The sequence below is a fragment of the Methylothermaceae bacteria B42 genome (assembly GCA_001566965.1).
In the GTDB taxonomy this organism is placed as follows: Bacteria; Pseudomonadota; Gammaproteobacteria; order Methylococcales; family Methylothermaceae; genus Methylohalobius.
In genome coordinates this window covers 57,672-115,342 of record LSNW01000012.1, presented here as the reverse complement: position 1 = coordinate 115,342, position 57,671 = coordinate 57,672, and the positions used below count along the sequence as shown (strand labels likewise).

Genomic DNA, 57,671 nt, shown 5'->3' with positions numbered 1-57,671 from the left:
ATGTGAATTGGAGCCCGCAATTGAGCGGGCTTATTTTACTTCCCTCAGTGTTTATGCGCCGGTGCGGCAGTGGCAGGATTGCCAGTCACAGGACCGCGCATTTCCATTTCCCTCTTGGTTTTTTCTATCAACTCTTGACGCAATTTAGCAAAAGCTTCATCCAAAGACCGTTCCATCACCACCACATTGCCCATGGAAACAATCACCCGTGTCAATTGAGGGATTTTGGTTTCCGCCTCAGAGATCAAATACACGGGTTGGACATATAACACAGAATGTCCCACAGGAAGAACAATAATCCGTCCCCGCTTCACCACTGAGCCGCGTTGATCCCATAAAGTAAACTCTGCGGAAACCTCCGGATCCTGATCGATCAAAGCATTGATTTGGGCCGGTCCATCCACTTGAATTTCCTTTTTGAATTTATATACCACCAGTTCTGGTTGATAGGGAGATTCTTGCAGATCCCGAACACCAGCAATGGCCAAGGCACTGAGATTATCCCGGCCAATCGGAGTCATGGGGCTAATTTGGACAAATGGCTGTAAATGGGGATGGGATTTTTCCACCAATTGCACCGTCAGGTAATAGGGTTTTTTGGGGACATCTTTCTCTTTGGCGAAATCCCAGGTTTCGGCCTGTTGATAAAAAAGTTCTGGTTCCAGTTGGTGATATTTGGCATAAATTTGCATTTGTAGCTTAAAAAAATCCCGGGGGTAGCGAAGCTGGGCCTGCAAATCCCTGGGCATGGTTCTGATGGATTGAAATACGCCAGGAAATGCCCGGGAATAAGCCCGAATAATAGGATCGTTGGGATCGGAAATATAAAAATCCACGTGGCCGTCGTAAGCATCCACAACAATCTTGACGGAATTTCTGATGTAATTGATCTCCATCAAGCTTTCTGACTGACCACTGGCAGAGAGCACCATCGGCTTGGAGACCGGATACCAGTCGGATGTGGTATAGCCGTCGATGACCCAGTAAAGCCTGTCAGCCGTCACCACAACGTAAGGATCGCTATCGATGTGAATATACGGCACCAACTCCTGTACCCGCTCCAAAATATTGCGGCGGATACGCAGTCGGCTTTCCTCACTGATATTGATGGAGAAAAAGATTTTAGGATCTTTAAAATAAACGGCGGAAATAAGCTTGCGAAATAAGGATTTAATTTCAACACCGCCACCGCCATGATATTTAGCGGGATTAATTTGAGTTCCAGCAACTTCGGCCACTTCCAGTTCATTGGGAACAATGACATAGTCCAGATTTTCTTGGCCGTAATAAATATCCGGGGTTTCGATTTTGAATCCCACTGGGGAATATAGGGTCAGGTCACGAATGTACCATTCCATGGGACGGTCCCCTTTTTGGGCTGCCGGCGTCATCACTACGCCAAACCCATGGGTATAACGCAAGTGCTGGTTTTCCCAGGTTTCCGCTGCCTCCCTTGGGAGATTGGTCAAGTTAATCTCGCGTGCAGCCAGGTTGACCTGCTGTACGCGTCCCTGGATGGTATAACGGGCCACATCCACGGGACTGAACCGGTAGTACGGTCTGAGGCCTTGCAGTTGTTGATATACGTCATAAAGAAAATTCTCGTCCCACACTGGAATATTAGTGATGTAATCTTGAGCACTTTCCCCAATATCCTCCTCTGGCCTCAAGCTGATTTGGAAATTGACTGTAGAAACTTCGTCCAAATTGTAAGCGTGAAGGGTGGCCTCAATGTTGTTCTTCATGAACACGCCTTCGGTAGTGACTGGATTGGCCTTGACGATGTATTGCTCCAACAAGGCTGGAATAAGCTCGACATAACGAAGGCCTTGCACTACCACAAATACACAAAAGAAAATGAGCCCTAACCACATCCCTTTTCTTTTGTGTGCATAAAAAATGGCACTGAATGCCGCGCCCAAAAAGGTAAAAAGCGCCAGCCAGATTAAGGGTAAAAGATAACGGATCTCTACAAATCCTGGACCAAAGAATACGGGTTCGTGGCGGCTGACATATAAAAGCTCAAAGCGTTGGAGCATAAACCCCCAACCAATAATCAGTACCATTAAAACCGCTTGAATCGTTAGATGAATTTTGGCACCGGAAGGAAACGCTTGTTTTCTTTGTGGGATGATTTTATGTTCGACCCAATACAACAGTGCCGTTGCCACTAATAAAATGGCAAACGTAATCATTAGACCCCTTTGAATGATAAAATATATGGGCAAATCAAAAAGATAAAAGCTGACATCCAAGCCATAGACCGGATCATCTATTTGCGCAGCCGGTCCAAAAAAATAGAGTAGGCCCATCTGCCATTGCTTATAAAAAGGCACCGCAATGATTATGGCCAAGACCAATGACAGTGGTGTATACACCTCCATCGCCCCGGTCTGGAATTTGCGGATGATGGAGGGTTGCGATTGGCGGCCTGACTGAAAGCCTAAAAATCCCGAAGCAACCCAAAAATTGAGAAAGAAAATGGCAAAGAAAAAGAGGGTCACCAAGCCTGACAGAATGTAACGGTAGAGAAGCTTAAGCCAGAAATAACCACCAAAATCCAGGGAATTAAACCACCATAAATCAATCAGGAAATGGCTGAGCAGTAATCCCCCGATTAACAGAAGTAAACCGAGAGTAACAATCCCTGCTCCAGTGATAATTGCTAGCTTTTTCCAGTTCCGCATGGCTTCCTCTTATTTTTGCCGTAATCTGTCTATTAGGAAGGGAGTCAAAGTCGTTTAAGATAATACGTAGGAAAGGTTGATACAAGAACAAGTCGTTTAGTTCAACCATTCTTGGCGTAACCTGTTCAATACATTGACCGCGAACAAGCTCTTGAAAGGTGAATCGGGAAATAGCCACGCAGTAAAATCCACTGCAGCATTGAAAGGTAATGACAGCGCTAATCCAGGTGCCGATGGACTGGAATGGCCAGATTATCTATAAGGGGTGATGAAGAATCCATTCTCTTGCCCGTTTTCCCGCAAACAAACTATGGAGATTTGAAGAAACAAACCCCCGATAGTTTGATTTTGCCGGCACGTCCTTGTGCTGTAGAAAGTCTGAAATGAATTAGACTTTGCTTAATTAATGAGCATGTCCGTGGGACAGCTCTTCTTCGGTGGCGTCTCTGACCTCGGCGATATCCACCGAAAAATGAAGAGTTTGGCCGGCAAGGGGGTGATTACCATCCACCACGACTTCGTCGTCTTTCACTTCAACAACAGTCAACACCTGCATTCCAGAAGGGGTTTGAGCTTGAAATTGCATGCCAGGCTCAATCTTGTCCACACCTTCAAAAGCCGCTTTAGGAACAGACTGTATTAAAGATTCGTTACGTGCGCCATAGGCTTCTTCGGGAGCGATGCTGACATCCACATGTTCCCCGCTATCCTTGCCAGCCAATGCTTTTTCCAGACCAGGAATGATGTTACCCGCGCCATGTAGATAGGTGAGCGGATCACGGCCAGTGGAAGAATCGATGACTTCGCCAGCGTCGTTTTTTAGGGTGTAGTGGATAGAAACAACTTTATTTTCAGATACTTGCATAAATCTATAGCCTTAAAGGAATTCTGCTAAAACGTTAATGATAGCTTCATTGACTCAAAAAAGATAATTTTTGTTCAATTTAGAATAAAACGTTTCAAACCTTGTGGATAAATAGCAATATTTTTGTGGATATTTTATTTTCCCATTTTATCCACAATTCATTCGCACTTTCACACAGTGTTCCAAACAAGAAAAATTAAACATAAATTATTGTTTTATATAGTAAAATTAAGATTATACAGCAAAAAACCTTCCGTAGTAACAAAGATAATCTTCTTTCTTAAAAAACTTCTATGTTAATTAAGTTGTGAAATTAATCTTTGTAATTGTTTATGGTTGCTTTTACGGCCATAACGCAACGCTAAATATTCGGAGGTGATTTGCCGAATCAATGTTGCCTGATCAGGACAGAGAGCAGCGGCCTTGTCAGCAAAGCAAGAAGGGGATTGTGAAGGCGTTTTGGAAATTCCTCGTTTGGATAATTTGGCTAAAAATCGCTGATACAGCCGCTGAACAGGATCCACCCTAGAATGCTGGCGAAGCAAAAACCAAGCAATCAATAACATTGAGATAATTGCTACCACCGCAACCGTCAAAAGAGATTTCCAGTACTGCAACCATTGCCACAATTGTTGTTGATGATCCGTATCAAACCCCAAAACCCAACGGTGCCAACTGTGGTTGAGTGTGGACCAAAGGGTCAAAACGCTATACCGCATTTTTCGCCAGAAGTCAGAGCTAGCTGAAAAGCGCTTTGAGATGCCATCGGTATTTCTAAAATGCAAATATTCCGCCAGACCCGGCACGGGCATATTCAGCGCCTGTTCCATGTAGGCAGGCGCTACCATTTGAGTTGGATCGAAACGGGTCCAGCCCTTGCCCGATATCCAAATTTCCGCCCATGCATGGGCATTGGCTTGATAGACTTCGATAAAATTTCCCACCGGATTGAAATATCCCCCCATATACCCTCCGACAACCCGGGCGGGTATGCCTGATGCCCGCATCAGATATACAAAAGCAGCGGCGTAGTGTTCACAAAAACCTTGCCGGGTTTCAAATAAAAAACGTTCAATGAAATTGTGATGTAACGGCGTAGGATTGAGCGTATAAACAAAACCGTTGCGGCGGAAGAAACCCATGGCTGCCTTAGCGATCTCCAGGTCCTTTTTGCTTTGCTGTTTCCATTGAGCCAACAATGATTGCACTTTTTGGGAAGGCGGAAATGGCAACTGTAACGCCAATTGCCTTTCTTCGGCGGTTAAAGGGGGGAATTGATAGCTTTCATAGGACTTCAGAGTATAAAGAACGCGCTCGTCAATCGCTTTTCGGGCTCGCAGCGTCCAATCCTGGGTTAATACCGCGATTTTTGGAACACTGGCAGGTATGCCCAATGAAAATAACCAATTTTGATTATGGGGTTCCAACGTTACCGTGTATTGATATTCCCGTCCTTTTCCTTGAGGATGACGGTTGAATGCCAATACTTGATTATCCGGCAACGGTAGCCAACGCCTGCCATCGAAACGCCAAAAAACCTGAGCTCGCCAATAACGTTGGGAGGGAGGCGGTAAATCGCCTAGAAACTCCACCCGGAAGGCAACTTCCGAAGATTGGGACAGCCGGCTGATGGCTCCAGGTTCCATAAAGTCACTCAAGCCAGTTTTTGCCTGACCACTTGTCAGGGGCAGGCTCCAGAAAGGCCCGGGCAAGCGGGGAAAAAACAGGAACAGGATCAACATCAACGGTAAAGCCGGCAGGAATAGCCAAACTGCGGTGTTTAGCGCTGATTTCAAACGAGTGCGATGGCTGTTTTGCAGAATTAAAACGGCGGATAAGAATAAAGTTGAAAGAATGGCGTAGCCCGCCATCCATAGGGACTGATCAAATAAAAATTGGGTCAGCGTTACAAACCACGACAGAAAAACCGCAATGTAAAAATCCCGGCGTTGTTTCAACTCCAATAACTTCAATCCCAGGCCGGTGATTAAAAGCCCGATGCTGGTTTCCAGGGTGAAATTACCACGGCTGATTAACAAGACGGCTGCTGCGCTCAGTAAGGTCAACAGGATTAACCCGAGGCGGGAGGGTAGCCGTTTGGGATAAGAGACGGCAGTCCAGCACCACCCCCAAAACAAAGTGAAAATGGCAAGATGCAGCCAGAGTAGATGAAATATATGCGGGAGAATCACCCCCATCAGGACGAAAAGAAAAAAACGGGTATTTGCAATTTCGTGGAGCATATAACCCGACTTCGTCCCGGGTTTTACATACCTCAATTGACGGGACGGGGAAACTGGCATGATGACACTAGCCATGGGGGTATACCGCCAATAATTGCAAACAAGCGTGAAGGTGGTTTTTTCCTTGATCGGGAGGCAAGGAAGCCAGCGGCATGGTTAAACCATAACGCTTTCCGCTTTGCTCCGCTTCCAAAAGCCAACGGCATAGTTGGCTCAACCGGGCTTCGGTATCTTTTCCCGGCACCTTCTGCCAATCCAGCCAAAGGTCTTCATTGGGCTCCGGTTCGTCTTGAAATTGCTTGCTGTGAAGTCCTTGGCCTTTGGCAAGGCCTTTCCAATGAATTTGCTTGAGAGAATCGCCGGGTTGATAGGTTTTAAAACCCTCGAAATCGCGGTCGGTAGCCTCCCGGGATTGCCGGCGGTTTTTTTGGTTATGAGGCAAAGGCAGGGAATTGGCTGCTGGTTTAGGATACACCCACCATTCCAGATCAAAGTTCAGCGGCGCCCAGGCTCGAAATAGACCCAAGGGGTAAACCGTCGCCAGGGTGACGGTACCCACTTTGAATTTGCCGCGCCGATGGCTGGATAAAGGTATTTGGATCATCCGAGTATCATTGGAATCGAAGGATACTTGCTGGGAATTAGCCAGGTAGTGAGTGACAGTGATGGCTTCCCGCCGCCGGGGGGAAGGATTATTTATGGTGAGCGTAAACAATGCCTTCTCACCGGCAAAAACCGGGTTGATGGTTTCCGGGTGGATCTTAAGCTCTACCAATTGGCGATAGGCATGAATAATGGATACCATGCCCATGCTTGCCAGCAGGTAGGCAAGAATATAGCCCAGGTTATTGTTATAGTTGGCTGAAGTCAGCCATAGTAAAAGTAACAATAAAAAAAATCCCAACCCTGCCCGGGTGGGCAGGATAAAAATCCGGCGATGATTGAGGGTGATGGTTTCCCGCCCGTAACGCTCGCCTCGCAGGAAGCGTTGAATATTGAAACGTTGACGCAAGGTCAGGGAAGAGGCCACAAATACGTTTAAGGAATGGGTACGTGATTCAACAAGGGTTGGATACAATTGTCCAAATCCACGATTCCAGTGGCCGATTGCAGTCTGTGAGCCGCGACCGGCGCTAAAATGGCCTGGACATCTTCAGGGTACACACTGTTGCGTCCTTGCATATAGGCCCAGGCTTTGGCGGCTTGCAACAGAGACAGTCCCGCCCGGGGAGAAAGTCCCAGCGGATATTCCGGCGATTGCCGGCTGTATTCCAGCAAATCCTGAACATAATCCAGCAAAGGGGCGGAAACATAAATGGTCTGGACTTGTCTTTGCATGGCAATCAATTGATCGGGCGTCATGCAGGCAGGCTGATTTTGCAGCAATTGATGACGGGACTCTCCTTTGAGTAAAGCTCTTTCTGCCTGGCGGTCTGGATATCCCAGGGAAATCCGCATCAAAAACCGGTCTAATTGAGATTCCGGCAGCGGAAAGGTACCGGTCTGATGGACTGGATTTTGGGTGGCGATGACGAAGAAGGGCTGCGGCAGTGGATGGGTGTGTCCTTCAATACTGACCTGATATTCCTCCATGGCTTCCAGCAGCGCGCTTTGGGTCTTGGGGGATGCGCGGTTGATTTCATCGGCCAGCACCACTTGGTTGAAAATGGGGCCGGGATGAAAGGTAAAGGAATTGGTCTGACTATCGAAGATCATGGCGCCCAGGATATCGGCGGGCAACAGATCGCTGGTGAACTGGACTCTTTGGTAACTCAATCCCAACAATTTGGCCAAGGTATGAGACAGGGTGGTTTTACCGACACCGGGAATATCCTCAATCAATAGATGGCCCCGGGCCAGCAGGCAGCAAACCGCCAGTTCAATTTGCCGGCGCTTGCCTAATATGATTTGTGAGGCAGTATCCAGGAGATGTCTTAGGGTGTCTTCCACGGTGGCGCTGTATAATGTTTTTTCAATAATGATTTTCAAGCTTAGTTCATACCATGGAATTTGAGCAAACTTTCGATGTCATTGTCGTTGGCGGTGGCCATGCAGGTACGGAGGCGGCCTTGGCCGCGGCCCGCAGCGGCGCTAAAACGTTGCTTCTGACCCAGAATATTGAAACCTTGGGACAAATGAGCTGTAACCCGGCGATTGGCGGCATTGGCAAAGGGCATTTGGTCAAGGAGATTGACGCCTTGGGTGGGGTGATGGCTCAGGCCATCGATCACGCCGGGATTCAATTCCGCATTCTTAATGCTTCCAAGGGACCGGCGGTGCGTGCCACCCGGGCCCAGGCCGACCGGCTTTTATACAAGAAAATGATCCGTCAGGCGCTGGAAAACCAGCCTAATTTGTGTCTCTTTCAGCAATCGGTTTCCGATTTGATGGTGGAAAATTACCGTGCCGCCGGGGTGGTGACACAAATGGGGCTACGTTTTCGCGCCCGTTGTGTGGTTTTGACAGTCGGTACATTTCTTGGCGGCGTGATTCATATTGGTCCAGCGAACTATCAGGGTGGGCGCGCCGGAGATAGTCCTTCCAACGCGCTGGCAGAGAGATTGCGGGCGCTGGATTTTCAAGTAGGCAGGCTCAAGACCGGTACGCCACCACGGCTTGATGGGCGCAGCCTGGATTACAGCGTCATGGAACCACAACCGGGGGATGAACCGGTGCCGGTGTTTTCTTTTTTGGGAAAGCCGGAACATCATCCCCGGCAGGTATCTTGTTACATCACCCGGACCAACCGCCGGACCCACGAGATTATCCGTGGCAGTCTGGACCGCTCCCCCATGTTCACGGGCGCCATTGAAGGAACAGGACCCCGTTATTGCCCTTCCATTGAAGATAAAGTAGTGCGGTTTGCCGAGCGCGAGTCCCATCAAATTTTTGTGGAACCGGAAGGCCTGGAAACCCACGAGGTTTATCCCAACGGGGTCTCCACCAGCCTGCCTTTCGACACGCAAATGGCATTCATTCGTTCGATTCCAGGCTTTGAAAAAGCCCACATCACCCGTCCGGGGTACGCTATCGAATACGACTATTTCGATCCCAGGGGACTCAAGCCGAGTTTGGAAACAAAGGCCATGGAAAATCTGTTTTTTGCCGGGCAGATCAATGGCACGACCGGTTACGAAGAAGCCGCCGCCCAGGGTTTGATTGCCGGTCTCAACGCGGCCCGCAAGGCCAGGGATCTGGAACCTTGGTGGCCGAGACGGGATGAAGCCTATATCGGCGTCATGATTGATGATTTGACTACCCGCGGAACCTTGGAACCCTACCGCATGTTTACCAGCCGGGCGGAATACCGTTTGCTGCTGCGGGAGGATAATGCCGATCTGCGCTTGACGGAAAAGGGGCGTGAATTGGGATTGGTGGATGACCAGAGATGGGCGGCATTCCAACGCAAGCAAGAAGCGATTGAAGCGTTACAAAAACAACTGGAAACTACCTGGATCAGAACTTCCGACTCCGCTGCAGAAAAGTTGTCGGAATTTTTGAAGAATCCGCTTCAGCGGGAAGCCAATTTAGCGGAATTGTTGCGCCGTCCGGAAGTAACCGTAAATCAACTGCTGGCTTTGGGATTGCTGGCCGACGATGACTCGGATGACAAGGTTTTGGAACAGGTGGAAATTCAAGCCAAGTATTCGGGGTATATCCAGCGCCAGCAAACGGAAATCGAACGCACCCGCCGCTATGAAGCGCTGCCTTTGCCGGAGAACATGAACTATCAAGACGTATCGGGGCTGTCTCAAGAAGTCAGGGAAAAATTGACGGCGCTAAAACCAGTCACTTTAGGCCAGGCAGCCAGAATTCCCGGCGTTACGCCAGCGGCGGTTTCTCTGTTGCTGGTTCATTTGAAAAAGAAAAGTGCATGATCTCTATTGATCAGGAACTGATATCCGGCTTGAAAGCGTTGTCCCTGGAGCCAGCGCCGGAGAGAATGGAAAAGCTTGAGCAGTTGTTTGGGCTCCTTCAACGCTGGAACAAGGTTTTCAACTTGACGACCGTGACGGACCAGAAAGGATTTGTTACGCTTCACATTCTCGATAGTCTGACTGTTCGCCCTTTTTTGCATGGAAACAGAATTTTGGATGTGGGAACCGGCGCGGGTTTTCCGGGACTTCCTCTGGCGATTTTCGAACCGGAACAGAAATTTGTCCTGTTGGATGCCTCAGCAAAGAAAATCCGCTTTGTCCGCCAGGCCGCGCTCGAATTAAAGCTAAGTCATGTGGAAGCGATTCAATCCCGGGTGGAACAATTCCAACCCAAGGAAAAATTTGATACGGTGGTTACCCGCGCATTTGCACAAGTGGCGGTTGGTTTTGACCGTTGCCGTCATTTAATCAAGCCGGGAGGCAAATTTATTGCGATGAAGGGAAAGCATCCCAAAACAGAACTGGAAACCTTGGCGATGGCGAATTACCAGGTCAAACCCGTGACCGTGCCGGGACTGGAAGCAGAGCGCCATCTTGTGGAAATTGAAGCTCCTTGTACCCCATGACGAAAATTATTGCGGTGGCCAATCAAAAAGGCGGCGTTGGCAAAACCACGACCAGCGTTAATTTGGCCGCCTCCCTGGCGCTGACGAAGCGTAAGGTATTATTGGTGGACATTGATCCCCAGGGAAATGCCACCATGGGATGCGGCGTGGACAAAGAATCGGTGAAGTTAAACTGCTGTGATTTGCTTCTGGAGGAAGCGGAAACAGAAGAGGTTATTTTGTCGCTGAAGGATTTCAACTTTGATATTATTCCGGCAAATTCGGATCTGACGGCGGCGGAAGTGGCATTGATGACCGCCGACAAGCGGGAAAGAAGATTGGCCCAAGCCTTGTCAGCAGTGAAGGAAAACTATCAATACATTTTGATTGATTGCCCACCCTCCCTGAATATGCTGACTTTGAACGCCATGGTTGCCGCCCACGGTGTGCTGATACCGATGCAATGCGAATACTATGCTCTGGAAGGATTATCCGCCTTGATGGAAACATTGGCCAATATCCGCAAAACGGTGAATCCGAAATTATCGTTGGTAGGTTTACTGCGCACCATGTACGATCCGAGAAGCCGCTTGACCAAAGACGTTTCAGATCAGCTACAGGGCCATTTTGCTGACAAATTGCTTCGCACCTGCATTCCCCGGAATATCCGTCTTGCGGAAGCGCCAAGCCATGGGTTGCCAGTGATTCATTACGATAAATCCTCTCGCGGCGCCCAGGCATATCTGGCCTTGGCCAGTGAATTGGTGCGCCGGGATGAGGTTGTGATGGAGAATACTCATGGCAATTAAAAAGCGGGGACTGGGCCGTGGATTGGATGCCCTGCTGGGAGACGCAGCTACGACTCCGGTCACGCCCACCCAAACCCTGCCCCTCAATAAAATCGAGCCTGGGCGCTATCAACCCCGTAAAGACCTGGATTTGGACAAGTTACAGGAACTGGCTGATTCCATCAAAGCCCACGGCGTGGTTCAACCCATTGTCGTGCGCGCCAAGGGCACGGATGAATTTGAATTGATTGCCGGAGAAAGGCGTTGGCGGGCCGCCCACATTGCCGGTTTGAGTGAAATTCCGGTAGTCATTCGGGAAATGGACGACCGCGTCGCATTGGCGGTGGCGCTAATCGAAAATATCCAGCGGGAAGATCTAAACCCCTTGGAACAAGCAGAATCTCTGTGTCGCTTGCTGGAAGAATTCGACATGACCCATCAACAGCTGGCGGAAGCGGTAGGGAAATCCAGAGCTTCCATTACCAATTTACTCCGGCTTTTGGAATTACAGCCGAAAGTTAAAAAGCTGTTACAGGAAGGACGGATTGAAATGGGCCATGCCCGGGCGCTTTTGGGGCTGGTGGGAGAAAAGCAGGTAGAAGCTGCTTTAAAAGTTGCCGATGGCAAGATGACAGTCAGGGCGACGGAACAACTGGTTAGAAAATATCAGCAATCCTCTTCTCCGGTGCTGCCTAAAACCCAACGATTAGATCCAGATATTCAGCGGCTGCAGGAAGACCTTTCCAGCAAATTAGGTGCTAGAGTGACAATCCGTCACAGTAAAAGCGGCAAGGGTAAACTGTTGATTGATTATAGTGATCTGGACCAGTTGGAAGGGTTGCTGGCAAGAATTCGCTAATCCTGCTGGAAAACGAAAAGGCGCTCGAAAGCTCCGAGCGCCTTTTTTTCGGCCTAGTTCGCGTTTGAAGCCTTCGTAGAAGATGCGCCATAGATATCTTTAATCACGTCTTCCATGACGGATTTCATTAAAGGATCATTGAGTCCCAGGGCTTCAGAATCCGAAGACGATGTTCCCAATGTTTTTTTGACCGTAGAGATAGTCTCCGATGAGGCTCTTTGGTTGGTGGCAGCCGAATTTTGGGTGATAGATATCGTTTCCCGAATCGTGGATGGATTTTCGGAGGGTTTGAACCAAAAAACTACCAACAACAATACAGCCAAGCTTAACCCCGTGACAAAGTAGGGCCACTTATCAGAGAAAAGCTTTTTAGTATTTTTTACAGCTTTGCTAACAAAGGCTTTGAAACGGTTAATGGCAGATAGGTTTTTACTGGTTACAGATTCAGGGTTGACCAGTTTTTCTTCATAGATAGCGGTTCTTTCATCGGCAACACCGGGGGGCGCAAAAGCAGGTTTGAGGCCGGTTTGATGTAACTCAGGATCCCCAGAGCCATCCCCCGGGCCTACAACCAATTGTTTCTCTTCTTCTTTCTTGATTTCCTTATAGGTTGCCAGGGCTTCCTGGTGTCCCAGTCCTTCATTAAGCAGCTCACTAATGACAGTCATGGCATCTTCAATGGTAACTTCATTTTTACCTTCTACCGCACTGCTTAGTAATAGCCTGTTACAGGCTAAATTGATAAGCCTGGGAACACCGCCACTGAATTCCTGAATCAAGGGATAAACTTCAGGCCTGATAATGGGGTTATTTCTATGCCATCCCACCTTCTTCAATCGGTGTTTGATATAGGCTTCGGTTTCATTCAGTTCTAGTGGGTCTAAGTGGGTAGTGGCTACTACCCGTTGTCTAAGTTGTTCGAGTACGGGCCATTGGATCAAATCCCGCAACCCCTCTTGTCCAACCAGGAAAATTTGGATTAAAGGTTTATTATCCATTTGCATATTGGTAAGCAAACGGAGTTCTTCCAAGGCAAGCAGAGAAAAATCCTGCGCTTCATCGACAATCAACAATGTTTGCAGATTTTTCTTATGTTGCTGCACAAGAAAATCTGAAAGACGTTCGACAATTTGTGGTTTACTCAAACCCTCTACCTTCAGTTCAAAAGATAAGGCAACGGTTCGTAGAACGTCATCAGGCAGTTGAAGGGTGTTAGTGATGGCGCAGGCTTTGATATTGTTCCGGTCGAGACTGTTGATGAGATCATGAATCAACGTGGTCTTTCCGGTGCCCGGATTCCCTGTGACAATGACAAACCCTTCCGCGCAGTCCAAGGCATATTGCATGTAGGCTTTCGCTTTTTCATAGCTGCGATGGGGAAAACAGAAACTAGGATCAGGCGTCAAGCGAAAAGGTTCTGCGGAAAATCGATAGAATTTTTTGTACATGATTCTCTAACCTACGTTGTAGTTGGGTGCGTTATATCTAGCCGAGTGAATTTAAGAGCTAAGCTAAGATTTGAGGATGTCTTATAGCCTTATCGTATGCCACCATTGCAACAGATCATGGGTTCTTTTTATCTGGAAGATGCGAGTTAAATTATAAAATAATAAGAGTATTCTTACATTGCACATATTATATGCTTATATGCAAACTCAATTCAAAATTGAATTTAAAACTTAAAAAAAGACGATATTATTTTTTAAGCAAAATTCAAGCCACAAATTGACTTTCACAAATAAATCAATTAGTTGATTTATGTTTAAGGTTATTCCTTTGCTACGTTGTAAAAATTCCTTACAAGCTAAAAAGCTTGAAGAAACTTTACTGTCCGTGAATGAATCGTTGCTGACGCCAAGCTTCGTACACACTAACGGCTACGGTATTGGCAAGATTCAAGCTGCGGCTACCTTCCACCATGGGTAGCCGCAGTTTATGTTCCGGTGGGAGTCTATCTAAAATGTTGGCGGGCAAGCCCCGCGTCTCGGGGCCGAACAACAAAACATCACCCGGTAAAAATTGAGCATCGCAGTAGTATTGGGTGGCTTTGGTGGTAAAAGCGAACAGGCGTCTGTTATTGATTGATTCAAGAAAATCCTGGAAATCGCGATGACAATGAATAACTGTCATATCCCGATAATCAAGCCCGGCCCTTCGCAATTTTTTTTCATCCAAGTCAAATCCCAACGGCTCGATGAGATGCAAGCGGCAGCCGGTATTGGCGCACAGGCGCATGATATTGCCGGTATTGGGTGCGATTTCAGGTTCAAACAGGGCAACTTCAAACATTTTGCAAGAGCTTTTTCATGGAAGATGAATCAGGTCTTGTAATCACACCCTTTTCAGTTACGATAGCCGAAATAAGTTCCGCCGGGGTGATGTCAAAAACCGGGTTCCAGGCTTTGGCCAGGCTATCAGTGCGCCGGTAATATTCAGGAAGCAGTTCCTTATCTTCCCGCTGCTCAATGGGAATCAATCTGCCTTGCGGCAGATGCCAGTCAATGGTGCTGGTGGGAGCGACTACCATGAAGCCGACGCCGTGTTGGCGTGCGGCAATGGCAAGCGCATAGGTGCCGATTTTATTGGCCACGTCGCCATTGGCGGCAATTCTGTCCGCGCCGACAACGACCCACTGAACCCTCCCTTGTTGCATCAGAAAAGCCGCGGCGGAATCGGCAATCAGGGTGGCGGGAATTTGATCTTGTTCCAATTCCCACAAAGTCAGGCGCGCGCCTTGGAGCCAGGGCCGGGTTTCCGTGGCGAAAATCTGTATCTCCTCAGAAGTTCCTATCCTTTGCCAGAGACTCCGAATCACGCCCAAAGCTGTCCCATACCCTCCCGTAGCCAAAGAGCCAGTATTGCAATGCGTTAATATCCCCTGGATTGATCCAATCAAGTGCGCGCCCGACGCACCCATGATCCGGTTGGCTTCAATGTCTTCCTGATGAATTGCCCGGGCTTCTTTTAATAAAGGCGCTTCAGGATTGCCATCTATAAAATTTATGACTTTACCCATTCTGTCCAAGGCCCAAAACAAATTGACGGCCGTGGGTCTGGAATGCGCCAGGCTATCTATGTCTGTTTTTATGGCATTCTTCCACTGTTTGCCGTGAGTCTGCCAGCATTGGCGTGCCGCCAAAACCACGCCATAAGCGGCGGCAATTCCGATGGCGGGAGCGCCCCGGACTTGCATGGTGCGAATGGCCTTAGCGACTTGAGCAGCTTGAGTGCATAAGTGATATTGAACTTTTTCCGGAAGCAAGCGCTGATCCAGAACGGTCAATCCTTCATCGGACCAGCGCAGAGCGCGGACTTGATCATGTTGATTTTGATCATTCGGTGTATCGTGCATTAAATAAAGTTCCGTGCTAGATTAAACGGTTTCACTGATGGATAAGGTTTATCCGTGGAATCGATTGATAGCTTGATTTTTCCCCGCTGGATTATACCGGTCGTTCCCGCGGGAAAGCGACTGCTCGATCACGCCCTGGCGATCCGCGACGGTAAAATCGTGGCCGTGTGTTCCTGCCAGGCAGCGGAAAGCCGGTTTCAGGCCAAAGAACAAATCCGACTCCCCAATCATGCCGTGATACCCGGGTTGATTAATGCCCATACCCACGCCGCGATGACCTTGTTCCGTGGGATTGCCGATGATCTGCCTTTGATGGCATGGCTCAACGAACACATTTGGCCCCGGGAACTACGTTGGGTGGATGAGGACTTTGTCCGGGTGGGTACCCAATTGGCCCTGGCGGAAATGCTGCGCTGCGGTACCACTTGTTTCAATGATATGTATTTTTTTCCCGATGTGACGGCAAAAGTTGTCAAGGAGATCGGGCTGCGGGCGGCTATCGGTTTGATTTTCGTGGACTTTCCCACCCCCTGGGCCCGGTCGCCGGAAGAATATTTCGAGAAAAATACCCATTTACTGCAATCGATGCCGGCTGATGATGAGATTACTTGGCTGTTGGCCCCTCACGCGCCCTATTCGGTAAGCAACGAAATGTTTGGGCAAATCGCGGATTTGTCATCCCGCCACCAGCTGAAAGTTCACATGCATTTGCACGAAACCCGGGTGGAAATTAGCGAAAGCCTGGATCGATACCGGCAGCGGCCTTTAGCCAGGCTCCAACAACTGGGTTTGGTCAATGATCGGTTGATCGCCGTTCACATGGTCCACTGTGAGGATCAAGAACTCGCTTTAATAGCTGATTCCGGCGCGGGTATCGTTCATTGCCCGCAGTCGAACATGAAACTGGCCAGTGGGTTAGCGTCAGTCAATCATTGGCTGGAAGCTGGAATCCCGGTAGGTTTGGGGACCGATGGCGCCGCCAGTAACAATGATCTTGACATGATTGGGGAAATGCGTACTGCGGCATTGCTGGCGAAAGGCATCTGTGGAGATCCTGAAACATTACCCGCGGAAAGTGCCTTGGCGATGGCTACTATCGAGGGCGCTCGATTACTCGGCTTGGACGAGCAGATGGGTTCTCTGGAGCCGGGTAAATGGGCGGATCTGGTGGCGATTGATTTAGCCGATCCCGAAACCCAACCGCTTTATGATCCCGTTGCCCAAATTGTCTATGCTGCCGGCCGTCATCAAATTTCCGATGTGTGGGTGGGCGGGAAACGGTTGCTCTCTGAGCGCCAATTAACCACCATCGATTGGCCGTCACTTTCGGGAGAAATCAGCGAATGGCAAATGAAATTATCACAACCCCTTTGAAACCATGAATGCAGATAACGTCCATCCGGAAGAAATTGAAAAATTCGGCGCCAAGGCCGAGCGCTGGTGGGACCCTACCGGAGAGTTCCGAACCTTGCACCAAGTCAATCCATTAAGATTGCAATTCATCAGCGAATTTACCGATATCAAGGGACAAAAAATCGTGGACGTTGGTTGCGGCGGCGGTATTTTAAGCGAAGCCTTGGCGCGGGAAGGCGCCGAGGTGCTCGGAATCGATCTCAGCGAAGATTTGGTGAATGTGGCCGATCTGCATGCCCTGGACGAGGGGGTGACTTCCGTCAAATACCGCACTGTTTCCGCCGAGGAACTGGCCCAGGAAATGCCGGAAAGTTTTGACGTGGTGACCTGCATGGAAATGCTCGAGCACGTACCCCGCCCTGCTTCCATAGTTCATGCCTGCGCTGAGTTGGTCAAACCCGGCGGCAAGGTGTTTTTTTCCACCCTCAACCGCACTTTGAAAGCTTATGCCTTGGCGATTGTTGGCGCGGAGTATATTCTTAATTTGATACCCAAAGGTACCCATGAATATGAAAAATTCATCCGCCCTTCGGAGTTGACGGCTTGGGCCAGGGTAGTGGATCTGGAGCCTTTGGTAATTCGCGGAATTGAATACAATCCAATCAGCAAACGATTCCGTTTGGGTAAAGACATTGATGTGAACTACTTGATGGCGTTTGAGAAAACCCGTGGCTGAATTAACCGGCATTTTATTTGATTTGGATGGCACGCTTCTAGATACGCTGCCCGATCTTGCTTATGCCCTCAATAGCGTTTTGATTGAGGAAGGCCGTCAGCCTTTGCCGGCGGGGATGATCAAACCCGCGGTTTCCTACGGCGCGCCCGGCATGGTCCGGCTGGCTTTCGGCGAATCTCAGGATCAAGAAGTGTTCGCCAAGCGCATGGCCAAACTGAGAGAAACCTATAGCGATCATGTGGCCGAGCGGACCCGTCTTTTTGAAGGAATGGACAAGGTGCTGGAGGAAATCGAAAACCGGGGGCTGGTATGGGGCATAGTCACCAACAAGCGGCGCTATTTGACCGAGCCGCTTCTTGAGCAGTTGGGATTAAACCACCGGGTAGCCTGCGTCATTGCTGGCGATGATACGGTCAAGGGCAAACCCCATCCGGAACCTTTATGGACGGCTTGCCAGGCCATGAACATTTCCCCGGCCCATTGCGTTTATGTGGGTGATCACGCCCGGGATATCGAAGCGGGAAAACGGGCGGGCATGGGGACCCTTGCCGCCGCTTACGGCTATCTGGCCCCGGATGAGGATCCTTTTTCCTGGGGCGCGGATGAGGTGCTGCAAACGCCCAATGATTTGCTGAAATGGCTGTCTTAACCCTGCCCACGCCTGCTGCCGATACGTTGGCAGGCAGAGTGATTGTCATTACCGGCGCCGCCGGTGTATTGGGAAAGGTAGCCGCCAAAGCCTGTGCGGCCAGCGGCGCGAAAGTGGTGCTATTGGATAAAAACATTCCAGCTCTGGAAGCGGTGTATGATGAAATTCAGGCCGAAGTACCCAACGCGCAGCCGGCCATTTTTCCCCTGGACTTGCTTGGCGCCACCCCCGAACACTACCAACAACTGGCCCAAACCCTTGAGGAACATTATGGCAAGTTGGATGGCCTGCTGCACAATGCCGCTCTGCTTGAATTTCTGGAGCCAATCGCGTGTCTGGCGCCCGAACGCTGGTTTAGCTCGCTACAGGTCAATCTCAATGCGCCTTTTTTGCTAACACGCAATTTATTGCCGTTGTTGCAAAAAAGCGAGGAGGCTTCCATTGTTTTCACTTCCGATTCCAGCGCTAGGAAAAGCCAGGCTTATTGGGGCGCTTATGGGGTGTCGAAGGTGGCGCTTGAGTCGTTTGCCAGGATTTTGGCGCAAGAATGGCAAGCCAACGGCAAGCTTCGATCCAATATTTTGATACCAGGGCCGGTGAGGACCCCGCTTCGACACCGGGCTTTTCCCGCCGAGTCCAAAAAAGACTTGACCGATGCTAATTCCTTAGTAAAACTCTATGTTTATTTGTTCAGTTCCCAAAGCCGGGAAATGACCGGCGAAACCTTTATTTTTCAAGACGAGGATCATGTACTACGGTCAAGGTGAAAGCATCGTTTTACAACGGGACGTGGAAGCCACGCGGGTACCTGATGGCATGACCATCGACCTGCACAAGGACGAAATTGTCACCATCTATCAAGCCTTGGGCGGCAGTTATACGGTATTGACCGATGACGGCACCATGGCCAGAATCAGCGCCAATGATGCCGATGCCTTGGGCAAGGAGCCGCCGGTGATTGCCGGTCTCAAGGAGGGCACCGATCCTGACACCGTCAAGCACAACGTTTGGGAAGTGCTAAAAACCATTTATGATCCGGAGATTCCGGTGAATATCGTCGATCTGGGGCTGGTGTATCACGTTCGGGTCACTCCCATTGAGGAAGGCAAAAACAAGGTTGAAATCGTCATGACCTTGACCGCACCTGGCTGCGGCATGGGGCCTGTGATACAGCAGGATGTGGAGATGGCGGTCAAAAACCTGCCTGGCGTGGAAGAAGTCAAAGTAGACGTTGTCTTCGATCCTCCCTGGTCCCGGGAAATGATCTCGGAAGCCGCCCGGCTTCAATTGGGGATGATGTAAGGCGTTTTTTACCAGGACATTGTCATCTGACCGGGGCAAGGTGGTCTGCTTTATTTAACCATTTACGTGCTTAAATGACGTAGTCCTGGTTTGTCTACTTTTCTACATAAAAAGCGGCAAAATTCCGCCGCCGATTTTCCGTCATATCGACTCAAATCTGCTTTGTATTTTATCTATCGCATTGAATTTTTTGGTGTTTTAAAGCTGGCACGATTCTAGCTTCATCGCTAATGAATGGTTCACCAATTCAATAGCGAAGAGTAAAAGGCAAGTACGATGAGACGGGAACATAGTAATTTGGCGGTAATTGAAAATCCAGCTTTCAGTAAAAAGGTACAGCCGGACAGAAGTAAAAGATTAAAGTTGCTCCAGGTGATGCAAACCACATTGGCGCTGGATCACTTACTGTCTCTTTTTAGTGAGGAAATTCAGCAATGGTTGCCGCACGATGGCTTCCGTTACCGTAATCAAAAGTTTTCCCTGGAAATCAGCGGCGGCAAACAATCTATGCACAGTTGCAACTATACTTTGACGTTAGATGAGGAATCACTCGGAGAATTGACCGTTTTCCGTCGCAAGCGGTTTTCCGATGCCGAGCTTAAGCGGCTGGAAAATCTCTTGAGCAATTTGTTTTATCCATTACGCAATGCCCTGACGTATTACCAGGCTTTGCAATCGGCTTATACCGACCCTTTGACTGGCCTATATAACCGAACCGCTTTGAACGATGCTTTCCAAAGAGAATGGAAACTGGCTCAACGGCAGCGTCAGCCCCTTTCTCTGCTGGCGCTGGATATCGACCACTTCAAAAAAATCAACGATACCTACGGCCATGCCGCGGGCGATATCGCTCTGATAAAAATTGCCGAGATTCTCAGGAAAACGGTCCGCGCCAGTGATTTGGTTTTCCGTCACGGTGGCGAGGAATTTTTGGTATTACTCAACAACACCGGGATTGAAGGCGCCAAATTGCTGGCGGAAAGGATCCGCAAAGCGATAGCGGCAAAAGATTGCAGCGATATCGATCCGGAATTATCCATCACCACCAGTATCGGCGTTGCCAGCCTGAATCATCCGGAAGAGACCCCGCAGCAACTGCTAAAACGGGCCGATGAAGCTTTATACCGGGCCAAGCGCAATGGCCGGAATTTAGTTGTGGCGGGATGATTTATTGAAGCTCTTAATAAAATCGACGTTTCCTTAGCAACGTCCGTTGGAAAGGGATTCCATGCAAAGTGCCAGCGCCTCATGCCAATCCGGCAATTGCAGGCCAAAAGCTTCTTTCAATTGATGGTTATCGAGTACTGAATAGCCTGGCCGCTTCGCTGGGGTGGGATAAGCTTCGCTGCCGATGGGGTTCACTAATGCGGTATCTTCCTCCAACAGCCCTAGTTGAATCCCCATTTCGCGAATTTTACTGGCGAAACCAAACCAACTGGTTTGGCCGCTACAAGTCAAGTGATAAATACCTTTTTGTTGCTCGCCGTTGAGTTGCCGGGCAAGAATTTGCGCGGTGGTTTCCGCAATTAGCCGGCTCCAAGTCGGGCTGCCAATCTGATCATCCACCACCCCCAGTTGTTCTCTTTCCCGCATCAGCCGCAGCATGGTGAGCAGGAAATTATGGCCCCTGGCGCCATATACCCAGGCGGTTCTAAAAATCAAATAAGATGCCCCACTGGAAACGATTGCCTGCTCTCCCGCCAGTTTTGTGCTTCCGTAAACGCTTTGGGGACCGGTAGGATCTTCTTCCCGGTAGGGAGCGTTACCGTCGCCCGGGAAAACATAGTCGGTGGAATAATGGATTAGCGTAGCGCCAATTTTTTTCGCTTCCTCGGCCAGGATGCCGGGGGCGATAGCGTTGATTTTTCCGGCCAGATCGGCTTCTTCCTCGGCCCGGTCAACAGCGGTATAGGCCGCGGCGTTGACAATAATGTCGGGCTTGGATGAACGCACGGCTTGAAGCAAGGTATCAGCCTTGGCCAAATCGACAGAAGGATCGGATTGCCTGTCCAGGGTGATGACTTCCCCCAACGGCGCCAAAGTCCGGCGTAGCTCCCAGGCCACTTGGCCATTTCTTCCCAGGAGTAAAATCCGCTTCATGCTTTAAATAAGGGGAGTTCGTCTTGGGAAAAGGCTTTCAATAATTTGCCGTTTTGGTCTTTGCCGGACAGTATAGGATCGGTGACGGGCCACTCGATGCCAATATCCGGATCATTCCAGAGCAAGGACTTTTCAGTTTCCGGATGATAAAAATCCGTGCATTTATAAGAAAACAGCGCCTCGTCGCTCAAAACACAAAAGCCGTGGGCAAAGCCTTCCGGAACAAAGAATTGCCGGTGATTGTCCGCCGACAACTCAGCTCCGACCCATTGGCCAAAGGTGGGCGAGCCCTGACGGATATCCACCACCACGTCAAAGACCGAGCCTCGCAGCACTTGCACCAATTTGCCTTGGGGGTAAGGATGCTGGAAGTGAAGCCCCCGGAGAATGCCTTGGCGGGATAAAGAAAGGTTGTCCTGGACAAAATCCTTTTCCAGGCCGGCATCAAAATAACGCTGACGGTTCCAGGTTTCCATAAAAAAACCGCGTTGGTCGCCGAATACATCCGGCTCGATCAATAACACGCCTGTTAAAGCAGTTTCCGTGATTTTCACCCCATGGCTCCATGTTCCAAAACGTATTTGAGATAAGCCCCATAGCCGTTGTTTTTGAATTGGCCTGCCATGCGCGCCAAATCTTCGTCGTTAATCCATTGGTATAAATAGGCGATTTCTTCCGGGCAACAGATCTTCAGGCCCTGGCGCTCTTCAATGGTTTGGATGAATTGGGAGGCCTGCATCAGGGAGTCGTGGGTGCCGGTATCCAGCCAGGCAATGCCCCGGCCCATTTTTTCCAGATGGAGCTGGTTTTGTTTCAGATAGAGTCGATTGAGATCGGTGATCTCCAATTCCCCGCGCCGGGAAGGTTGTAATTCCGCTGCCAAATCGCAGACTTGATTATCGTAGAAATAAATGCCGGTGACGGCCCAATTGGTGCGCGGCTGTGAGGGTTTTTCCTCCAGCCCGATGACTTTTCCCTGTACGTCGAATTCCGCCACGCCGTAACGCTCGGGATCCTTGACCCAATAACCAAAGACCGTAGCGCCTTTTTCCCGGCGGCTGGCCTGAGTCAAAATTTCGGTAAGGCCGTGGCCGTAGAAAATATTATCCCCCAGAATCAGGCAGCTCGGATCATTGCCGACAAAATCCTTGCCGATTAAAAAAGCCTGCGCCAACCCACCCGGATGTGGCTGGATGGCATAGTTCAAATGGATTCCCCATTGTCTGCCGTCCCCCAACAGTTTTTCGAACAAGGGAGCATCGTGGGGGGTGGTAATCACCAGAATATCCCGTATCCCCGCCAGCATCAAAGTGGACAAGGGATAGTAGATCATCGGCTTGTCATAGACCGGCAACAATTGCTTGCTGACGGCAATGGTCAAAGGATGGAGCCGGGTGCCGGAACCGCCCGCCAGAATAATGCCTTTGCGCTGCCCGGTCATGACATCAACCCCAAGCGCTCGCGGCGGTAGCTGCCGTCGGTGACCCGCTGGCACCATTGACGGTTATCCAGATACCACCGTACGGTTTTGGCCAGGCCGGTTTCGAAGGTTTCCTCCGGCACCCAGCCCAGTTCCCGCTGGATTTTGCTGGCGTCAATGGCGTAGCGTAGATCGTGCCCCGGACGGTCTTCCACAAAAGTTATCAGGTCTTGATGAGGGCGGTGGGGAGAATCGGGTACCAACTCATCCAAGAGGGAACAAATAGTTTTGACCACTTCGATATTGGTCTTTTCGTTATTGCCGCCGATGTTGTAAACCTCGCCTGGTTTGCCGGCTTCCAATACCCGTTCGATGGCTTTGCAGTGATCTTCCACAAACAGCCAATCGCGGATATTCAAACCCTCGCCATACACCGGCAGCGGTTTGCCTTCCAGAGCATTGAGAATCATTAAAGGAATCAACTTTTCCGGGAACTGATAAGGGCCATAATTGTTGGAACAATTGGTGGTCAGGACGGGCAGGCCGTAGGTATGAAAATAGGCCCGTACCAGGTGGTCTGAACCGGCCTTGGAGGCCGAATAAGGGGAGTTGGGTTGATAAGGGGTGGTTTCCGTAAACTTACCTGTTTCCCCCAACGAGCCATAAACTTCGTCAGTGGAAACGTGAAGTAACCGGAACCGGTCTTGCCGGTCATCAGGTAGGTTTTGCCAGTAATTGCGGGCGGCTTCCAAAAGCTCAAAAGTGCCAACCACATTGGTTTGGATAAAATCGCTGGGTGACTCGATGGAACGGTCCACATGACTTTCAGCGGCAAAATTGATGATGGCATTGGGCTGGAATTTTTCGAGCAATTCACGAATCAAGGCCCTATCCGTAATCGAACCTTGGACAAAGATGTGATTGGGGTTGTCCATCACCGGCGCCAGGGTATCCAGATTGCCGGCGTAGGTCAGCGCGTCCAGGTTAACAATGCGAATATCGCCTTTGGCGATTTGTCTCAGTACGAAATTGCCGCCGATAAAACCGGCGCCGCCGGTTACCAGCCAGGTTGGTTGTTTCATCCGCCTCTCCGTTTCATCATGCCCTTGGAGGGGTTATAGCCCCATACCGCCAGGACTAAAAAAATCAATAGTGTAATCAAAGTATAGAAAAAGGCGTAGCGGTTAAACTGGCCGTAGAGGGCAAAGCGGATCAGCTCCACCGCTTGGGAAAAGGGATTGTATTGCGCCAGGGTAGCCAATAATTGGCTGGATTCTTGCAGCCGCCACAAGGGATACAAGGCGGTGGACAGAAAAAACATGGGAAAAATGACGAAATTCATGACCCCGGCGAAATTCTCCAACTGTTTGATAAAAGAAGACAAAAACATTCCCATGGCGCCAAGCATTAATCCTGCCAGAATCAGGGCGGGAAAAACATACAAGTATCCCATGGGGGGCGGTTGAATTTCATAGGCCCAGGCAATCCCCAAAAAAACGTACGCCTGCAGCAGGGAAACGAAAGTGCTGGCCAATAACTTGCTCGACAGCAAATACCAGCGTGGCAGCGGCGCTACCAATAAAATTCGCATGCTGCCCATTTCCCGGTCGTAAACCATCGATAACGAACTTTGCATGCCGTTGAACAACAAAATCATGCCCACCAGTCCAGGGGTGATGTATTCCTCATAGAGGATATAGGTCTCATAGGGCGGAATCACCGCGATGCCCAGGGTGGAACGGAAACCGGCGGCAAAAATGAACAGCCAGACCAACGGCCGCACCAAAGCGGCGATAAAACGGCCCCGCTGATGTAAAAACCTGAGCAATTCCCGGCCGATAATGGCGCTGGTGGCGCGCAGATAGTGCATCACGCGCATTCCGTTGCCTCCGTCAGAATCTGGAAAGCTTCGCCAATGGTTGTTACGCTGACTTGCTCGATGACTTCATTGACGACGCCTTGAGCGCGGATGGTACCTTGATGGAGCACAATCAATTCGTCCGACGGCTCAATCTCGTCAATCAAGTGCGTGGCCCAGAGCACACCGATACCTTGTTCCCAGGCCAATTGGTGAACATAGGCCACCAGTGTCTGGCGGCTGGGAATATCCAGCCCAACGGTGGGTTCATCCAAAAGCAGCAGTTTCGGTTGATGGAGCAAGGCCCGGGCGATTTCCACCCGCCGCCGGTATCCGCCGCTGAGACTGCGGATTTTGCTGGCGCGGTAATCGAGCATTTCCAGCCTGTCTAATTCTTCTTCAATCCGGCGTTTTGCCTGGCGGCGGCTCATGCCGTGCAGAGCGGCGTGGTAACGCAAATTTTGGGTGACCGTCAGATCCATATCCAAGGTTGGCTGCTGAAATACAACCCCCATATTTGCCAAGGCTTTGCAAGGCTGTTTGCGGTTGTCGAAACCGGCGATGCGGATATGGCCGGTGGGGGAATCGTACAACCGGGTAATGAGCGCAAATAGCGTGCTTTTACCCGCGCCATTGGGACCCAGCAAAATGGTGCATTGCCCTTGCCCGACAGTAAAACTCACATCGTCCAGGGCTTTTTTCTTGCCGTAGGCAAAGCTAACGTGTTCGACCTCGAGTGCATTATTGCGCATGAGCTTAAATTTGCATGAAATTGCTGAATAATTAATTAGCAACTAATAATATTGGTTATAGTCATAATTATCCCTAATAAATTGGGATAATTGATTGGAAATAAATTTAACAGTTCTTTTGTCTAAAGTGACTTTAGCTTTTTCAATATATTTTAGAAGGCCTTTTGGCTCAAGAAACCATATGGAGTTGTCATCCAATTTGTTATCAACAAACCAGCCAGGAAAAACCACTACTGGTTGAACAGGCACATTAATTCCAGTTAAAAGGGAAATCTTTCTTTCTAGCCATGCCTTTTGTGCTTTTGCTTGCGAAAATATCTTACTATTGGGCTTGCTTCCGTTGACAGAAATTCCTTCATGATTGATAGTTATTTTACACTGACCTTTGCTTGGCTTTGAATAAGTCTTTGTCTCCACGCAAAATATGCCTTGTTCTCCAACAATAACATGATCCAGGTTGAAACCTTCTCCAATGATGTCGTGGAATATACGGAAACCCTTATTTCTTAAATATTCAAGTGTTTGTCCGACGGCTATTTCTCCATCCCTTCCTAGTTTTAATCGTTTTATTTTGCGAATGAGTTTAAATATTCTAAAAACGCAATATATGGAAATTAATATTGTGAATAAAGTGAGAAATTTTAGCGAACTTGGTGTTATTTTTATTATTTGATAATGCAGTAACCAATTCCAAATGGTAAATACCAGTAAAAAAATAGGAAGTAAAATGTAATTGAGTGCTTTATCATCTATTAAAAAACGTATTTCATTATTAAGTGACTGTCCAGGAAGCCGTAATGGTTTATTTTTCAAAGGTGATTTAGTTGATTTTTTCATGTCTAAATCATCAGTTACGGTTTAACCGCCACCCCCCAAGGATAATGCCCCACCGGAATGGATTTGATGGGTTTGAGTTTTTCCGTATCAATGACGGTTACATCGTGGCTGGCGCCGTTGGTGGTGTAAAGCCGTTTGCCGTCGCTGGAAAAAGCCAAGTGCCAGACCCGCTTGCCGGTCAAGAGGTAATCGATAATTTCAAGCTTTTGGGCGTCGATGACCGCCACCCGGTTAGCCGGTCCCAAAGCCACATAGCCATATTTGCGGTTTTTATCCACCACCACGCCAACCGGCTGGATTAACGACTGGGTAACTCCGGGAATTTGGAAATGCAGTTTTTTGACTATCTGTTTGCTGTTGGCATCGATGATAGTCAAGGTACTGCCGATTTCCGAGGTGACCCACAACTGCTGGCTGTCGGCTGTGAAATGAGCGGCGCGGGGACGGGGATCGACCAAGGTATTGTGGACGATTTCCAGGGTTTTGGCGTCGATCCAGTGGGCCATGTTGGTAGTTTCCGAGGTACTAACCACCCACTTGCCATTAGGGCTGACATCAATCCCCTCGGGCTCCACCCCCACCGGAATGGATTTGACCACCTTGCCGCTGGCAAGGTCGATGACCGTCACCAGATTGTCGTCTTCATTGGAGACATAGAGCCGTTTGCCTTGGGGATCAATGGCGAAGGTTTCCGGATCTTCCCCGGAAGGGAGTTTGCCGATAATCTTGTAGGTTTCGGCCTCCAGCACCTGGATGGTATCGTCATCGCTGGTGGCGATGTAGAGTTTTTTGAAGTCCGGGCTCAGTTTGATGTCCCTGGGGCGGCGGCCGATTTTAACCGTGCGGGTCAATTCCAGGGATTTGCCGTCCACGACCGCCAGGGCGTTGTCCTTTTCCAGGGTGACGAATACTGTGTCAGCGCTGGAGAGTACTGGAGAGATGAGGAGTAGAAAAGCAATAATTGCATAATTCATTCTTTATCCTTTATTAAAATGGATTCTAATTGGGCGAGAAGGTTTGGAAGCGCCTTATCGATAGTTGCCAGAGGATTTCCAGGTCAACATCGAAATAAGCATGAATAAGCCGGTTACGCATCCCAGTCATCGCTTTCCAAGGGATATTTGGATATGAATTCCGGGTTTCCGTGGATATTTGAGCGGCGGCCTCACCGATAATTTCCAGCGCCCGAATGAGGGCAAAGCACAGCATATCATCTTCACCTAAGTCGGATTGAGTTCGGCCTTCGGCAAACTTCAAGGCTGATAGCACTGCATCATGCATATGACGTAAGCGAACCAAGTCATGCCGATTCATATTGAACTTCTGCTTCCTCCAAGACCTGCTTTCGGAAATAACGGCTTAATTCCGCGGGCGTTCGCAGATCTACGGGACGCTTCATCAATTTGGAAAACGCTTCCTCCATCATGACAAGATCGAATAGCGTTGGCTGGGTATCCTGATAAAACTCCACAATCAAATCAATATCACTGTCAAGGTTCTCAGTGCCTTTTAACACCGAGCCAAAAAGCGCCAGCCGCCGGATGCGATATTTTTGGCATAGGTTTTTTAATGTCTCTTGATCAATGGGTAATCGTTTCATCGTGATAAATGACATTGAGATTCCTGTTTATCATACCCCAACGTATCCAGTTCATTGACTGGGTGGAGATAACCTTCCAGCGGGGCGACGGCAACCACGGCCCTTGGGCCGCTGAGGAGAATGGGCTGGCGCAGTTGGCCGTTCCAGGGCCGGAAGGACAAAGGCTTGCCTTTGAAGCCGGCGAGGGCCAGCTGATCGCTCAATAAATATTTATTGATGACGTGGAAGTCCAGGCTCTGAGTCCGGGTGGCCGCCTCGCCGATGGCCCTGACCGCCAGCCAGGCGGCGTAGTCCCGGGGCTTCATCCAGCGTCCGGCCTTTTCCCAGAAGCGGTTTTGCAATTGCACCGCGCCCCATTGTTCATGGGCCGGGTGCCAGGATGTGGCCACCAGGCCTTGCGTGCCAGCGACAGGTCTGGGGAGCCAGGTGCGGTAGGGGAAATAATCGCCGAACAGCCCTGCTTCATCGGCCAACAGCAAGATGTCATAATCCACGCCCTGGGTAAAAACCGCTACTTCTGACTGGGCGGTGCGGCGGGCGTCGTAAGTGTGGGTCCAGGGTTTTTCCTTGACGATGTTCAGTTTGAAGCGGGTGGCGGTGCGTTTCAGCGCCTTGGCGAAGTTTTTGTCATCTTCTCTGGTGCCCGGCACCAGGAACCAATCGGTCCAGCGTTTTTTCAAAAAATACTGGCCCAGCGCATCGGCGCGCATGGCGTAGCTGGGAAGGGTGTGCAAAACATTGGCGCGGCAGTTTTCATTGCGCAGGCCATCGTCATAGGCGCCGGCATTGTACAATAAGGTTTGTTGGGATTCCGGGAGACCGGCCAATTTCAATAGTTGGGTGGCGGGAAGATTGACCACGATATGGCGAACCCCTTCCTTGACCAGGAAATAAAATGCCCGGCTGGGATCCTCGTCCCGCTCCAACATGGCCGACAGGAGGATGAATTGTTGTCCAGTGAAACGTCCGGTAGTGTTGTTATCCTCGATGCCCAACTCCACACCGCGCAGTCCGATGTCTTGATACAAGGGTTCCAAATTGGCCGTCGCCGGGCGGATCTCCTCCCGCTGTTGGCCAAGATAGCCGATGGTCAACGTGGCCGCGGTCAGGTAATGGGAAAACAAGCAAAGGAAAAGGGGGAAGAGTTTGTATAACATATCAGTATGGTTTACCTTACAACGCCCCATTATAGCCGATCCGCCGGACCTGAAAATTCAGGAAAATTTCCCATATCGGGGCTCCTTTATCTATTCAAGCAGGGGCATGTGGTCTGCTTCGAAAAACGCCGTGAATACTTCCCTGTAGGCTCCACGCCGGCCTCCCTGCCGGCGAGGCTTTCGATGCAGACCACATGCCCCTTCAATCAATCCTTTGCGTGTTTAAATAACGTATTCCTGTTTCCCATATGAATTTTGATATACCCCGTGTCTGGCTGTTGTGCGGTCACAAAGCCGGCGACAACAATCAGCTCTTAGCCTTGGCGGAAGCGTTGGGATGGCCATATGAAATCAAGCGGATGGCTTACCGGCCCTATGAGTTGTTGGTGGGCAGGCTGGGCGCGACTTTGGCCGGGATTGACTTGGAGAAAAGCGATTCGCTGAAGCCGCCCTGGCCCGATTTGATTCTAACCGCCGGAAGGCGCAATGAAGCCGCCGTTTTGTGGATTCGGAAGCAGGTGCAAAAGAATGTTCGTATCGTCCACGTTGGTCGGCCCTGGGCGACTTTGAAGCATTTTGATCTGATTGTCACCACCCCCCAATATCAATTGCCCGATTTGGCCAATGTCCATACCAACTTGCTGCCACTGCATCGGGTAACTGAAGAAAGGCTGAGGCAAGCGGCCCGTCAATGGCAACCGAAAGTGGCACTTCCACCGCCTTATATTACCCTGCTGGTGGGCGGAGACAGCGGCCCTTTCGTGTTTGACGAAACAGCGGCACAACAGTTGGGTGTTCAAGTGAACAGGCTGGCGCAGGAAAAAGGGGCTTCGGTACTTGTTACCACCAGCGCCAGGACGCCGCCGGAAGCCATCGCTCATTTGGCGCGGGAAATGACGGTAGCCAAGTACATCCATCCATTCAAGCCAGGGGATAAAGCCAATCCTTACTTGGGCTTTCTTGGGATGGCGGCTGACATTGTCGTCACTGGCGACAGTATTTCCATGCTGGCCGAGGCCTGCGCCACTGGCAAACCGGTATATATCTTTCCCTTCGGTAGCGGTCGATGGGCAATGCGTCCTGAAACACCGGTCTCTCCCTCGCCCAGGGCAATTTGGGATAGACGCCGATGGAAAGCTTGGCGCAGCAGCCTGGTGTTATCCCTCGCCCCAAAACGAATGCGGCGCGATATCCGCCGGATTCACCAGGCCTTGATTGAATCCGGCCGGGCGGTTTGGTTGGGAGAAGAATTTGTCCGTCAGCCGCCCGCGCCAGTGGATGAATTGGCCATCACCGCGGCGCGGGTGAAGGCGTTGTTTATTTCTTAGGCGGCTGCTTTTTCCTCGATTTTATCCCATCCCAATGGATGTCCCGGAGGCGGCGCCAAGGGCTCAATCCGCTCAATCACTTCCAGCGCATCGTGGCGGACGTGATTCTTGCGCATTTCCTCGCGAACCTGTTCTTCGGTCACAATGCCTTGCTTCAAACACTCCTTGACCAGGCCGAAGAAATAGCGTTCCTGATTGGGATCGGGGTGAGGTTTATAGTGGCCGAGCAGGGCGTATTCCCCGAACAATTGGCGGCGGGTGCGCAGAATCCAGCCCCACAGGTTTTTCTTCTCCGCCGGGCGGAAATCCACCGGCAGCCCGGTTTTCCATGGCTGGGTCTTGCGCTTGGTGGTGTGGAGCATTTTGGTGGCCGGGGTGAGACGGTCGAAATCGTTCCATTCGTTTTCGAACAGCTTGATGGTCTCGGGGTTTTCCAGCTTCAGGGAAATCCAGTCCATGTAATCGACTTCGAATTCGAACATCTTGGCGAAGGTTTCTTTGGTTTTCCAGTGGGTCAATTTGGCGCAGTCCAGAAGCATCACGCTGCTGGCGTAACAACCCCGCCGGCCTTTGCTGCCCGAGCGCATCCGGCATTGAATAGCGGCCCCTGCCATGTCCCGGGACAACAGTTCCCAGACATCGCCGACGGCAAAGACGTCCGGGTCCACCACCACCGCCCGGCCCTGGTAATGCATCAATTCGGGCGGCATGAAGCGCAGCGGGGTGAAAGACTGCAAGTCTTCATTCAACCAGGGGCGTTTTTGACCATCCCGGAGGTAAATTTGCCCTTCCCGCTCGTGGAGAAAGGGATAGTCTTTGTGGGCAATAATCTGGACGTCAAACTTATTGGCATTGGGAGAATTGCGTTTCATGGCATAGGCGGCCACCACTGCCCCCAGCCATTGTTTGTGATTGGTGTGAATAAACGCGCAATATTGCATGATGAAAACCTCTCTGCCCGAAGGATGAAATGTAAAGTTTACTGAATTAAATCCCTGAAATCGATAGGGTTATGGCGTCATTTTAACCGTGATTCCTAAATTACGGATCTTCTGGGCGAATGAACTCAACCAAGCCTCGGGAACCGGCCCCAAACGATGCGCCTGCGGCTGCATGGAAGGGCGCGCCAGGCTATAAAGCATGACTCCTTGCAAGGCAATTCCACGCTGCCGGGCCTGACGGAGAAAATCCAGATAGGCATGCTGTTCTTCAGCTTTCGGTAATTGACCGTCGAGAGTAAATAGGCAGCTTTGCAGCCAAGTGGGGCAACAGTGCGCGGCGGTTTGCAAATGGGTCATCACCCGCTCCGGCGTTATGGCGGCCTGATTGATTTGGCGCATACCTTTTGGGGTGGCGCTATCGAGTTTGAACCACAATTGCCCGCCTATTTCCCCCCACAGGTTCAGGCCCTTTTGCACCGGTTCACGATGGACCAGGCTGCCATTACTGATGATGACTTTATTCAGGTTTTGGGGCACATTCAAGCGCTCGAATAAAGTGCCCAGATGGGCGATGACCTGGTGGAAATCCTTGAGGCTGGTGGGTTCCCCATTGCCGGAAATGGCGATATCCCGTAACTCTCGATATCGCGGCGGGACTTCAAAACGCTGGTAAAAAACGCCGGAATCGATGTCGGCCAACAGGGATCTGAGCTCTTCTTCCAACAAAGTCAAATCAACGGCCGGCGCGGCGCCCCGCTTGAGATTGGGCACTTGGCAGTAAATACAGCGCCAGTTGCAGGCATTGTTGGAATTGAAATTGATGCCGATGGAAATCCCGCCAGCGCGGCGGGAAACCACAGGATAAACATAAGTCATCCCCGCGCTATCGCGGTTGTGATTAGTGATGGTTAAAGGTTTTGTCATGTATGGATGGGGAAGACGTTTGACTCACATCCCTTGGGAAAAGATGTCTTCCAAAGTGACTTGAAAATCAGACAAGAGAGCAGAGTGCGCGGTTCCTGATTCGCATACGAAACAGACAGATTCGAATTTACCTTCCTTGAGCCCCAACACTTCTACGCTACGGTTGGCGGGATCGACAATCCAGTATTCCTTCACCTCAAACTTCTCGTAAAGGGTTTTTTTGACCAAATAGTCATAATGCACCGAGGAGGGAGAGATGATTTCCACCACCAGATTAGGCGCGCCGAAAATGCCGCGTTCCTGGATAAGGGCTTTTCGGGCTTCGCTGACCAGAACAATATCTGGCTGAACCACATTGTCTTCACAGAGAATCACGTCAATGGGTGCGTCAAAAACATAATCCCATTGCCGGGCGCGGGCATATTCCAGAAAACAAAATTCCTGGTTACGGGAGCACGATTGGTGACTGACAGAGGGTGCAGGCGTCATATCGCGCAATTCTCCATCCAGAATTTCATAACGCTTGTCATCTTTAAACTGGAGATAGTCTTGATAAGTCCAGCGTTTGCTATCGTTCAAATTGGCAACCATGAATGTCACCTTGCAATGGGTTTAATAGTCCTCGTTCAGCGGTTGGGGAACCGCCTGTTCACCAATGAAACGCCAAAAATCCAACTCCCCTTTCTGTTCAAAAGGGATTCGGATATCGCCCGTCCAGCCCCGGCTGACGTTCATGTGCCCCTTTACCTGGTAATCAATGGCCCGTTGAGTGCCCAGGGCCATGATTTGCTTGAACATATCCAGAACTTGTACCGTGGCGATTACGTTGATATCGGCGCTGCCATATTCGGGAACGGAGACTTTTTGGTTACTGAGGCCGCGGGCCAGGGGTTGGTCGTTCAAAAAAACGTCCACCACCGCCCCGTTGATGTTGAAGCCATAATCATTGGGATTGTCGATCCGCAGGGTCACCAGAAATTTTTGGGCCAGCAATTTGCCCCCCTGGAGCTGGACATCGACTACGGAAACCCTGGGTTGCTCAAAGGTGGACAAATTGGCGCAGCCGGCCAAGAGAAGTAAAGTGGTGAAAAGCAAGATATTGAAGAGACGCATGATTACCTGTAATTGACTGGTTATGACCTACTAACAAATCATCCAAGGCATCCGATAATATTTGGATGTGCTTAATATTCATTGATTGATCGATTTCACTTCCTCCAAAGAAAGAAATTGGGATTTTCCCTGTTCAACCTTTCTTTTTCTTTTTTGCAAACGTTTTCATGCCAATTTGGTGATTCGATGCCGCTTTCATCATGGAGGAGGGAATTCCATATGGCTTCCATAATCCGGAGGCGTTCAATCTTGCTCATTTTTCCTACATCAAGGGTTGCCATGGTAACGTACCACTCAGCCGGTTTATTTAAAAAATATCAAGGATTTTAACACGATCCCTTCTTCCAAATCTCAGCAGCAAAAACACGGTGTTATGCGCCTCCTTGTAAGAAGATAGGCGTTTAGTAGACCAATCAGCGGAAATCTTGAACGACAATGACTTCTTAAAGGAGATTATTAATGAATCGACTCCGTCTGTTAAGTCTTTTAATCCTGATGGGTCTGGTGGCCGCTTTTTTTATTTTTGATTTGCAGCGCTTTTTGACCCTGGAAAGTTTAAAGGCACAACAGGCGGCTATCGATGCCTACCGCAATGCCCACCCCTGGCTTGCCGCCTTGTGGTATGGGTTGATCTATATTGCGGTTACCGCCTTGTCCCTGCCGGGCGCGGCGGTTTTGACGTTGGCTGGGGGAGCGGTCTTCGGGCTTTTGTGGGGAACGGTGATTGTGTCCTTTGCTTCCAGTATTGGGGCGACCCTGGCTTTTCTGGTGGCCCGTTTTGTACTTCGCGATTGGGTGCGGCGGCACTTTGGGGATCGCTTGCGGGCTATCGATGAAGGTATCCGCAGTGATGGTCCGTTTTATCTTTTTACCTTGCGTCTGGTGCCGGTATTTCCCTTCTTTGTGATTAATTTGGCGATGGGCCTGACCGCCATGCCGGTGCGTACTTTCTATTGGGTCAGTCAAGTGGGGATGCTGCCGGGGACGGTCGTTTATGTCAATGCGGGTACGCAACTGGCCCGGATCGAATCGGCCGGAGATATTCTTTCCCCCACCTTGTTGGGTTCGTTTGCCCTGCTGGGGTTGTTTCCATGGATTGCCAAATGGCTGGTTGAGAAGGTCAAGGCGCGCCGAATATTGGCCCGTTGGCCCAGGCCGCGGCGTTTCGACCGCAACCTGATTGTCATCGGTGCCGGTTCGGCGGGGCTCTCTTCGGCTTACCTGGCGGCGGTGATGAAGGCCAACGTCACGCTGGTGGAAAAAGACCGCATGGGTGGCGATTGCCTCAATACGGGCTGTGTGCCGTCCAAGGCGCTTATCCGTACCACCCGCTTGCTGGCTCAGATCCGGCGTGCGGGAGCGCTCGGAATTCGCAAGGCGGAGGCGGAATTTGACTTTGCCGAAGTGATGGAGCGGGTACGGCAAGTCATTAAAACCGTCGAACCCCACGACTCGGTGGAGCGTTATACCCGGCTGGGGGTAGAGGTTCTCCAGGGAGAGGCTGAAATTGTCTCTCCCTGGCAAGTCAAGGTGAAGACCGCCGAGGGAGAACGCACGCTCACCACCCGCGCCATCATTATTGCCACGGGCGCGCGGCCTTTCGTGCCACCTATTCCCGGGCTGGAAGAGGTGGGTTACGTGACTTCCGACACCGTCTGGAACCTGCGTGTATTGCCCAAACGTTTGCTTGTCCTTGGTGGCGGTCCCATCGGTTGCGAACTGAGCCAGTGCTTCGCGCGCCTGGGTAGTCAAGTCATCCAAGTGGAGAAAAATTCACGCTTGTTGGGCCGCGAAGACCCGGAAGCCTCACAAATGGTCATGGACCGCTTCCGGGCCGAAGGAATTGACTTGCGGCTGGAACATCTGGTGGTCCGTTTTCTTTGGGAGAATAGTGAGAAAATTTTGCTTGCGGAGCATCAGGGACAAGAAGTACGCATCCCTTTTGACCAAGTGCTGGTGGCCATCGGCCGTACCGCCAATACGGAGGGTTTCGGCCTGGAGGAACTGGGAATTTCCCTGACTGACCGAGGCACAATCGAGACCAACGAATATTTGGAGACTCGTTATCCCAATATCTATGCTTGCGGTGATGTGGCCGGTCCCTTTCAGTTCACGCATACCGCGGCTCATCAAGCCTGGTTCGCGGTGATCAATGCCCTGTTGGGTGATTTCAAGAAAAGCCGAGTTGATTATTCGGTGATTCCCTGGGCCACCTTTACCGAGCCCGAAATAGCGCGGGTGGGTTTGAATGAGCAGGAAGCCAAAGCCCGGGGAATCCCCCACGAAGTCAGCGTTTACCCATTGAAGGAGTTGGACCGCGCCATCGCGGATGGCGAGACGGAAGGTTTTGTTAAAGTCATTACACCACCGGGCAAGGATCGGATTTTGGGGGTGACCATTGCCGGAGAAGCGGCGGGCGAGCTGATCGCCGAATTTGTCTTGGCCATGAAGCACGGTTTGGGGTTGAATAAAATCCTGGGTACGATTCACATTTACCCCACCTTGGCGGAGGCCAACAAATATGCCGCCGGCGTCTGGCGCAGGGCACATACTCCCCAATGGCTCATGGGCTTGCTGGCGCGTTATCATAGGTGGCGGCTAGGTTAAAACGACGGGTAAAGACCACTGCTGTATGTGCATTGGGGAATGGTATTCGGGGACGCTGTGAACCCATCCCTGGGCGCTTGGACGCGACCGTCCAGGTCGCGTACACCCCGAATACCATCCCCCAATGCCACTATATGCCATTATATAAATTAATGCATGCTGGCATAAAGGCCAATCACAATAACCTTACTGAACTTCATTTGATTGAGATGGAGTAATGCGGCGAACATTTGTTGTTGTCAGTCTGTTGCTGTTGGGTGGAATAGCCGCTGTCCAATTTCTTTGGCCGCCGATTCTTTGGTCCCTGGTTGTCATTATGCCGATGGTGGTCACCGGCTTCTATGACATGCTTCAGACCCGCCATTCCATCCGCCGGAACTTCCCACTAATTGGCCGTTTCCGTTGGGTGATGGAGTTTTTCCGGCCTTTTGTACGACAATATTTCATCGAGTCGGATACTGAGGGCATGCCCATCAACCGGATGTTCCGCAGTATCGTCTACCAACGCGCCAAAAATACCCAGGAAACCGTGCCCTACGGCACGCGGGTGGATGTTTACCGCAGCGGCTACGAATGGATTGGCCATTCCCTTGCCGCCATCGATGTGGAGGTGATGAAAAATGAACTGCAGGTGACGATTGGCGGGCCTCGATGCACCCGGCCTTACCAGGCGAGCATCTTCAATATCTCGGCTATGAGTTTTGGTTCTCTCAGTCCCACCGCTATCGAAGCCCTCAATTTGGGGGCCAGGATGGGAGGATTCGCCCACAATACCGGAGAAGGCGGCATCAGCCCCTATCACCTGGCCCACGGGGGTGATCTGATCTGGCAGATTGGCACCGCGTATTTCGGCTGCCGCGACAGGCATGGCAATTTTTGCCCGGAAACCTTTCAGGAAAAAGCGCGGCTGGAAGTGGTCAAAATGATTGAAATTAAACTTTCCCAAGGCGCCAAACCCGGCCACGGCGGTATCCTGCCGGCGGGAAAAAACACTCCGGAAATTGCCAGGATTCGAGGCGTCCCGCCCCATACCCAAATCAACTCTCCCTCCGCTCACAGCGCTTTTGATTCCCCTTTGGGATTGACGGCGTTTATCGAGCAACTGCGCGATCTTTCCGGCGGCAAACCGGTGGGTTTCAAACTGGCCATCGGCCGTTGCAGCGAATTTATCGCCCTATGTCAGGCCATGGTGGAAAGCGGCATCCTGCCGGACTTTATCACTGTCGATGGCGGCGAAGGCGGCACCGGAGCGGCGCCGCTGGAATATTCCAATTCCGTTGGCATGCCGCTTCGCGAAGCCTTGGCATTTGTCGTCGATTGCTTGACTGGATACGGCCTTAGGTCCCATATCCGCGTCATCGCCTCCGGCAAAATCCTCACCGGATTTCATTTGGTCAAAAATCTGGCCTTGGGGGCGGACCTTTGCAACAGCGCCCGGGGCATGATGTTGGCCCTTGGCTGTGTCCATTCCCTCACCTGCAACAGCAACCGCTGCCCCACCGGTGTCGCCACCCAAGACCCACGGCTGTATTACGGCCTGGTAGTGAAAGACAAGGCCAAGCGGGTGGCCAACTACCACGCCAAAACCATCCACGCCACCGCCGATCTGCTTTCCTCGGCGGGTCTGCGTCATCCCAGCGAACTCAACCGAACCCACATCTTCCGCCGCGTCAGCCAGGCCGAAATCCGCCGCTACGATCAAATTTTTCCTTATCTGGAGCCCGGTTGCCTGCTAAAGGGTGATATTCCGGCACATTTTGCGTGTCATCTCAAAGAAACTACAACCGATAGTTTCTAGGGCGGGATCCTTGCCACCAGTTCCGCAGGGGAGGCGGGGAAGGGGCTGTGGGCGGCCATGGATGGCCGCTCCGGGCCTAAATTCATGGACGTATTTCGGTCCGGCAACCCCTTCCCCGCCTCCGAAAAAGCAAATTGATAGGTGGTGAGCGCGGGATCGAGGGAAAGTCATTCTTCCTCAATCAGCAAGATCGGGCCAGGCCAACGCTAACCCGACCCGCCGTTTATTATGGTTTCAACGCCGGCTATAGTAGTAATCCCGGTGATAATGGTTGTCTTCATATCGAGGATAATATACCGGTTGGTTGTTGTTATAGGATTGCCGCGCCGAGCGCGCCGCAATTTCGCTGGTTGCCGCGCCCATGGCCCCGCCGAGAGCACTGCCAATCACAGCTCCGCGCCAGCGGTTGTGATCGTCAATCAACGCGCCTGCCACCGCGCCGATGGCCCCGCCCGCCGCGGCGCCTTGATAAGCATAAGGACCGCTGACGTTTGCACAGCCACCCAAACTGAGTAAGAGCCCAAAACCTACACTGGACAATAGGATTTTCTTTTCCATGGCAATGACCTCCTTGCCTTGTTAGTGACGGTTTCTTTATAACAGCCCTAACCTGAAGGGAAACTGACGGGATGGATGTATTTTGTTTTTGAGTCTGCTAGCCAAAATTTTTATGAAATCACAAAAAGCTGTTTTGATTTTCGCTTTGATTTCCGGCCTGGTTTTGTGGCGTCTCTTCCTATTGCCCGATGCTTCAAGTTCATTTTAGACGGCGTTTTGCTTGAAGATCGGGGAACTGGAACCGGGTATTGAGTATGCTGAAAAAACCTTCCATTTCGTCTGTTAATTTAAGCGCCTCCTGTTAGCAGAAATATGCTTGTTTACGCCACTTCTTCCAATGTGTCGGTATCTTTGACTGCTACTTTATTCAATAGCGAAACCGCGAAACGATAAGCATCTTCAAAATCAATCATTTCAGCTTTATCGGAAGTCAGCATTTTTTTAAACAGGCCGTTTTGGGTTTTGTACTTGAGATTGCCGATGGCCAGCGGACCTATGCCTTTAAATGAGCCGCTGGCGGTTTCCACCACGACGCCCTTGTCATGGGCATTGACCCCTTCCACGCCACTGGGCGGGACAGCATTGGTGTCGGTGGCTACAATTAAATTTGCAGCGTGATCGAGAATTTCTTGATCGAGCACCCGGATGCCTGCTTTGACGGCGCAGAGAATCACATCGGCATTTTTGACTGCCTCGATTTTTTCCCGGTAGGTTTCCGCGCTCACCCAAGGGACTTCCACTTCGTAACGCTCACAGAACCGATTGGCAGCCTTGACGTGTTCGTCCGCGGTGAGCTGGCAAAAATAAGGCCTGGCGCCCGCTTTGGCCGCCAACACCCCGGAACACAGACCCACCGGGCCGCTGCCAAAAACAGCTACTTTCAATCCTTCAAGCCCTTGTCCCAGCGCCTCTTTGAGCGTTTTTTCCACCAGTGCCACAACACTGGCCGAGGTGGTGTAAGCGCCATTGGGATCGGCGAATACCGCTGCCTGGAAACTACTCACCATGGCTTTCTTGGCCCGCTCAATCATATCGGTGGCAAGATTGACATTCCGCCCCCCGATGAAAATTCCTGTGTTATTGAAGTTCTTTGGCGCTCGGCAAAAGATGGCATCTTGAATTGTGGGGATGACATCTTCATTTTTAATGCCTGTCAGAGGTATCACCAGGTCATAACCGGAGTCAGCAGCAATGGAAACATCAAAGGGACTCACGTTGGAACCTGGAACCAGCATATAAAGAATTTTTTGCGCCATTTTTGCACCTGCCTTGCTGAGAGCTGTTACGCTTTTGTTCAGAATTGAAAGGGATTTTCTTTTTCAGCGGCAGGGATGCAGTAAACTTTAATCAATAAGCAAAAATGACCGGATGGAATGTTTAAGCCAATAGGTTAAATCTATCTGATGATGAATTCATTAAGCGTGGGAGCTTTGTCAATACATGAACGTTTGAGTTTGACTGTATAAAACAGGCTGCTCTAAAACGTTTACCGAAGACTTATTCTTGCGAATCCTGCTCCCCACGCCCTTCCTCATACCGTTCATACATCTCGGCAATCTCTTTTAACCGCGCCACGGCTTTCCCGTTGACGCTGTCTTCGGGGTAATTGCCCTGTTCATCCGTGGCACCGGCAATTTGTCCTGTTAGCAGTTCCAGTGCCTGGTCCACGGTGGTGACTGGGTAAATGGTAAATTGGCCAGCTTCTACGGCATTGACGACTTCTTGTTTCAAAATCAGATGCTGGCGATTGGCGGCAGGGATCAGCACCCCGTGTTGGCCGTTTAATCCCCTGGCCTGACAGAGACGGAAAAAACCTTCGATCTTTTCATTGACGCCGCCCACGGCCTGAACCTCGCCATATTGATTCAAAGAGCCGGTAACGGCCAAGCATTGTTTGATAGGTATATGGGTGAGAGCCGAGATCAGGGCGCAGACTTCGGCCAGCGCGGCGCTGTCGCCGTCGATATAGCCGTAGGATTGTTCCAGGGCGATGTGGGCGGAGATGGCGAAGGGGAATTGTTGGGCGTAGCGGTAACCCAGATAGCCGGACAGAATCATCACGCCCTTGGAATGGATAGGTTGGCCCAGGTTTACTTCCCGCTCAATATCGACGATGCCCTTGGAACCAGGGTAAACCGTGGCGGTGATCCTGGCAGGCGTGCCAAAGCTGAGTTTGCCGGTTTCAAACACGGTCAAGCCGTTGATCTTGCCCACTGCCGCGCCATCGGTATCAATCAGTATCGTGCCGGCCAGGGTTTCTTCCAGAATTTCCTGGGCCAGCCGCCCTTCCCTGATTTCCTTGGCGGCGATGGCTTGGTCCACATGAACGCCGTCAATGATTGCTTGCTTGGCTTGTTGGCGGTGCCATTCGGCTTCACACAGGGTATCCACGACTTCTCCCAACTGGGCGGAAAATTTGTTTTGCCGTTCCGCCAATCGGGCGCTGAATTCAACCAATTTAGCCACGGCCTTTCTGGTAAGGGGCGCAGTCTGGTGGTATTGGCTTTGATAGGCCAGAAAACGGGCAAATAACGCCATGGTCTCCGGGGTTCTGGGAATTTCATCGTCAAAATCCGCCAGCACCCGGAAGATCTCGTTGAATTCTTCGTCGGCGGGCTGAAGTAGATAAAAATGCTCGCGGCAGCCAATGAGAACCACCTTAACATCCAACGGAATGGGTTTGGGGTTGAGGGTGGCGGGGATCATGTTGGTGGGTTCCGGCAGGGGCCGTTCGATGGTCAATTGACGGCGCTGGAGCGCGCGTTTTAGGGCTGGCCAGACCATGGGTTCAGTAAATAGCTTGTTGGCTTCCAGGATTAAATAACCACCATTGGCGCGATGGAGGGCGCCGGCGTAGATCATCCGGTAATTGATTTCCATGATGCCTTGTTCAGCCGTGTATTCCATATGGCCAAACAAGTTGGCGTAACTGGGATGGGGTTCGTACACCACAGGCGCGCCGTCATCGGCAGTATGGCTGACCAGCAAATTAGGCGCATACAAATCCTGCAGCCATTTCTTTTTGGTGGTTTCATCCACCCCTTCCACGCAGAGTCTTTCCAGGACGGAGGTTTCAAGGTCCTTGCGCAGAGCGGAAAAATAGTCTTCCAAACCTTGGATGGATTGGTATTTGCGTTCCAAGGGTTCCAGTAAAGGGTGGATTGCCTGGCGGATGGTTTGCCGGTCCAACTCCCGCTGCTTTTCCGCGGCTTCCCGCTTCCACTGGGGAAGTTCGGCGAGGAGGTCGGCGAGATAATTTTCCAGTTTATCAACAGCCTGATTAAAGGCTTTTCTTTCGCTGTCCGTCAGTTGTGTGAATTGGGCATCATCCACAGGAGCCCCGTCTTTCATGGGGGCGAAGGTAATTTGATCGCCATCGCGGAACATCGCCACGTTCATTTCCAGGGCTTTGCGTTCCACCAGGTCCAGGGCATGGTTGTAACGTTGGTTGAATTCCCGTTCGATACGGTTTTTACGGCGCTGGTAGGATGGACCGTCAAAAGCGACGGGAAAGGTGGCGAGCAATTTGTCGATGAGGGTATCGATATCGTTCGCCAGGGAAACGCATTGGCCGGCAGGCAGGGCTATGGCAATCGGTTCGCGGGGGCGCTCGAAATGATTGACATAAACCCAGTCCATCGGTGTGGGTTTGTCCTTGGCAATGGCATGAAGCGTGGTTTCCACCAATGGCAGGCGGCCGCTGCCCGGCTCGCCCATCACATAAACATGATAACCCCGATTTTGCATGGCAATGCCAAATTCCAGCGCCTGTTGCGCCCGCTGCTGGCCAAGCACCCCGGCCAAGGGCTCCAGTTCCGCAGTGGATTCAAAAGAGAAGTATGCTTCGATATCGTGCGGACGAAGTTGCCGGGGGTTTAAGGAGGGATGTAAAGGTTTGGTCATGGATTTCTCTGATTGAGCGCGGATTCCAGTTTATAATGATAAGTTTTCGGTCACTTTTCATTGGGATGAGACTTCTTTTGTCAATTATCGCCTTGTTTGCCACCCTCGTCGATGCTTTCAGCGAATGGTTGGGTCGGCTTGTATCGTGGTTGACCCTAGGTATGGTGGTAGTGACATTCTTGGTGGTGGTGCTGCGTTATGGCTTCGATCTGGGTTGGATCGCCATGCAAGAATCGGTGGTGTACATGCATTCTGTGGTGTTTTTGCTGGGCGCTGCCTATACCTTGAAGCACGACGCCCACGTACGGGTGGATATTCTGTATCAGCGCTTTGGCCCCAAGCCGCGGTCGCTGATTGACTTCCTTGGAGCCTGGTTGCTGCTGATGCCGGTGTGTGGATTTATTGCCTGGAGCGCCTGGGATTATGTGAACGATTCCTGGGCGGTGCATGAAACCTCGCGGGAAGCAGGCGGCCTCGAGGCCGTCTATTTGCTCAAAAGCTTGATTCTCATTTTTGCCGTCACCATGATGCTACAAGGGTTCTCCCAGAGCTTGCGGGCGCTGTTGGTAATGGCAGGATACAGAGAGGCGCGGACTGAATGAACCAGTGGGATGAATATACCCTGGCCATGGCCATGTTCGGCGCTGTATTCTTGGTGCTGTTGACAGGCTACCCGGTGGCCTTCGCCCTGGGTGGGACGGCGTTGGGATTCGCCTGGCTGGGATGGCGGCTGGATTTGTTTGATCCCGCCTTCCTGGAGGCATTGCCCAACCGGCTGTATGGGATCATGACCAACGAGACCTTGATTGCCGTGCCCCTGTTTGTATTCATGGGGGTGATGCTGGAGCGCTCGCGAATTGCCGAAGACTTGCTCGATACCATGGCCGAGTTGTTTGGCGCCTTGCGCGGCGGCTTGGGGGTGGCGGTGACTTTGGTAGGGATGCTGATGGCGGCCAGTACCGGCATTGTGGGCGCCACGGTGGTGACCATGGGGCTGCTGTCCCTGCCCACCATGCTCAAGCGCCGTTATAGCCCTGCCTTGGCGTGCGGGACCATCTGTGCTTCCGGTACCTTAGGACAAATCATTCCGCCTTCCATTGTATTGGTGCTGTTGGGGGATGTGATTTCTTCCGCCTATCAGCAGGCCCAGCTGGATATGGGGATATTCGCCCCCAAAACCGTGGCGGTGGGGGATTTGTTTGCCGGAGCGCTGCTTCCAGGCTTGGGCCTGGTATTGTTGTATCTCTTGTTTATTTTAGTGGTAGCTTGGCTCAAGCCTGACTGGATGCCCGCCGCAGAAGATAGCGATCATCCCGACGGCCAACTGCTGGGACGGGTGTTGAAAGGCTTGCTGCCGCCATTGGTGCTCATTGTCGCCGTGCTGGGTTCCATTTTGGGTGGGCTGGCGACACCGACGGAAGCAGCGGCGGTAGGTGCGGTAGGCGCGATGATACTGGCAATATTCAAAAGACAGTTTGATTTGCCCCGGTTGCGGGAAGTGATGCGCAGCACCACCCGGGTAACCAGCATGGTGTTTTTGATTTTGATTGGCGCTTCGGTTTTTTCGCTGGTTTTCCGGGGCTTTTCCGGGGACGAGATGGTAGTGGAATGGCTGTCGGATCTGCCAGGTGGCGCGTTTGGGGCGATGGTCATCGTCATGGCAGTGATGTTCGCCCTGGGGTTTGTGCTGGATTTTATCGAGATCACCTTTGTGGTGGTGCCGATAGTGGGGCCGGTGTTGCTGGCCATGGGATTGGATCCGATATGGCTGGGCGTGATGATTGCCATGAATTTGCAAACGTCTTTTTTGACCCCGCCTTTTGGCTTTGCTCTGTTTTATCTGCGGGGCGTGGCACCCAAGACAGTCAGCACCGGCCAGATTTACCTCGGTGTCATGCCGTTTATTGCCATTCAGATTGTAATGCTGGCGATTCTGGCCTTGTGGCCAATCCTGGCGACCTGGTTGCCTCATCAGATTTATGGTGAGTGATACGCAATATTGTGGAGGCGCCGGGGGAATGGCCTTCAGGGACGCCGTGAACCCATCCATGGGGGCTCGAATATGGCCATCCTGGCCACATACGTCCTTCAGTCCATTCCCCCGGCACCATCAAGGCTTTTTACACTTTTGAATGAGTGAAATGTTTAGAAAACGAATTTTATTTTATTTTCTAGCGGGTTTAGTTATTGGATTGATGATGGCCAGTTGTGGTCAAAAAGGCCCGCTGTATCTGCCTTCCCCCGAGCAAGAGAAAAAACAGGAAAAACGTTAAGTGGATTATTTTCAATATCAGCAAGACCAGCTTTACGCCGAAGAGGTGCCGGTGGCGGAGATCGCCACTCAACACGGGACGCCGGTTTATATCTATTCCCGCGCTACCCTGGAGCGCCATTGGCGGGCTTTCGATCAGGCTTTTGGGGAGCATCCTCATCAAATTTGTTATGCGGTCAAGGCCAATTCCAATCTGGCGGTACTGAATTTGCTGGCCCGCTTGGGATCGGGATTTGATATCGTGTCCGGCGGGGAGCTGGCGCGGGTGCTGAAGGCTGGCGGCGATCCGGCCAAAGTAGTTTTCTCCGGCGTCGGTAAAACCGAGGCGGAATTGCGCCAGGGTCTGGCAGCAGGCATTGGCTGTTTCAATGTGGAAGTCCAGGGAGAGCTGGACCGGCTCAACCGGATTGCCGGGGCGTTGGGGGTCAAGGCGCCGGTATCGTTGCGGGTCAATCCGGATGTGGACGCGCAAACCCACCCTTATATCGCCACAGGCCTGAAAGAAAACAAATTTGGCATTGAACCGGAGGCGGCGTTGGACGAATACCGCCGCGCCGCGGCCATGCCCCATATCGAAATCGTGGGCCTGGATTGTCACATCGGTTCACAATTAACCAGTGTGGCGCCTTTTCTGGATGCTTTGGAACGGGTGCTGGATCTTGCCGACCAATTGAAGGCGGAAGGGATTGTTTTATCCCATCTCGATTTGGGTGGCGGTTTGGGTATCCGCTATCGGGACGAGGCACCGCCAGAGCCCACGGAGTATGTCAGCGCGATTCTGAAGCGCCTTGAAGGAGAAACCTACAAGATTTTCCTGGAGCCAGGACGGGCCATTGCCGGCAATGCCGGGATTTTGGTCACTCGGGTGGAATATCTCAAGCAAACCCCGGCCAAACATTTTGCCATTGTGGATGCGGCGATGAATGATTTGCTGCGGCCTGCTTTGTATGATGCCTGGCAAGACATCATTCCCGTGCAAAAACGCCCAGATGTCCCGGAACAGACTGTCGATGTCGTAGGTCCGGTTTGTGAAACCGGCGATTTTCTGGGCCGCGAGCGTGCTTTGGCGGTGCGGGAGGGGGATTTGCTGGCGGTCCGTTCGGCGGGGGCATACGGCTTTGTCATGAGTTCCAATTACAATTCCCGGCCGCGACCGGCGGAAATCATGGTCTCGGGCGATCAAGCCCATGTGGTGCGGGAGCGCGAATCGGTGGAAGATCTGTGGCGGGGAGAGCGGTTGTTGCCATGAGATATGCAGGTGGTATTGAGGCGGGTTGTCTTCAGAGACGCCGTGAATACTTCCCTGTAGGCTTGATCGCACCCATCCAGGGTGCGAACACGCTTCAGCCAACCCGCCTCAATACCCACTATATTTATTGGCTCTTAGAAAAAATCAGACCCTATTTCAGTGAGATAATATTGTGAAATTTTCCAAAATGCATGGGCTGGGGAATGATTTTGTGATGATTGACGGGGTCAATCAGCCGGTTTCTCTTACGCCAGAAAAAATCCGCCGGTTGGCGGACCGGCATTTCGGCGTGGGATGTGATCAGGTGCTGCTAGTAGAGCCGCCGCCCAGCGCCAAGGTGGATTTCAGCTACCGGATATTCAACGCCGATGGTTCGGAAGTCGCGCAATGTGGCAATGGCGCCCGTTGCTTTGCCCGTTTCGTCCGCGCCAAGGGATTGATTGCCCGGGATGTGATCCAGGTGGCCACCGCCGCCGGGCAAATGACACTGGAAATTATCGGGGGGAACCAGGTCAAGGTGGATATGGGGGTTCCTCGTTTTGCGCCAGCGGAAATTCCTTTGGCTGTCAGCGAAGAAGCCACAGAATATTCTCTGGAGATTGAAGGGCGACAGTGGTTTTTTGGCGCAGCCTCTTTGGGAAACCCCCATGCGGTTATCACCGTTCCTGATATAGACAAGGCGCCGGTCCAGGAAATTGGCGCTAAAATAGAAAATCATCATCTGTTTCCCGAGCGGATCAATGTGGGCTTTATGGAGGTGCTCGATTTTCATGCCATTCGCCTTAGGGTTTTCGAACGCGGCGCGGGTGAAACCCTTGCTTGTGGCAGTGGTGCTTGTGCTGCCTCGGTGGTTGGAATTGAGCAGGGTAGGCTCCAGTCACCGGTCAAAGTGGCCTTGCCTGGCGGAGAATTGGAAATTGAATGGTCAGGACGCGGCTCAAGCGTTATGATGACAGGGCCGGCGGAATTTGTATTTGAAGGGGAGATAATGTTATGAGCCGGAAAACCAAACATCAAGGTCAGTCCCCTGATTTGTCAGAGGAGCAGGTGGCGGCTTATCTTGCCGCTCATCCCGAGTTTTTTACGCATCATCCCAGTTTATTGGAAAATTTGACCCTTTCCCACGAGTGCGGCCCGGCAGTCTCCTTGATCGAACGCCAAGTGGCGCAGCTGCGCCAGAAGAATCTCAATCTGCGTCATCAGCTCAATAATCTGATTCAGGTTGCCAGGGAAAACGATGCATTACTCAGTAAATTACATATCCTGATTTTGTCATTGCTGCAGGCCGATAGCCTGACCGATGTGGTTGCCGCGGTGGAAGACACGCTGCGGACGCATTTTTTGGCGGAGTGGGTGACGCTGAAGATATTCGCCGGCGGTCCTGATCTGCCTCTGTCGGGCATATTTGCCGCGCCCTACCATGTTGAATTGTTTCAGACGGTTTTGGAAGAAGGCTCCCCCTATATTGGCCCGCCTACACCGAGCCAGGTGGAATTTTTGTTTCCTTCTGAAGATGAAATCCGTTCGTGTGCCTTGATTCCTCTGCGCCAACCCGCGTTGACTGGTATTTTGGCCATTGGCAGCCGAGATTTGGAGCGTTTTACCCCAAACTTAGGCAAGGTGATTTTGGCGCGACTGGGAGAAGTGATAGGCATGCGCCTAAATGGCTTGATCCACCTGTCCCAGGTTTCCGAGTGAAAACCCAGTTGGAATCCTTGCTGGATCAATTTCTTGAAGTGTTACGCAGCCAACGGCGAGCGTCTCCCCATACCGTCAAGGCTTATGAGCGGGATTTGAAAAAGGCCTTGGTTTTTTTCCAGAAACTGGGTCTTGAGACATGGATGGAACTCAATGAGTCTATGGTGCGTCAATATGTTAGTGAGAGAAGCCGGCAAGGCATCAGCCCCCGCAGTTTGCAAAGAGAGCTGTCGGCTTTGCGCAGCTTTTTTGATTTTTTAGTCAAGCAGCGCATGATCAACGATAATCCAGCCCGCCACGTGCGATCTCCCAAAGCCCCTGCGGCGCTGCCCAAAACCTTGAATATCGATGGTGTGACGGCATTGTTGGAGGCGAAGGTAGCATCGGAGCTGGATATTCGTGATCAAGCGATGTGGGAGGTCTTTTATTCCAGCGGCATCCGCTTGAGCGAATTGGTAGAATTGAACGTGGAAGATATCGATTTGCAGGAAGGCGCGGCTTTGGTGCGTTCGGGTAAAGGACGCAAGTCGAGGCTGTTGCCGATTGGAAGATGTGCTCTGGCCGCATTGGAAAAATGGCTGCGGATACGTGGCCAAATAGCCGCTCCTATGGAAAAGGCGCTTTTTGTCAACCGCAGCGGCACCCGCCTCAGCGGGAGGAATGTTCAGCTCAGGCTGGAGAAATGGGGTAAAAGCTTGGGATTTGAGCAAAGATTGCACCCTCATCTGCTCAGGCATTCGTTTGCCAGTCATTTGCTGGAGGCCAGCGGAGATTTGAGAGCGGTACAAGAGCTGTTGGGACATGCCGATATCGCCACGACTCAAATCTACACCCATTTGGATTTCCAACACTTGGCGCAAGTGTATGATCGGGCCCATCCGCGGGCAAAAAAACGTAAATGAGCCCATGGAAATTTGCTAACCTATTGGACCTAAATTCTGCAAGTGTTTCGGCATTCGGCTGCCAAATCAAGCCTTTATGCTGCGTTGGCTGCACCAATTTTATGCTCGAAGTAGCGCGGCTACTCCTGCGCGAAAATTGGTTTGCCGCCTTGCCTAAAGCCTTGCTTGGCACCCTCGGTGCTCGAATCACTTGCAAAATTTAGGTTGGAAATTTTGCATAAAATTCCGAATTTGATTTCCGCTCCGGGATGAATTATTCAGAGCTTACCAAACTTTAAATTGATAACGTTGAGGATCATGCAATGGTCTCACCTAATCCTACAGACCCTGAAACCACATTAAACGAAGAAGAGCTCAAGGAGTTCGAGGATCTTGAAGAGCTTGAAGAAGAAGCTTTGAAAGAAAAGCGATTACTGTGGAAGTTAATCAGTTTTGCCGCTGTGGTGGCCTTGGCTTTGTTTGCCTTGGGATACTACTGGACATTTCCGTGTTTCGTGCCCCCCACTTATGATGTCACTCAAGTGGCGCTCAAGGAAACCGGGCTGACCGATCCCAAAAAACTGCCCGTGGGCGCCCGCACTGCAGCCGCGCTTATCCATAATATGGATTATCTGCTGCGCAAGCCTGGCGGCTATTTAACCAATGATGTGATCCCGCCCAGTATTTTTCTAGATAACATGCCCAATTGGGAATTTGGGGTGGTCGTGGCTTCCCGGGATCTGGCGACAGCATTGCGCAACCACCTTTCCCGGGCCCAATCCCAATCGCAGGAAGACAAGGATTTGGGAATCGGTGAACCATACTATTACTTTGAAACCGATTCCTGGATTTTACCGACGACCGAAAGCCAGTACCAAAAAGGGATTTCTGCTTTTCGCCGTTATATTTCCCGTCTGCGGGAACACCGCGCGCCGTTTTATCCCCGCGCGGATAACCTGACCCAATACATCGAAATTCTTGCCAAGCGGTTGGGGAGTTATACCCAGCGATTGAGCGCCAGCAGCTCAGTACACGAAGAGGCGGCTCTAATTATCAGAGGTAAACCCTCTACCGCGTTTACGCCCATGGAGAGGACGCCCTGGCTGGAAGTGGATGATAATTTCTACGAAGCCAGGGGCTATTGCTGGGCGTTGCTTCATATTATGCGGGCCATCGAGCAGGATTTTCACGATATCTTGAAGTTGAAGGCAGCTGAAACCCCCATCCATCAAATTATCCGCGAGTTGGAGTCAACCCAAGCGAAGATATTGAGCCCGGTGGTTTTAAATGGCAGTGGATTTGGGGTTTTTGCCAATTATTCTTTGACCCTGGCCACATACATCGCCCACGCTAACGCGGCTTTGATTGATTTGCGAGATTTACTTAGCGTATAAACTGATGCCTACACCTAATCTTCATCCTGATATTCAAAAGAACCTGAAGGAAATCAGCACCTGGCAGCGGATTTTCTATATGGCGGTGTTCATTTTTATTGTCGGTTTCGTGAGAGCGGTGCTCTGGGCGATCATCGCTTTTCAAGTGGTGACCAAGTTGCTTACCGGAACCGACAATCCCAATGTTCGTCAGCTAGGGGCTAACCTGGCGTCTTATCATTACCAAATTATGCTCTTTTTGACATTCAATACGGATGAGATGCCATTTCCGTTTGCTGAATTGTAGGAGTTTTCACCGCAGAGACGCGGAGGTCGCAGAGTTTTTTAATTTGTGCAGGTCATTTCCAAATAGCGTAACCCAAGATCGAAAACCGGAATGAATGTCGGGTTACGTATTTTAAAAATCTAACTGATGTTACGCACTGTCATTTCGAGCGTAGCGAGAAATCTTGTAGTTGATCCAAATCGAGGCCGGGTGTGAAGATTTCTCCCTCCGGTCGAAATGACAGCCGAGGATTGCGTAAACCTGAGCGTATCTGTTGGAGGCTGCATAAGAATCTAATTAAACTCTGCGACCTCCGCGTCTCTGCGGTAAATTCAAAAATCAATTAATTTTTGGACACGATTATGGGCTGTATATTCAGCTGCTTTAACAGTTGGGTGGCACTGTCGATTTGGGCCTTGGAATTAAGGGGACCGACTCTTAATAAGTACAGGGTTTTTCCTTGATTATGGCTCTGGAGAATTTTCAGCGGCGGGAGTTCATAGGAACGGAGGCGTTGTTTCAGCTTTTCCGCATTACTTTTGGAGGAGAAAGCGCCTAACTGTAAAAACATGGGTTGGGCCAAGGATTCCACGGTATCAATTACCCTGATTTCCACCGGCGCTGTGCCGGTCTTATCGATGCCCAGCTTCACCGCGGCGGCATAGGACAAGTCAATCAAGCGGTCTTGATGAAAGGGGCCCCGGTCATTGATTTTGACTACGACGCTGCGTCCATTATGCAGGTTGGTTACCTGGGCAAAGCAGGGAATGGGCAAGGTTTTATGCGCTGCCGTTAAAGCAAACATATCATAAGGTTCGCCGGAGGCTGTGGGCTTGCCATGAAATTTCCGGCCATACCAGGATGCCAAACCCCGGGCTGTATAGCCTTGGCTATCTTTCATTACCCGATAACGCCGGCCCAATACTTTATAACTGTCCGGATTACCAGAGCGGCTGGGGGGTAGGTAATAAGGGATGGGTTCGTTGATACTGGAGATATCGATTGGTTTGAGCGGCGGACCATCACCCGATTGATGACTGCAGCCGGTTATCAAAACCAAAAACCCTATCCAGGACAGCCTAATATGCATTGCCAGCTTCCCGCAAAAAACGCTCGCGAATGGCCTGACTGAGTTGGTGAACGGCCATGGCGTATAGAGGGCTGTGATTATAGCGGGTAATAACATAAAAGTTAGTGAATCCCAACCAATACTCGTCACCATTTTCCCCCGCCAGTTTAAGCACATTGGCTTTGAGTTTTGGCGGGTAAGATTTCTGTATGGATATCCCCTTCGCTTTTAAATAAGCCAAAGTAAATGGGGCCTTGAGCGTGTTGCTGGCCATGTCAGGCGCGGGTTTTGATAGCTTCACCGCCACCGGTTGGTTGGGGCGCCAACCATGGGAGACGAAGTAATTGGCAACGCTGGCAATCACATCGCCCGGATTGGACCAGATATCCCGTTTGCCATCCCCATCGAAATCCGCTGCATATTGACGGTAACTGCTGGGCATGAATTGAGGCCAGCCCATCGCCCCGGCATAGGAGCCTTGGGGTTGCCGGGGGTCGAGATTCTCTTCTCGGCTCAGTAGCAGAAAGTGTTCCAGCTCCTTGCCGAAGAACACCGCCCGCCGGGGGTAGGCGAAGGCCAGGGTGGACAAGGCATCGAGCACGCGGAAGGAGCCGGTGCGGGTGCCGTAAAAGGTTTCCACGCCAAGAATGGCGGTGATGATATGAGGTGGCACGCCATAAGATTGTTCGGCCTTGTCGAGAAGGGCTTGGTGTTGGCGCCAAAAATCGACGCCGTGACGGATTCGCTTTTCCGTTAAAAAGATATTGCGGTATTCGTGCCAGGGTTTCGCCTCCGCCGGACGGCTGATAGCTTTGAGAATGCTTTCCTTGATCTTAGCATCAAGGAGAATTTGTTTTAACTGCTCCCTGGGAAAGCCGTGCTTGCCGCTGATATCGGCAAGAAAGGTTTCGGCCAGTGGGTATTCTTCCAGCGACAACGCCGGAGCCCAGGTTGGAAACAAAATCAACGGGAGTAACAAGGCAGCTTTTTTGATTTCACCCATTCTGAATTTATTTACCCAGGCGCTCCGGTGTTTCTTCCGTGGGTGTTGGCGGCCTGGACGGCCGCCATCAAGCCCCCAGGGATGGGTTAACGGCGTCCCACGGAAGAAACACCGGAGCGCCTTATTTACGGGATAGAGATGTAAAGCTGCCATATCTTTATCGGGATATTTCATCAAGAGGACACCAGTTTACGATGGGTGTGTAGCGACATCATAATACCAAAGCCCGCCAGGAGTGTGACCATGGAAGTGCCGCCATAACTAATCAGTGGCAAGGGCACCCCGACTACCGGGAGTATCCCCGCCACCATGCCTACGTTCACGAACACATAAACGAAAAAGGTGAAAGCCAAACTGCCCCCCAGCAACCGGCTGAAGGTGTCCTGGGCTTGAAGCGCCATCATAAAACCCCGGGCAATCACGGCCAAGTATAGTATTAATAATCCCAGACACCCCATCAGACCGAATTCTTCGGCAAGCACCGCGAAAATAAAATCCGTGGAAGGCTCTGGCAAAAATTCCAGGTGGGACTGGGTGCCCGCCAACCAACCCTTTCCCGAGATGCCGCCAGAGCCGATGGCGATTTTGGCTTGAATGGTATGATAGCCCCTTCCTAGGGGATCTTTTTCCGGGTTCAAAAACATCAGCACCCGGTCACGCTGATAATCGTGCATGAAGTGCCAAACCACTGGCAGTAAAGCAACGCCTCCGGCAGTCAGTGCCAGCAACAGCCGCCAGGAAAGTCCCGCCAGGAAAAGCACGGCAAAACCGGCGCTGGCAACCAGCAAGGCGGTACCGAGATCAGGTTGTTTGGCTATCAACAGTGCTGGCACCAGAATCAAAAGGCCGGCCAGCGCTATCTCCTTGGCTTGGGGTGGAAGCGGCCGCTCGGCCAGGAATCGGGCCACCATCAAAGGCGTAAATATTTTCACGAACTCGGAAGGTTGAAACCGAACAATACCCAAATCCAGCCACCGCTGAGCACCCTTGCCGATATCGCCCAGAATCAAAACGGCGACCAGCAAAACGATGCCAGCACCATACATGATTGGACTCCAGCGGTAGAAGGCCCTGGGGGGGACCTGGGCCAGAATGAACAAGGCAGTGAAAGCGATACCCAACCGCACACATTGTTTCCATACCAGGTTGATATCCCCCCCGCCGGCGCTATATAGTACGGCCAGGCCAACACCGGATAACGCCAATAGTCCGGCAAGCAAAGGGATGTCCAAGTGGAGTTTATTCCACAGGGTAGATGGCTGGGAGGGGGTGGGCAGTGCGCTGCTCATGGTTGAAAACTGAAATAAGCATCCATCATTTGGCGGGCAATGGGCGCCGCCGCGGATCCACCGTGCCCGGCATTTTCCGCCACCACGGCAACGGCGATCCGTGGGGCTTCTGCCGGGGCAAAGGCAATAAATAGCGCATGGTCCCGCAGTTTTTTCTTCACCTCTTTTTCCCGGTATTCCTCATCTTGTTTCACCGTGAAGACCTGGGCGGTGCCCGTTTTGCCGGCAATGTGATAATTGATGCCCTTGCCAAGTCTGCGGGCAGTGCCCCTGGGGCCATGGACCACAGCAACCATGGCATCGATGATGGTGCGCCAATAGGATTTGGGAATATCCAGCACCGGGGGTAGTTGATTGTCCTTAGGTTTTTCTAAAACAGCAACACGGGGCGTAATTACCATTCCCTGATTCCCCATGATGGCGGCCGCTTTCGCCAGTTGTATCGGGGTGACCTGTAAAAAACCTTGGCCGATACCGGCAATCACCGTTTCTCCTGGAAACCATACCTGGTGAAAACGCTTCTTTTTCCACGCCCGGGAAGGAAGCAGACCCGGTTTTTCCCCCACCAAGTCCACCTTGGTTTTGGCGCCAAAGCCAAAGCGGGCCAGAAAATCGTGAATCCTGTCGATTTCCAGTTGATGGGCCAACTCATAAAAATAGACATCGCAGGACTGGGCGATGGCGTTATGCAAATCCACCGGGCCGTGCCCCCATTTCTTCCAGTCCCGGTAGCGGTGCCGGTTATTGGGAAGTTGGTAATAGCCAGGGCAATGGAGTTTGCGATGTGCGTCAATAACACCGTAATTCAATCCCGCCAGGCCCATGAAAGGTTTGATAGTAGAGCCTGGCGGATAGGTGCCCCGGATGCTGCGGTCAAATAGCGGGCGCTCGGGAGATCGCTGCAGGCTTCGGTATTTTTTTTGGCTGATTCCCAAAACAAAGTCATTGGGATCATAGCCAGGCTTGCTGACCATTGCCAGAATCTTGCCGCTGGCAGGTTCCAACGCTACCACCGCGCCATTGTGTTCTCCCAGAGCTTCGTAGGCGATTGCCTGAAGCCGGATATCCAGGGATAAGTGAAGGTCTTTTCCGGGGCGGGAAGGCACCTCCTTGAGCACGGTCAATTCGCGGCCCCGGGCGTTGGTTTCTATTTCCGCATAGCCAGTCTCCCCATGAAGCCATTTTTCGTAGAATTTCTCTATGCCGGTTTTGCCGATATGGGACGTGCCGCGGTATTCGGCCGGATCGAGTTTTTTCAATTCCGCTTCGCTGATGCTGGCGACATACCCCACCACGTGAGAAACCAGCTCCCGGAAAGGATAATGACGAATAAGCCGGGCGCGGATATCCACGCCGCGAAAAAAGGGCCGTTTCACAGCAAAACGGGACACTTCCTCGTCCGTCAGGCGCAGTTTGAGGGGAATGCTTTCAAAAGGTTTGTGGCGCTTGATTTGAACCTTAAAGCGCTGGATTTCTTCGTCGCTAATGGGAAGAATCGCCTTTAAGCGCAAAATCGTCTTTTCCAGATTTTTAACCTGCTCAGGCACGATTTCCAGGCTATAGACGGAGATATTTTCCGCGAGGACGACGCCTGAGCGGTCAAATATCAATCCCCGGGTAGGCGGCAATGGGGCAATCTTGACCCGATTATCCCGGGCCTTCATCGCGTAATGTTCGTGACCGATGATTTGCAAATAAATAAGGCGGCCAATTAGCCCTAAAGTCATCAGCACAATCACCACCGCCGCGGCAGTGATGCGGTTTTGAAACAAACGTTTTTCAAGGCCGGGGTTTTTTAGCCGAAAATGGGTCATGGATTATTTGTATGACCAGGAATTTTGCCTTGGCCGGCTACCGATGGCCAAAATGATGGGCCAGCCCAAGACGCCGGTCAATGCAGGCAGCCAATACTGCCAATTGAGATGGGGGTGGCTATGCAGCGCTTCAAACCAAAACAGCAAAAAGCGCGACAATAGCAGGCATAGGAAAACAAATGCCATTTGCTGAGTCATGGGAAATACCCGCAGCCTGAGATAAAAACGCACGCAGATATAGGCAACGATGGCATAGACAAAGGCGTGTTGCCCCAAGATCCGCCCGGTCAAAATATCTGTCAATAACCCAACCAACCAGGCGCTTCCCACCCCGAAACGATCCGGCAAAACCAAGGACCAGTATAAAACCGCCAGTAACACCCAGTCTGGATTCATCGAGGCCAAGAGGGGTGGCAAGGGAAGAATCCGCAATGCCATGGCAATTGCGATGGTCAACACTATCCATAGTAAAGAAGAATCAGGGCGCATTTTCAGTGGGCATCGAGGGGGCAGGTTCAGCTTGGTCCTCCGGATGAGACAAAAATTGTTTTGAGGTGGCATCAGTCCAGGTAATCAGGACTTCCCGGATGCGGTCCAGCGGCACTTTGGGCCGGGCCAGGATTTTGGCAAAGCCCCGGGCCGGTTGGGGAGTGACTTCAACGACTTCCGCCACCGGATAGCCCGGCGGGAAAACCTGGCCCAAGCCAGAGGTAACCAATAAATCACCGGGCCGGATATCCACATTGTTGGGCAAGTTGGGAATTTCCAGTTGATCGATTTCCCCATTCCCCACGGCAATGGCCCGCAGCCCATTGCGATTGACTTGCACCGGAATGGCGTGGCTGGGATCGGTGATGAGGAGGATTTCCGAGGTCAAGGGCGATACCCGCACCACTTGTCCAACAACACCGTCGGCGCTCAAAACCGGTTGGCCCACGTGGACGCCAAAACGGCTGCCCTTGTTGACCAAAACCAGATGCTCATAGGGCACCAGGGTGACCGAAAGCAATTCCGCCACCAGCATGTTTTCCCCCAGCTTGAAGGAATTGTCGAGAAATGCCCTAAGGCGCATATTTTCTTTTTCCAGCGCTTCGTATTTCAGCGTGCGTTGTTTCAGTTGGGCGTTTTCCTGGCGCAAGCGCTTATTTTCTTCGAGCAATCGGGCGCGGGTGCCTAGATTGTCCCCCAGGCCTTCACTGATATTCACGGGCAGACTCACCACAAGTTGCACCGGATAAACCAATATCGACAGCGCCGAGCGCACCGGGTTGATTCGCTCATAATGATCGGCCGCCATCAGGCCAGCGGAAACGAGCAAACATAAAGCCAGGCGGACGTTAAGCGATGGTCCGCGAGCGAAGATCAGCTTGATGGCAAAATCTCCTCAGGGTGGTTATTCATTCCAGAGAAAACGCCGCCGGGCCTTTTTCGTCAATCATCTCCAGAATCTTCCCGCCGCCGCGGGCCACGCAAGTCAAGGGGTCTTCCGCCACCATCACAGGCAAACCGGTTTCTTCGGTAATCAACATATCCAGGTCCTTGAGCAGCGCTCCGCCGCCGGTAAGAACGATGCCTCGCTCGGCCACATCCGCGCCCAAATCTGGGGGCGTTTGTTCCAAGGCCACCCGGACCGCGCCAACAATGCCGGAGAGTGGCTCCTGCAAGGCTTCTAGGATTTCATTGCTGTTGAGGGTAAAACTGCGGGGAATCCCTTCCGCCAGGTTGCGGCCCAAGACTTCGATTTCCCGGACTTCAGAGCCCGGATAGGCGCTGCCGATCTCGTGCTTGATCTTTTCGGCGGTGGCTTCGCCAATCAAGGTCCCGTAATTACGCCGGACATAATTGATGATGGCTTCATCAAAGCGGTCACCGCCGACACGAACCGATTCCGAATAGACAATGCCGTTGAGGGACATCACCGCCACTTCCGAGGTGCCGCCGCCGATATCAATCACCATGGAGCCGCTGGCCTCGTCCACGGGCATGCCAGCGCCCACTGCGGCGGCCATGGGTTCTTCCACCAAATACACTTCCCGGGCCCCCGCGCCCACCGCCGACTCCTTGATGGCCCGGCGCTCCACCTGGGTGGAACCGCAAGGCACGCAAATCAAAACCCTGGGACTGGGTTTGAGAAGCTGGCTTTCGTGCACCTTATGAATAAAATACTGGAGCATTTTCTCGGTGACGGTAAAGTCGGCGATAACGCCATCCTTGAGGGGGCGAATCGCGGTAATATTGGCGGGGGTGCGTCCTACCATTTGTTTGGCTTCCTTGCCCACGGCGGCAATGCTTTTGTTGCCCTTAAGCTTGTCTTCCCGGATGGCAACCACGGATGGCTCGTTGAGTACTATGCCCTGGCCGGGGATATAAATCAGGGTATTGGCGGTACCCAGGTCGATGGATAAGTCATTGGAAAAAAGCCCGCGCAAACGTTTGAACATGGATGAAACCTTAAAGAAAATCGCGTTACTTTAACAATTGGGTGGGGAAACCGGCAAATTATCGATTATGATATTCCATTACG

54 protein-coding genes and 2 pseudogenes (1 of these 56 only partly in view) are annotated in these 57,671 nt (G+C 51.4%); 23 read left to right on the top strand and 33 right to left on the bottom strand.

The genetic code is table 11. From position 1 onward, the window contains the following. Position 1, top strand: partial view of a ribose-5-phosphate isomerase gene (locus tag AXA67_00620; GenBank protein ID KXJ41340.1) — a 1-nt sliver only. 659 nt of this gene lie to the left of the window's left edge; just 1 of its 660 coding nucleotides falls inside the window; its start codon lies off the left edge, out of view; its stop codon straddles the left edge of the window (only 1 of its three bases is visible, at position 1). A 121-nt stretch (positions 2 to 122) separates the two neighbouring features. Here the strand turns inward: AXA67_00620 and AXA67_00615 are convergent. From AXA67_00615 to AXA67_00595, 5 genes and pseudogenes are all read right to left on the bottom strand, one after another. Continuing rightward, positions 123 to 2,687 (bottom strand): annotated as a pseudogene (locus tag AXA67_00615) (hypothetical protein). Between the two features lie 403 nt (positions 2,688 to 3,090). After that, positions 3,091 to 3,552 (bottom strand): peptidylprolyl isomerase, encoded by a 462-nt coding sequence (locus tag AXA67_00610; protein ID KXJ41339.1) that lies wholly within the window; start codon positions 3,550 to 3,552, stop codon positions 3,091 to 3,093. Between the two features lie 296 nt (positions 3,553 to 3,848). Continuing rightward, complete coding sequence (locus AXA67_00605) at positions 3,849 to 5,795, bottom strand: hypothetical protein (protein KXJ41338.1); 1,947 nt, start codon at positions 5,793 to 5,795, stop codon at positions 3,849 to 3,851. Positions 5,796 to 5,862: 67 nt separating this feature from the next. Continuing rightward, on the bottom strand, positions 5,863 to 6,825 hold the full coding sequence (locus tag AXA67_00600; protein ID KXJ41337.1) for a hypothetical protein: 963 nt from the start codon (positions 6,823 to 6,825) through the stop codon (positions 5,863 to 5,865). Positions 6,826 to 6,833: 8 nt separating this feature from the next. Next, a complete protein-coding gene (locus AXA67_00595) occupies positions 6,834 to 7,745 on the bottom strand; it encodes an AAA family ATPase (GenBank protein ID KXJ41355.1) in 912 nt (303 codons plus the stop codon). Between the two features lie 53 nt (positions 7,746 to 7,798). On the opposite strand from AXA67_00595, the gene gidA reads away from it, so the two are divergent. From gidA to AXA67_00575, 4 genes are read left to right on the top strand one after another with little or no spacing between them, the layout of a single operon-like run. Beyond that, positions 7,799 to 9,673, top strand: coding sequence for a tRNA uridine(34) 5-carboxymethylaminomethyl synthesis enzyme MnmG (gene gidA, locus AXA67_00590; GenBank protein KXJ41336.1), 1,875 nt, complete (start codon positions 7,799 to 7,801; stop codon positions 9,671 to 9,673). Then, the gene (locus AXA67_00585; protein ID KXJ41335.1) at positions 9,670 to 10,299 is read left to right on the top strand and encodes a hypothetical protein; all 630 of its coding nucleotides are present in this window, start codon (positions 9,670 to 9,672) and stop codon (positions 10,297 to 10,299) included. The genes gidA and AXA67_00585 overlap by 4 nt, the downstream gene beginning before the upstream one ends. Then, complete coding sequence (locus AXA67_00580) at positions 10,296 to 11,087, top strand: chromosome partitioning protein (protein ID KXJ41334.1); 792 nt, start codon at positions 10,296 to 10,298, stop codon at positions 11,085 to 11,087. Before AXA67_00585 ends, AXA67_00580 begins: the two co-directional genes overlap by 4 nt. Beyond that, a complete protein-coding gene (locus AXA67_00575) occupies positions 11,077 to 11,925 on the top strand; it encodes a chromosome partitioning protein ParB (protein ID KXJ41333.1) in 849 nt (282 codons plus the stop codon). Before AXA67_00580 ends, AXA67_00575 begins: the two co-directional genes overlap by 11 nt. Positions 11,926 to 11,978: 53 nt before the next feature. On the opposite strand, the gene AXA67_00570 is transcribed toward AXA67_00575, so the two are convergent. From AXA67_00570 to AXA67_00560, 3 genes are all read right to left on the bottom strand, one after another. Next, a complete protein-coding gene (locus AXA67_00570; protein KXJ41332.1) occupies positions 11,979 to 13,373 on the bottom strand; it encodes a hypothetical protein in 1,395 nt (464 codons plus the stop codon). A gap of 376 nt (positions 13,374 to 13,749) precedes the next feature. Then, positions 13,750 to 14,214 (bottom strand): hypothetical protein, encoded by a 465-nt coding sequence (locus AXA67_00565; GenBank protein ID KXJ41331.1) that lies wholly within the window; start codon positions 14,212 to 14,214, stop codon positions 13,750 to 13,752. After that, complete coding sequence (locus AXA67_00560) at positions 14,207 to 15,277, bottom strand: S-methyl-5-thioribose-1-phosphate isomerase (GenBank protein ID KXJ41330.1); 1,071 nt, start codon at positions 15,275 to 15,277, stop codon at positions 14,207 to 14,209. Before AXA67_00560 ends, AXA67_00565 begins: the two co-directional genes overlap by 8 nt. Positions 15,278 to 15,331: 54 nt before the next feature. On the opposite strand from AXA67_00560, the gene AXA67_00555 reads away from it, so the two are divergent. The 6 genes from AXA67_00555 to AXA67_00530 all read left to right on the top strand — a co-directional run bounded on the left by AXA67_00555 (position 15,332) and on the right by AXA67_00530 (position 20,484). Beyond that, positions 15,332 to 16,651, top strand: a complete 1,320-nt coding sequence (locus AXA67_00555; protein ID KXJ41329.1) for an N-ethylammeline chlorohydrolase — start codon at positions 15,332 to 15,334, stop codon at positions 16,649 to 16,651. Between the two features lie 4 nt (positions 16,652 to 16,655). Beyond that, positions 16,656 to 17,366 (top strand): bifunctional 3-demethylubiquinol 3-O-methyltransferase/2-polyprenyl-6-hydroxyphenol methylase, encoded by a 711-nt coding sequence (locus AXA67_00550; protein KXJ41328.1) that lies wholly within the window; start codon positions 16,656 to 16,658, stop codon positions 17,364 to 17,366. Beyond that, on the top strand, positions 17,347 to 18,015 hold the full coding sequence (locus AXA67_00545; GenBank protein KXJ41327.1) for a hypothetical protein: 669 nt from the start codon (positions 17,347 to 17,349) through the stop codon (positions 18,013 to 18,015). Before AXA67_00550 ends, AXA67_00545 begins: the two co-directional genes overlap by 20 nt. Then, positions 18,003 to 18,782 (top strand): hypothetical protein, encoded by a 780-nt coding sequence (locus AXA67_00540; GenBank protein KXJ41326.1) that lies wholly within the window; start codon positions 18,003 to 18,005, stop codon positions 18,780 to 18,782. The genes AXA67_00545 and AXA67_00540 overlap by 13 nt, the downstream gene beginning before the upstream one ends. Then, the gene (locus tag AXA67_00535; GenBank protein KXJ41325.1) at positions 18,763 to 19,317 is read left to right on the top strand and encodes a FeS assembly SUF system protein SufT; all 555 of its coding nucleotides are present in this window, start codon (positions 18,763 to 18,765) and stop codon (positions 19,315 to 19,317) included. Before AXA67_00540 ends, AXA67_00535 begins: the two co-directional genes overlap by 20 nt. Positions 19,318 to 19,593: 276 nt before the next feature. Continuing rightward, positions 19,594 to 20,484, top strand: a complete 891-nt coding sequence (locus AXA67_00530) for a hypothetical protein (GenBank protein ID KXJ41324.1) — start codon at positions 19,594 to 19,596, stop codon at positions 20,482 to 20,484. Between the two features lie 33 nt (positions 20,485 to 20,517). Here the strand turns inward: AXA67_00530 and AXA67_00525 are convergent, their stop codons facing one another. From AXA67_00525 to AXA67_00475, 11 genes and pseudogenes are all read right to left on the bottom strand, one after another. After that, positions 20,518 to 21,417, bottom strand: a complete 900-nt coding sequence (locus AXA67_00525) for a dTDP-4-dehydrorhamnose reductase (protein ID KXJ41323.1) — start codon at positions 21,415 to 21,417, stop codon at positions 20,518 to 20,520. After that, positions 21,414 to 21,971: a dTDP-4-dehydrorhamnose 3,5-epimerase gene (locus tag AXA67_00520; protein ID KXJ41322.1), complete on the bottom strand. Its 558-nt coding sequence runs from the start codon at positions 21,969 to 21,971 to the stop codon at positions 21,414 to 21,416. Before AXA67_00520 ends, AXA67_00525 begins: the two co-directional genes overlap by 4 nt. Beyond that, a complete protein-coding gene (locus AXA67_00515) occupies positions 21,968 to 22,858 on the bottom strand; it encodes a glucose-1-phosphate thymidylyltransferase (protein KXJ41321.1) in 891 nt (296 codons plus the stop codon). The genes AXA67_00520 and AXA67_00515 overlap by 4 nt, the downstream gene beginning before the upstream one ends. After that, positions 22,855 to 23,919 carry a dTDP-glucose 4,6-dehydratase gene (locus tag AXA67_00510; GenBank protein KXJ41320.1) on the bottom strand — a complete coding sequence of 355 codons (1,065 nt, stop codon included), beginning with the start codon at positions 23,917 to 23,919 and terminating at the stop codon, positions 22,855 to 22,857. The genes AXA67_00515 and AXA67_00510 overlap by 4 nt, the downstream gene beginning before the upstream one ends. After that, on the bottom strand, positions 23,916 to 24,716 hold the full coding sequence (locus tag AXA67_00505) for a multidrug ABC transporter permease (protein KXJ41319.1): 801 nt from the start codon (positions 24,714 to 24,716) through the stop codon (positions 23,916 to 23,918). Before AXA67_00505 ends, AXA67_00510 begins: the two co-directional genes overlap by 4 nt. Next, entirely contained in the window at positions 24,707 to 25,447 is a 741-nt protein-coding gene (locus tag AXA67_00500; protein KXJ41318.1) for an ABC transporter ATP-binding protein, read from the bottom strand. Before AXA67_00500 ends, AXA67_00505 begins: the two co-directional genes overlap by 10 nt. A 42-nt stretch (positions 25,448 to 25,489) precedes the next feature. Next, a complete protein-coding gene (locus tag AXA67_00495) occupies positions 25,490 to 26,284 on the bottom strand; it encodes a hypothetical protein (protein KXJ41317.1) in 795 nt (264 codons plus the stop codon). 14 nt (positions 26,285 to 26,298) lie between these two features. Continuing rightward, positions 26,299 to 27,258, bottom strand: a complete 960-nt coding sequence (locus AXA67_00490; protein KXJ41316.1) for a hypothetical protein — start codon at positions 27,256 to 27,258, stop codon at positions 26,299 to 26,301. Continuing rightward, positions 27,255 to 27,598: pseudogene (locus AXA67_00485) on the bottom strand (hypothetical protein). The gene AXA67_00490 and the pseudogene AXA67_00485 overlap by 4 nt, the downstream one beginning before the upstream one ends. Next, positions 27,585 to 27,884 carry a hypothetical protein gene (locus AXA67_00480; protein KXJ41315.1) on the bottom strand — a complete coding sequence of 100 codons (300 nt, stop codon included), beginning with the start codon at positions 27,882 to 27,884 and terminating at the stop codon, positions 27,585 to 27,587. Before AXA67_00480 ends, AXA67_00485 begins: the two are co-directional and overlap by 14 nt. Next, positions 27,881 to 29,041, bottom strand: coding sequence for a branched-chain amino acid ABC transporter substrate-binding protein (locus AXA67_00475; protein KXJ41314.1), 1,161 nt, complete (start codon positions 29,039 to 29,041; stop codon positions 27,881 to 27,883). Before AXA67_00475 ends, AXA67_00480 begins: the two co-directional genes overlap by 4 nt. 248 nt (positions 29,042 to 29,289) lie before the next feature. Here AXA67_00475 and AXA67_00470 point away from each other — a divergent pair, with 248 nt between their 5' ends. Then, entirely contained in the window at positions 29,290 to 30,369 is a 1,080-nt protein-coding gene (locus AXA67_00470) for a hypothetical protein (protein ID KXJ41313.1), read from the top strand. Here the strand turns inward: AXA67_00470 and AXA67_00465 are convergent. From AXA67_00465 to AXA67_00450, 4 genes are all read right to left on the bottom strand, one after another. Continuing rightward, the gene (locus AXA67_00465) at positions 30,366 to 31,310 is read right to left on the bottom strand and encodes a hypothetical protein (protein ID KXJ41312.1); all 945 of its coding nucleotides are present in this window, start codon (positions 31,308 to 31,310) and stop codon (positions 30,366 to 30,368) included. The genes AXA67_00470 and AXA67_00465 overlap by 4 nt on opposite strands. A gap of 69 nt (positions 31,311 to 31,379) precedes the next feature. Next, complete coding sequence (locus AXA67_00460; GenBank protein ID KXJ41311.1) at positions 31,380 to 32,234, bottom strand: radical SAM protein; 855 nt, start codon at positions 32,232 to 32,234, stop codon at positions 31,380 to 31,382. Between the two features lie 24 nt (positions 32,235 to 32,258). Then, complete coding sequence (locus tag AXA67_00455; GenBank protein ID KXJ41310.1) at positions 32,259 to 32,825, bottom strand: hypothetical protein; 567 nt, start codon at positions 32,823 to 32,825, stop codon at positions 32,259 to 32,261. 21 nt (positions 32,826 to 32,846) lie between these two features. Further along, positions 32,847 to 33,347 (bottom strand): hypothetical protein, encoded by a 501-nt coding sequence (locus AXA67_00450; GenBank protein ID KXJ41309.1) that lies wholly within the window; start codon positions 33,345 to 33,347, stop codon positions 32,847 to 32,849. Between the two features lie 459 nt (positions 33,348 to 33,806). On the opposite strand from AXA67_00450, the gene AXA67_00445 reads away from it, so the two are divergent. Both AXA67_00445 and AXA67_00440 read left to right on the top strand, forming a co-directional pair. After that, positions 33,807 to 35,954: a pyridine nucleotide-disulfide oxidoreductase gene (locus AXA67_00445; GenBank protein KXJ41308.1), complete on the top strand. Its 2,148-nt coding sequence runs from the start codon at positions 33,807 to 33,809 to the stop codon at positions 35,952 to 35,954. Between the two features lie 217 nt (positions 35,955 to 36,171). After that, entirely contained in the window at positions 36,172 to 37,752 is a 1,581-nt protein-coding gene (locus AXA67_00440; GenBank protein KXJ41307.1) for a glutamate synthase, read from the top strand. 234 nt (positions 37,753 to 37,986) lie between these two features. On the opposite strand, the gene AXA67_00435 is transcribed toward AXA67_00440, so the two are convergent. From AXA67_00435 to AXA67_00425, 3 genes are all read right to left on the bottom strand, one after another. After that, the gene (locus AXA67_00435; GenBank protein KXJ41306.1) at positions 37,987 to 38,310 is read right to left on the bottom strand and encodes a hypothetical protein; all 324 of its coding nucleotides are present in this window, start codon (positions 38,308 to 38,310) and stop codon (positions 37,987 to 37,989) included. Positions 38,311 to 38,630: 320 nt separating this feature from the next. After that, a complete protein-coding gene (locus tag AXA67_00430; protein ID KXJ41305.1) occupies positions 38,631 to 39,566 on the bottom strand; it encodes a methylenetetrahydromethanopterin dehydrogenase in 936 nt (311 codons plus the stop codon). A gap of 241 nt (positions 39,567 to 39,807) precedes the next feature. After that, positions 39,808 to 42,213 carry an ATP-dependent protease gene (locus AXA67_00425; protein KXJ41304.1) on the bottom strand — a complete coding sequence of 802 codons (2,406 nt, stop codon included), beginning with the start codon at positions 42,211 to 42,213 and terminating at the stop codon, positions 39,808 to 39,810. A 65-nt stretch (positions 42,214 to 42,278) separates the two neighbouring features. Here AXA67_00425 and AXA67_00420 point away from each other — a divergent pair, with 65 nt between their 5' ends. The 9 genes from AXA67_00420 (at position 42,279) to AXA67_00380 (ending at position 49,993) form a co-directional block, all read left to right on the top strand. After that, entirely contained in the window at positions 42,279 to 42,815 is a 537-nt protein-coding gene (locus AXA67_00420) for a C4-dicarboxylate ABC transporter permease (GenBank protein KXJ41303.1), read from the top strand. Next, positions 42,812 to 44,203 (top strand): C4-dicarboxylate ABC transporter, encoded by a 1,392-nt coding sequence (locus AXA67_00415; protein ID KXJ41302.1) that lies wholly within the window; start codon positions 42,812 to 42,814, stop codon positions 44,201 to 44,203. Before AXA67_00420 ends, AXA67_00415 begins: the two co-directional genes overlap by 4 nt. A gap of 283 nt (positions 44,204 to 44,486) precedes the next feature. Next, positions 44,487 to 45,734: a diaminopimelate decarboxylase gene (locus tag AXA67_00410; GenBank protein KXJ41301.1), complete on the top strand. Its 1,248-nt coding sequence runs from the start codon at positions 44,487 to 44,489 to the stop codon at positions 45,732 to 45,734. After that, positions 45,731 to 45,910, top strand: a complete 180-nt coding sequence (locus AXA67_00405; GenBank protein KXJ41300.1) for a hypothetical protein — start codon at positions 45,731 to 45,733, stop codon at positions 45,908 to 45,910. The genes AXA67_00410 and AXA67_00405 overlap by 4 nt, the downstream gene beginning before the upstream one ends. An 11-nt stretch (positions 45,911 to 45,921) precedes the next feature. Continuing rightward, complete coding sequence (gene dapF / locus AXA67_00400; GenBank protein KXJ41354.1) at positions 45,922 to 46,731, top strand: diaminopimelate epimerase; 810 nt, start codon at positions 45,922 to 45,924, stop codon at positions 46,729 to 46,731. Next, positions 46,728 to 47,432, top strand: coding sequence for a hypothetical protein (locus AXA67_00395; GenBank protein KXJ41299.1), 705 nt, complete (start codon positions 46,728 to 46,730; stop codon positions 47,430 to 47,432). Before dapF ends, AXA67_00395 begins: the two co-directional genes overlap by 4 nt. Then, positions 47,429 to 48,334, top strand: coding sequence for a recombinase XerC (locus AXA67_00390; protein KXJ41298.1), 906 nt, complete (start codon positions 47,429 to 47,431; stop codon positions 48,332 to 48,334). Before AXA67_00395 ends, AXA67_00390 begins: the two co-directional genes overlap by 4 nt. Positions 48,335 to 48,636: 302 nt before the next feature. Next, positions 48,637 to 49,707, top strand: coding sequence for a hypothetical protein (locus AXA67_00385; GenBank protein ID KXJ41297.1), 1,071 nt, complete (start codon positions 48,637 to 48,639; stop codon positions 49,705 to 49,707). A 4-nt stretch (positions 49,708 to 49,711) separates the two neighbouring features. Next, the gene (locus AXA67_00380) at positions 49,712 to 49,993 is read left to right on the top strand and encodes a hypothetical protein (protein KXJ41296.1); all 282 of its coding nucleotides are present in this window, start codon (positions 49,712 to 49,714) and stop codon (positions 49,991 to 49,993) included. A gap of 322 nt (positions 49,994 to 50,315) precedes the next feature. Here the strand turns inward: AXA67_00380 and AXA67_00375 are convergent, their stop codons facing one another. From AXA67_00375 to AXA67_00345, 7 genes are all read right to left on the bottom strand, one after another. Further along, a complete protein-coding gene (locus AXA67_00375) occupies positions 50,316 to 51,062 on the bottom strand; it encodes a hypothetical protein (GenBank protein KXJ41295.1) in 747 nt (248 codons plus the stop codon). Then, positions 51,052 to 52,044, bottom strand: a complete 993-nt coding sequence (locus AXA67_00370) for a hypothetical protein (protein KXJ41353.1) — start codon at positions 52,042 to 52,044, stop codon at positions 51,052 to 51,054. The genes AXA67_00375 and AXA67_00370 overlap by 11 nt, the downstream gene beginning before the upstream one ends. A 173-nt stretch (positions 52,045 to 52,217) precedes the next feature. After that, complete coding sequence (locus tag AXA67_00365; GenBank protein ID KXJ41294.1) at positions 52,218 to 53,333, bottom strand: rod shape-determining protein RodA; 1,116 nt, start codon at positions 53,331 to 53,333, stop codon at positions 52,218 to 52,220. Further along, positions 53,330 to 55,147 (bottom strand): penicillin-binding protein 2, encoded by a 1,818-nt coding sequence (locus AXA67_00360; protein KXJ41293.1) that lies wholly within the window; start codon positions 55,145 to 55,147, stop codon positions 53,330 to 53,332. The genes AXA67_00365 and AXA67_00360 overlap by 4 nt, the downstream gene beginning before the upstream one ends. Positions 55,148 to 55,150: 3 nt before the next feature. Beyond that, positions 55,151 to 55,636, bottom strand: coding sequence for a hypothetical protein (locus AXA67_00355; GenBank protein KXJ41292.1), 486 nt, complete (start codon positions 55,634 to 55,636; stop codon positions 55,151 to 55,153). Continuing rightward, entirely contained in the window at positions 55,626 to 56,444 is an 819-nt protein-coding gene (locus AXA67_00350) for a rod shape-determining protein MreC (GenBank protein ID KXJ41352.1), read from the bottom strand. Before AXA67_00350 ends, AXA67_00355 begins: the two co-directional genes overlap by 11 nt. A 100-nt stretch (positions 56,445 to 56,544) precedes the next feature. After that, complete coding sequence (locus tag AXA67_00345) at positions 56,545 to 57,588, bottom strand: rod shape-determining protein MreB (protein ID KXJ41291.1); 1,044 nt, start codon at positions 57,586 to 57,588, stop codon at positions 56,545 to 56,547. Between the last annotated feature and the right edge of the window lie 83 nt (positions 57,589 to 57,671).

Coding starts and splice junctions, on each gene's coding strand:
- AXA67_00345 (KXJ41291.1), bottom strand. CDS start 57,588: ATGTTCAAACGTTTGCGCGGGCTTTTTTCCAATGACTTATCCATCGAC.
- AXA67_00475 (KXJ41314.1), bottom strand. CDS start 29,041: ATGTTATACAAACTCTTCCCCCTTTTCCTTTGCTTGTTTTCCCATTAC.
- AXA67_00510 (KXJ41320.1), bottom strand. CDS start 23,919: ATGAAACAACCAACCTGGCTGGTAACCGGCGGCGCCGGTTTTATCGGC.
- AXA67_00525 (KXJ41323.1), bottom strand. CDS start 21,417: ATGAAGCGGATTTTACTCCTGGGAAGAAATGGCCAAGTGGCCTGGGAG.
- AXA67_00560 (KXJ41330.1), bottom strand. CDS start 15,277: ATGCACGATACACCGAATGATCAAAATCAACATGATCAAGTCCGCGCT.
- AXA67_00455 (KXJ41310.1), bottom strand. CDS start 32,825: ATGGTTGCCAATTTGAACGATAGCAAACGCTGGACTTATCAAGACTAT.
- AXA67_00355 (KXJ41292.1), bottom strand. CDS start 55,636: ATGCGCCCTGATTCTTCTTTACTATGGATAGTGTTGACCATCGCAATT.
- AXA67_00605 (KXJ41338.1), bottom strand. CDS start 5,795: ATGCTCCACGAAATTGCAAATACCCGTTTTTTTCTTTTCGTCCTGATG.
- AXA67_00350 (KXJ41352.1), bottom strand. CDS start 56,444: ATGGCGGCCGATCATTATGAGCGAATCAACCCGGTGCGCTCGGCGCTG.
- AXA67_00415 (KXJ41302.1), top strand. CDS start 42,812: ATGAACCAGTGGGATGAATATACCCTGGCCATGGCCATGTTCGGCGCT.
- AXA67_00440 (KXJ41307.1), top strand. CDS start 36,172: ATGCGGCGAACATTTGTTGTTGTCAGTCTGTTGCTGTTGGGTGGAATA.
- AXA67_00505 (KXJ41319.1), bottom strand. CDS start 24,716: ATGCGCGTGATGCACTATCTGCGCGCCACCAGCGCCATTATCGGCCGG.
- AXA67_00610 (KXJ41339.1), bottom strand. CDS start 3,552: ATGCAAGTATCTGAAAATAAAGTTGTTTCTATCCACTACACCCTAAAA.
- AXA67_00375 (KXJ41295.1), bottom strand. CDS start 51,062: ATGCATATTAGGCTGTCCTGGATAGGGTTTTTGGTTTTGATAACCGGC.
- AXA67_00530 (KXJ41324.1), top strand. CDS start 19,594: ATGAGACGGGAACATAGTAATTTGGCGGTAATTGAAAATCCAGCTTTC.
- AXA67_00380 (KXJ41296.1), top strand. CDS start 49,712: ATGCCTACACCTAATCTTCATCCTGATATTCAAAAGAACCTGAAGGAA.
- AXA67_00495 (KXJ41317.1), bottom strand. CDS start 26,284: ATGAAAAAATCAACTAAATCACCTTTGAAAAATAAACCATTACGGCTT.
- AXA67_00585 (KXJ41335.1), top strand. CDS start 9,670: ATGATCTCTATTGATCAGGAACTGATATCCGGCTTGAAAGCGTTGTCC.
- AXA67_00465 (KXJ41312.1), bottom strand. CDS start 31,310: ATGCAATATTGCGCGTTTATTCACACCAATCACAAACAATGGCTGGGG.
- dapF (KXJ41354.1), top strand. CDS start 45,922: ATGCATGGGCTGGGGAATGATTTTGTGATGATTGACGGGGTCAATCAG.
- AXA67_00395 (KXJ41299.1), top strand. CDS start 46,728: ATGAGCCGGAAAACCAAACATCAAGGTCAGTCCCCTGATTTGTCAGAG.
- AXA67_00450 (KXJ41309.1), bottom strand. CDS start 33,347: ATGCGTCTCTTCAATATCTTGCTTTTCACCACTTTACTTCTCTTGGCC.
- AXA67_00460 (KXJ41311.1), bottom strand. CDS start 32,234: ATGACAAAACCTTTAACCATCACTAATCACAACCGCGATAGCGCGGGG.
- AXA67_00570 (KXJ41332.1), bottom strand. CDS start 13,373: ATGTACAAAAAATTCTATCGATTTTCCGCAGAACCTTTTCGCTTGACG.
- AXA67_00535 (KXJ41325.1), top strand. CDS start 18,763: ATGTACTACGGTCAAGGTGAAAGCATCGTTTTACAACGGGACGTGGAA.
- AXA67_00445 (KXJ41308.1), top strand. CDS start 33,807: ATGAATCGACTCCGTCTGTTAAGTCTTTTAATCCTGATGGGTCTGGTG.
- AXA67_00480 (KXJ41315.1), bottom strand. CDS start 27,884: ATGAAACGATTACCCATTGATCAAGAGACATTAAAAAACCTATGCCAA.
- AXA67_00550 (KXJ41328.1), top strand. CDS start 16,656: ATGAATGCAGATAACGTCCATCCGGAAGAAATTGAAAAATTCGGCGCC.
- AXA67_00365 (KXJ41294.1), bottom strand. CDS start 53,333: ATGAGCAGCGCACTGCCCACCCCCTCCCAGCCATCTACCCTGTGGAAT.
- AXA67_00385 (KXJ41297.1), top strand. CDS start 48,637: ATGGTCTCACCTAATCCTACAGACCCTGAAACCACATTAAACGAAGAA.
- AXA67_00565 (KXJ41331.1), bottom strand. CDS start 14,214: ATGTTTGAAGTTGCCCTGTTTGAACCTGAAATCGCACCCAATACCGGC.
- AXA67_00500 (KXJ41318.1), bottom strand. CDS start 25,447: ATGCGCAATAATGCACTCGAGGTCGAACACGTTAGCTTTGCCTACGGC.
- AXA67_00425 (KXJ41304.1), bottom strand. CDS start 42,213: ATGACCAAACCTTTACATCCCTCCTTAAACCCCCGGCAACTTCGTCCG.
- AXA67_00370 (KXJ41353.1), bottom strand. CDS start 52,044: ATGGGTGAAATCAAAAAAGCTGCCTTGTTACTCCCGTTGATTTTGTTT.
- AXA67_00540 (KXJ41326.1), top strand. CDS start 18,003: ATGGCTGTCTTAACCCTGCCCACGCCTGCTGCCGATACGTTGGCAGGC.
- AXA67_00435 (KXJ41306.1), bottom strand. CDS start 38,310: ATGGAAAAGAAAATCCTATTGTCCAGTGTAGGTTTTGGGCTCTTACTC.
- AXA67_00470 (KXJ41313.1), top strand. CDS start 29,290: ATGAATTTTGATATACCCCGTGTCTGGCTGTTGTGCGGTCACAAAGCC.
- AXA67_00515 (KXJ41321.1), bottom strand. CDS start 22,858: ATGACCGGGCAGCGCAAAGGCATTATTCTGGCGGGCGGTTCCGGCACC.
- AXA67_00490 (KXJ41316.1), bottom strand. CDS start 27,258: ATGAATTATGCAATTATTGCTTTTCTACTCCTCATCTCTCCAGTACTC.
- AXA67_00405 (KXJ41300.1), top strand. CDS start 45,731: ATGAGATATGCAGGTGGTATTGAGGCGGGTTGTCTTCAGAGACGCCGT.
- AXA67_00575 (KXJ41333.1), top strand. CDS start 11,077: ATGGCAATTAAAAAGCGGGGACTGGGCCGTGGATTGGATGCCCTGCTG.
- AXA67_00580 (KXJ41334.1), top strand. CDS start 10,296: ATGACGAAAATTATTGCGGTGGCCAATCAAAAAGGCGGCGTTGGCAAA.
- AXA67_00430 (KXJ41305.1), bottom strand. CDS start 39,566: ATGGCGCAAAAAATTCTTTATATGCTGGTTCCAGGTTCCAACGTGAGT.
- gidA (KXJ41336.1), top strand. CDS start 7,799: ATGGAATTTGAGCAAACTTTCGATGTCATTGTCGTTGGCGGTGGCCAT.
- AXA67_00420 (KXJ41303.1), top strand. CDS start 42,279: ATGAGACTTCTTTTGTCAATTATCGCCTTGTTTGCCACCCTCGTCGAT.
- AXA67_00360 (KXJ41293.1), bottom strand. CDS start 55,147: ATGACCCATTTTCGGCTAAAAAACCCCGGCCTTGAAAAACGTTTGTTT.